Raw genomic sequence first — 57,421 nt, 5'->3', positions numbered from 1 at the left:
AAGCCAAAGAATGGGCAAGCTGTTTAGGGAGCTGTAGATCGTTGACTTGTCCACTGCGCCGCGCTTCTTCGAGCGTCACGCCGAGGGCATCGATTTTGCTATTTAAATCTCGCACATACAGGTTACGCAGTGCGTGCAGCTTGACATCAAAGTTATCCGAATGGGAAGAGTCGCTCATGGGGAAGATTTCATGCGAAGAATGAAGGCTTGTTGCTGTTATCTGCGATTTTTTGATTTATGTCAAGTTTAATGGAAACGTCAAGAAACAACAAAAAAACAGCATGACTTCTTAATGACTGCTGGAAACTACGGTATATCTACTATTTTTTGTATTTTTTATGGTAAATATAAAAACCGGAGCGGGGCTCCGGTTTCTCGATGAATCAGCTATTTGTCTTAATTTAACGATTCAGCCGTTCTACTTTAGCGCCAACTGCGCCAAGTTTCTGTTCAATATGCTCATAACCGCGATCAAGGTGATAGATGCGATCGACGATGGTGTCGCCCTCTGCTACCAATCCAGCAATCACCAAACTGGCCGAGGCGCGTAAATCGGTTGCCATCACCGTGGCGCCCGACAGTTTTTCCACACCACGCACAATCGCTGTATTGCCTTGCACCTCGATATTCGCGCCCATCCGTGCCAGCTCGGAAACATGCATAAAGCGGTTTTCGAAAATGGTTTCGGTGATGATGCCAGCGCCTTCGGCAATGGCGTTCATTGCCATAAACTGCGCTTGCATATCGGTTGGGAAAGCGGGGTAAGGCAGGGTGCGGATATCAACGGCTTTCGGACGGCATTTCATATCTAATGAAATCCAATCATCACCGGCTTCTACCACACAACCGGCTTCCACCAGCTTATCTAACACCACATCCATATCGCGGGCCCGTGCCTGGCGTAACACAATATGGCCTTGGGTCATGGCGCCAGCGACAAGGAAGGTGCCGGCTTCAATCCGGTCAGGCATGATGGCATGTTCCGCACCATGTAAACGCTCAACGCCTTCAATCACCAAACGATCCGAGCCAATCCCAGAAATTTTTGCGCCCATTTTGACCAAGCATTCGGCCAAGTCTGACACTTCTGGTTCGCGGGCGGCGTTTTCTAGCACGGTGGTGCCATCGGCCAACACCGCCGCCATCAATAAATTCTCGGTACCCGTCACGGTAACCATATCCATCACAATGCGGGCGCCTTTGAGCTTACCTTTGGCTTTGACATAACCATGCTCAATGGCAATTTCCGCCCCCATCGCAGCGAGGCCTTTGATATGTTGATCGACAGGTCGTGAACCAATCGCACATCCACCCGGAAGCGAAACCGAGGCCTCACCAAAACGAGCGAGAGTCGGGCCCAGCACCAAAATAGATGCGCGCATGGTTTTGACCAAATCATACGGCGCACAGGTGTCGTGGATATTGGCCGAGCACAGTTCAAACTCGTGCACATTGTCGGTCATCACCCGCGCCCCCATGCCTTGTAACAGCTTTTGCGTGGTACGCACATCGCGTAGCTGTGGCACATTGGTCAGGCGCAGGGTGTCGGCGGTCAATAAGCTGGCGCATAAAATGGGCAAAGCAGCATTCTTGGCGCCAGAGACTTTAATCTCGCCTTGGAGTGGGCCGTTGCCAGTGATTTTCAGTTGTTCCATATCAGCGCGCTGCCCATTGTTCAGGGGAGAAAGTTTTCATCGACAGGGCATGAATTTCTTCGCGCATCCGCTCGCCTAACGCGGCATACACTAACTGGTGTTGTTGGATACGGCTTTTGCCGCTAAATGCTGCCGCAACAATCACGGCTTCAAAATGAGCACCATCGCCGCTGACTTCGAGATGGTCACAGGCGAGGCCGGCAGCGATGTAATCGCGAACTTGTTCTGGAGTCACCATAGATTGGACTTCCTTTAAAAATAGGTGGTCGGTTAGTGTCTGAGTTTATAGCCAGATTTCAGTAAATGCAGTGTCAACCACGACAGCACCACGAAACACAGCGATACCACAGTGAAACTTTGCCAAGGGTCGGTATCCCCTACGCCAAAAAAGCCATAGCGGAAACCATCAATCATATAAAACACCGGATTGAGGTGAGAGACGGTGTACCAAAACGGCGGTAGGGTATGCACCGAATAAAACACCCCAGATAAGAAAGTCAGCGGCATGATAAGGAAGTTTTGGAATGCGGCCAGTTGGTCGAATTTCTCCGCCCAAATGCCGGCCACAATGCCTAAGACGCCCAAAATGCCTGAACCCAACACAGCAAAGGTCAATACCCACAGTGGGTGTTCTACCGGTGGTAAGGCCATCCAACCAGTGGCGAGCAACACCCCCGCTCCCACCACAACCCCACGCACAATGGCTGCCAATAAATAGGCAGCAAAAAACTCACGATGCGACAGCGGTGGCAACAGAATAAAAACAATATTGCCGGTGATTTTGGATTGAATCAGGCTGGATGAGCTGTTAGCGAAGGCATTTTGTACCATCGACATCATCACCAAGCCTGGAATCAGAAAGGCGGTATAGCTCACCCCTGCATACACTTCCACATGACGGGAAAGGGCATGTGAAAACACCAATAGATAGAGCAGGGCGGTTAAGACTGGTGCAGCAACCGTTTGAAAGCCCACGCGCCAAAAGCGCAAAATCTCTTTTTTAAATAGCGTCTGAAACCCGTACATCACTGCATTTCCTTGTGCATCATGCTGACAAATACGTGTTCGAGGTCGGTTTCTCGCAATCGCATATCGCGCAAAATCAGTCCTTGCTGGCGCAAAGTTTGTAACAGCGGTTCGAGTGCTTGAATGGAGGGCAATTTCAATACCACACCGCCTTCTTCTTCGCGGACTTTCCATTCTTGATACGGCTCTGGCAAGGTGCCTGCTGGTTCGGTTTTAATCCACAACTCGCGCCCAGCATCGCGGCCCAACAGGGTCGTCTTGTCTTCAAGGGCAATAATCTGCCCAGCTTTTAACATGGCAATGCGTGAACATAGCATTTCTGCTTCTTCTAAATAGTGGGTGGTCAACACAATGGTGTGACCGGCATGATTGAGCTCTTGCACAAATGTCCACAAACTCTGCCGCAACTCAACATCCACCCCAGCGGTCGGTTCATCCAACACAATCACCGGTGGTTTATGAACGAGGGCTTGTGCCACCATCACACGGCGTTTCATTCCGCCGGAGAGCGCCCGCATATTGCTGTCGGCTTTATTGCTCAGTCCTAGCTTGTGCAAAATTTCATCAATCCACGCATCGTTATTACGTAAACCAAAGTAACCGGATTGAAAACGCAGGGTTTCGCGTACAGTGAGAAACGGGTCGAACACCAATTCCTGCGGCACCACACCCAGCGCAGCGCGTGCAGCTCGATAGTCGCTAACTACATCGTGCCCCATCACGCGCAATGCGCCCTGATCGGGGCGTGATAAACCGGCCAAACAAGAAATCAATGTGGTTTTGCCAGCACCGTTTGGCCCTAAGAGGGCAAAGAATTCACCTTGTTGGACAGTAAAACTGACTTGGTTTAGCGCAGTGAACTGGCCGAACCGTTTACTGACGCCCTGCACTTCAATGGCTGCACTCATATCTCGCTCTTTAATCATTGCCCATGCGCGGCAAAAAAGTGGATCAGTATAACGCACACCGCCCAGCACTTAGGCTGGGCGGCGCGGGTTTTTGCTAGATGGGGCGGTTAGCGGCGTGGTTCAAGCAGACCAGCAGCCATCACGCCTTTTAATACGGTTTGTGATACGCCATGCCGCACGCGGTGTTGTAACCACCAGACGGCATCTTTTTTCACCGGCCACATTTGTGGTTCACCACATAACAACTGCGCTACGACTTGCCCAATATAAGGTTGGTGCCCGACTAGCAGCACTGGTCGTTCTGATTCTGGCCAGCCGATAGCCGACAACACCGCTTCTGGTGTGGCATCAGGGTTAATCGCTGGCAAAATTTCATAGCTTTTTGACAGCAAAGCGGCGGTTTGTTGTGAACGCTTGGCTTGACTGACCAAAATGCGGCAATTCTCTGGTAGCCGAGGTCGTAACCATGCGGCCATTTGTCCTGCTTGTTGCTGTCCTCGGCGGGTTAATACCCGAGCCAAATCATTTGAACCTTCTTCTGCCTCTGCATGCCGCCATAAAATCAGCTCCATTCAGTGCCTCCCTTGTTATTTGTCAAATCATTAAGCCTAGCAATAGTACATGACCGCAATAAGTCTATCTTCAAGCACTGGTTACAACTTTAATCGGGAAACAAGCCTGTCGACAAATAGCGATCCCCTCGGTCACAGACGATAGATACAATCACTGCATTGCGTACCTCGTGTGCCAAGCGCAGGGCAACACACAATGCACCGCCGGATGAAGGGCCGGCAAGGATGCCTTCTTCACGGGTAAGACGCCGTGCCATTTCTTCTGCTTCGGCTTGGCTGACATAGGCCATGTGGTCAATGCGTGAGTAATCGCAGATTTTGGGCAAATATTCATCTTCCCACTTGCGGATGCCGGGAATTTGGCTGCCGGGTTCGGGTTGCACACCCACAATTTGAATGGCGGGATTTTTTTGTTTCAGATAGGTACTGGTGCCCATGATGGTGCCGGTGGTGCCCATGCTGGAAACAAAGTGGGTCACGGTGCCGGAGGTATCGCGCCAGATTTCTGGGCCGGTGCCCTCGATATGGGCCAAAGGATTATCGGGGTTGGCGAATTGGTCGAGAATCACCCCTTTGCCAGCATCGCGTAATCGCCGCGCTTCATCAATCGCCCCTGGCATCGATAAGGCCGCCGGTGTCAATACCACTTCTGCCCCATACGCTTTCATGGTTAAAACCCGTTCACGGCTAGAATTTTCCGGCATCACCAATACCATGCGGTAACCCATCATGGCCGCTGCCATCGCTAGGGCAATGCCAGTATTGCCGGAGGTTGGTTCGATCAGCGTATCACCGGGGCGAATCTCTCCCCGCGCTTCGGCATGTTGAATCATTGAAAGCGCTGGTCTGTCTTTGACTGAACCAGCAGGGTTGTTCCCTTCTAACTTCACCAAGACGACATTGCTTGGGTCGCCAGTCAGTCGTTTTAATCTGACCAAGGGGGTATTGCCAACAAAGTCTTCAAGCACAGGGAAAATCGGACGCGACATAATCAACTCTATTCAAAAACAAGTAAGAGATAGTGTACCTGAGCCTTGCTGTCGGCTGGCGGCAAGAAGGTTATTTGCTTATGCCGATTCTTGTCATAGGCTATCTTTTTTTTGGCGAATAAATAAAAGGATGTCATCAAAAACTGGGGCGATTGCTAATAAGACTAACAAACAGGCCAAGGGGACGGTGGCGATATAACCGACATATTTAAACCCCAGTGCCCCAAGTACCCCGCCAACAAAGAAAAAAACAGCTAATAGCGATAGCAGAGTCAGACGGGAGCGATTGGCAATAACGGGTGTGATATGTGGAAATTGATGCCTATTCCAATAAGTCAGTTTGCCGAGCTCAATGCCGATGTCAGTCACAATGCCTGTGATGTGAGTCGTGCGGATTTCAGCCTTTGATATTTTGGTGATAACTGCATTCTGCAAACCCATGATAAAGCCTAACAACATGACAGTGAGTGAAACAAATAGCCCGTCAATCTGTGACAATTGTGCTCCCAATAAACCAAAGCACAGCAACAAGACCGCTTCTAGCAACAGCGGTAGTGCATATTCGCTATGCATCTGCCGCCGTCGTGAGTAATTGACCATGATGGCTGAACAAGCCGCACCCACCAAAAAAGACAGCAAAACCCCCAACCCCGCTAATACTGGCCGAAATAGACCCAAAGCCAAATGATCGGCCATTGAGGACACAATGCCGGTCATGTGCGAGGTGTATTGATGAACAGCTAAAAATCCACCGGCGTTGATTGCGCCTGCGATAAAGGTGAGGAAATAGCCAAGATGCCGGTTGGCATCTTGGTTCCTGTGCTTGCCAGTGAGTTTTCTGGAGTAGGTTATAGGCATATGGGCAGTTCTAAAGTCTCTTTTACCTCTTCCATCACGATATAGCTGCGCGATTCTTCTGCTTGCGGCAGTTTCAACAAAATATCGCCAAGTAACTCGCGATACTGTGACATATCCGGAATTCGTGCCTTAATCAGATAGTCAAAATCGCCACTGACTAAGTGGCAATCCAGAATCTGCGGCAGCTTTAATACTTCGCGGCGGAAGGCTTCAAAAATATCGCCCGACTTCGAGGCCAGTTTAATCTCAACAAAGACCAACAACGGTAAACCCAACGCCTTGGGATTGACCCGAGCGCTATAGCCCTCGATTACCCCCTCTCGTTCCAAGCGCCGCACTCTTTCGGTGCATGGTGTGGTGGAAAGCCCAACCTGTTCGGCCAATTCCGTCATTGAAATTCGGCCCTGTTGTTGTAATACCTTAAGGATGCGGCGGTCGAGTTTATCGAGCTCTTTAAAACTGTGGTGCTTGGTTCTCATGTTTTTTCTAAAAACCCAAAAAAATTGCTTAGAAGTGTAATGCAGCTAACAAATAAATGGTGAAAATCACTGCTTTATCCTTCTTATACTACTGCAAATCACTACTGGGCGATAGGGCGTAAAAATCACGCTGGCTTGGTAGATGTCCCCTTTTTGTGCAGGAGTCAGAATCATGAAAGTGCTAGTGCTCGGTGGTGGTGTGGTGGGTATTTCCAGTGCGTATTACTTGGCAAAAGCCGGCTGTGAAGTGACCGTAATTGAGCGTCAATCCGGCCCTGCTTTGGAAACCAGTTTTGCTAACGCGGGACAAATTTCCCCCGGCTATTCAGCACCGTGGGCGGCGCCTGGTATTCCCTTAAAAGCAATGAAATGGCTGTTTCAACGTCATGCACCGCTGGCAATTCGTCCTGATGGCTCTTTAGGCCAACTGAAATGGATGTGGCAAATGCTGATGAACTGCAATGCCAAATCCTATGCCGTCAACAAAGGCCGCATGATGCGGTTGGCGGAATATAGCCGCGATTGTATTAAGGCGTTGCGGGCTGAAACTGGTATTGCTTACGAAGGTCGGCAATTAGGTACCTTGCAAGTATTCCGTACCCAAGCCCAGCTTGACGCCATGCAAAAAGACATCGCCGTCTTGCAAGAATGCGGCGTACCATTCCGCGTGGTGAAACAGCAAGAAATTCCGATGATTGAACCAGCGTTAGCGCGGGTCAATGACAAGTTATTAGGTGCATTACAACTGCCGAATGATGAAACCGGCGATTGCCAATTGTTTACCACCGAGCTGGCGAAATTAGCCGAAAAACTCGGGGTGAAGTTCCGCTGGAATACCTCGGTAAAACGAATGTTGAGTGACGGTAAAAAAATTCGCGGTGCTGAATTGGCCTCGGGTGAGGTGTTTGAAGCCGATCATTATGTGGTGGCGTTTGGCAGCTATTCGACCGATTTCTTGAAATCGCTGGGTATCGATATCCCAGTTTATCCATTAAAAGGCTATTCCTTAACCTTGCCCGTGACCGACAGTAGCGCAGCGCCGGTTTCTACGGTGATGGATGAGACCTACAAAATTGCCATTACCCGTTTTGACCAGCGTATTCGCGTAGGTGGCATGGCAGAAATTGCTGGCTTTGATCTCAGTTTGAACCCTCGTCGTCGTGAAACCTTAGAAATGGTAGTGACCGATCTCTTCCCTCAAGGTGGCGATGTGTCGCAATCGGTGTTCTGGACAGGATTACGGCCAATGACCCCCGATGGCACACCGATTATTGGTGCCACACCACTGGCTAATTTGTCGTTAAATACCGGTCATGGCACGCTGGGATGGACGATGTCGGCAGGCTCTGGTCGTGTGCTGGCAGATTTGGTGACCGGTCGCCGTCCTGATATTCAAATTGAGGGCTTATCGATGGCGCGTTACAGTCAACACGGTGCCGCCGGCATGGGCAAGCAACCACAGACTGCTTTATCCTAAGCATTTTTTGAAGGTCAATCGATCATGGCACGTCCTTTAGTTGCCCATATCAATTTATCGGCCTTGCGCCATAACTACCGTTTGGCTCGCCAACTGCATGGTGGGCGAGCCTTGGCGGTGGTGAAAGCCAATGCTTATGGTCATGGTGCGGTGCCGTGTGCACAAGCCTTGTCTGATGAGGCAGATGGTTTTGCCGTAGCCTGTATTGAAGAAGCGCTACAACTACGTCAGGCCGGCATTACCGCCCCGATTTTGTTACTAGAAGGCATTTTTAGTCCTGATGAACTGCCATTGGTGAGTGTCCATGATTTATGGCTGGTGGTGCATCACGAGCTGCAATATCAGTGGTTAGCCGCTTATCACACTGACTATCGTTTTACGGTGTGGTTAAAAATGAACTCTGGCATGAACCGAGTTGGGTTTTTTCCTGCCGATTATGCCGAGAAGTACCATCAGTTGACCGCGTTGCCACAGGTAAAAAAAGTGGTGTTAATGACCCACTTCGCCCGCGCCGATGAACCTGACTCGTCGGCAAGTGCCGAGCAACTGGCGCGGTTTCAAGCCATCTGTGCGCAATTACCTGCCGAGCGCAGCGCGTGTAATTCAGCAGCGGTGTTGGGGGTACCTGCCGCACATGGTGATTGGGCTCGTCCCGGCATTATGTTGTATGGCAGCAACCCGTTTGAACAAACTTTGGAAAACACTGCTGCGCTACAACCGGTGATGTCATTGCGGAGTGAAGTGATTGCCGTGCGTGATTTGCCGGCAGGGGAGCCGATTGGCTATGGGGCGCGTTTTGTTACCGATGCCCCAACCCGTGTTGGGGTGGTCGCTTGTGGTTATGCCGACGGTTATCCTCGCGTAGTATCAACGGGAACGCCGGTTTGGGTGGCGGGACAACGTAGCCGTATTATCGGTCGGGTGTCGATGGATATGTTGACGATTGATTTAACCCCAGTGCCGCAAGCCCAAGTTGGTAGCGCGGTTGAGCTGTGGGGTGAGCATATCAATATCAATGAAATTGCCGCTGCTGCTGGAACAATTTCTTATGAGCTGTTGTGTAATGTGAAGCGTGCCCGTTTTGTGTGGCAGGCGTAAGGTGGTATAGCTTTTGCTTAATCGTTGTTGAGACTTCTCCTCGTTTTTTCTCCATTGCTGCCCGTACTTCGGTACGGGCATTTTTTTAGTTTTGGCGGTGTAATTGCTGCATAGCCTGATTCATCTGGCCTTTGAGGGCTTGGGGTAACACGTCTAACGCTTGGCCAATCGCAATATCAATCAGCGTTTGTTCTTCTTGCCGTGGCGGTTTGAGAACCCACTGCACGACCAGTTTACGATCTCCCGGATGGCCTATGCCCAACCGCAAACGCCAAAATGCCGCACTATCAAGCGCTGCTTGAATATCTTTCAGCCCGTTATGTCCGCCATGACCCCCACCTTGTTTGAAGCGAGCAACACCGGGGGCTAAATCCAGCTCATCATGAATGACCAATACGGCTTCTGGTGGGATTTTATAAAACTGGCAAGCCGCCGCTACCGCACGTCCGGAAGCGTTCATATAGGTTTGTGGGAATAACAGATGATAGCCACCTGCTTTCGCGTATAAGCTGAAAAACTTGGCTTCTGTTCGTAAGGCTGTGCCATGTTGTTGGGCAAATTTTTCCAATAGCCATACCCCCGCGTTGTGGCGGGTTGCAGCATACTCGGCCCCTGGGTTGCCTAAGCCGACAATCAATTGAATTTCTGGGTTTGACATCTTGATTCACTCGCAGCCACAGTGAAAAGAAAAACGGCCTGTCGTGATGACAGGCCGTTAGCAAAACAGGTGCTGAAATTAGCCAGCAGCGCGTTTGCCTGCGGAAGCTTGAGCCACCACACCATCATGGCCACGCAACACTTCAACCAATTCCACGCCTTCTGGCAGTTTCAATTCGGACAAGTGAATCGACTGACCACCTTTCAGCTCAGACAAGTCAACCTCGATAAAGGCTGGCAAGTTGCCTGGCAGAGCGCGGACGGTCACTTCGTTTTGCACGTGAGAGATCACCGATGCGTTCAGTTTCACCGCTGGGGAGTTTTCTGCGCCAACGAAGTGCAGGCTCACTTTAGCCGAGATAGGGGTATTAGCATCCACGCGTTGGAAGTCAACGTGCAACACTTGTGGTTTGAAGGGGTGCATTTGCGCATCACGCAACAACACTGGCTCTGCCTGGCCGTCGATAACCAAGTTCAACACAGCACCGTGGAAAGCTTCATCTTTCAGTGCGTAGAAAATGGTGTTGTGATCGAGAGTGATCGACACAGCGTCTTTCACGCCGTAGACCACTGCAGGCAATTTACCGGCACGACGCAGGCGGCGGCTCGCACCCGTTCCCTGTTCGGTACGTGCTTGGGCGATGATTTCGATAGTCATGAGTTAAGCTCCAAAAAAGCAGTCTGCCGCGACCAGCAGACGGTAAAAACCCGCTGCAAAAACAGCGGGTGAAAAATTATTCCATGAAGAGGTAGCTGACCGATTCTTCGTTATTGATACGGCGCAGCGTTTCCCCCATCAGACCGGCGATTGTGACCACACGGATTTTTGAGCAAGCACGGGCTTCTGCCGACAATGGAATGGTATCAGTCACAACCACTTCGTCCATAGCTGAATGCGCAATGCGATCAACCGCTTGACCCGAAAACACAGGGTGTGTGGCATAGGCCACAACGCGGGCAGCACCTTTTTCTTTCAGTGCATTCGCCGCTTTGCACAGCGTGTTGGCGGTGTCGATCATATCATCGACGATCAAACAAGTGCGGCCTTCTACATCACCGATGATGTTCATCACCTCGGCCACATTGGCTTTAGGACGACGCTTATCAATAATGGCCAAATCCGCATTCAGTGGTTTAGCGGTAGCGCGTGCGCGCAACACACCACCAATGTCTGGGCTGACTACGGTGAGGTTTTGGAAGTTTTGCGCTTGAATGTCGCGTAGCAACACTGGGGTAGCGTAAACGTTATCCACTGGGATATCGAAGAAACCTTGAATTTGGTCTGCGTGTAAGTCCACCGTCAGCACACGGTTCACTCCCGCTGATGTCAACATATTCGCAACCAGTTTGGCCGAAATAGGAACACGAGCAGAGCGTGGGCGACGATCTTGACGCGCATAGCCAAAATAAGGAATGGCAGCGGTAATCCGACCAGCGGAAGCGCGGCGTAGCGCATCAACCATGGTCAGAATTTCCATCAGATTGTCGTTTGTCGGGGCACAGGTGGACTGCAGTACGAAAACGTCGCGTCCGCGTGCGTTTTCCAGCAATTCAATGGCGACTTCACCATCGCTGAAACGCCCCACATCGGCGCGTCCCAAGGAAATATCGAGGTGTTTTACCACACTTTGAGCGAGTTCCGGATTGGCGGTTCCGGTGAAGACCATCAAGCTATCGTAAGCAGCCATGTCGCAATCCCGCGCAAATAAAAAGCGTGTAAGTGAAAAATCATCTTACACGCGCTTGATTTGCTTTTGATTTTAAACATTAAGAGAAACTGGCTGGGGAGGTAGGGATCGAACCTACGAATGCCGGAATCAAAATCCGGTGCCTTACCACTTGGCGACTCCCCAGTAACTTTTACCTTGACAGACTGTAGAACGGATGTTCTATCAACCCCTCGGCGATGAAGCCTTGGTATTCGTCTGCCAAAGAACAGTAAACCTGTTCTGCTTCCTTTTGAGATTCACACTCTAAGAAAATACAAGCGCCCGATCCGGTCATCATTGCATTTCCGTAGCGAGATATGCTGTCGTAACAGTTTTTTACCTCAGGAAACATCTCAAAAACAACGTTTTGCAGAGTGTTCTGTCGTTGCGTTGTTTCGAGAGCACGCATTATGCTCCTAGGCGAATTACGTGTCAACCCCTCTGATGCAAAAATTTTTGCAGTGGCGACTTCAACAGCGGGATGTAACACGACATACCACGCGTGTGGGACTGTGCAAGTGGTTAATTCTTCACCAATTCCGCTAGCAAAAGCGGCTTCACCAAATATAAAAACTGGCACATCTGCACCGAGTGTTACCGCAATATTTTGTAGAGCTTGCCGTGATAATCCCAAGCCCCACAGCTGATTGAGCGCCATTAAAGTGGTGGCAGCATCAGAACTACCGCCGCCTAATCCACCGCCCATCGGCAATCGTTTATCAATCCGGATGCGAACCCCAGCTTGGCAGGCGGTGGCTTGTTGTAAAGCGCGGGCTGCACGTACCGTGAGGTCATGGTCAGGCGCGACATGCGGCAAAGGGGTCTCCAACACAATGTGGCCGCTGTCATCCGGCGCCAGCCAGATAGTGTCGCCATAGTCAATAAAACGGAATACGGTTTCTAATAAGTGATAGCCATCATCACGCCGCCCAACGATTTTCAACATCAGGTTTAATTTAGCCGGTGCGGGAAATCCATAAAACTTGGGGTCGGTAGGGGGTGTTTGTAACCAAGGGAAAGCCATAGTTGCAATTAATTCCAACGGTGAATAGCAAAACGAATATCGAGTTGTGGGCGTTGCAAGATGATGCGCTGGGGATGGACGCTGCCTTGTGGTTCGCTTTCGATTAACCAACCTTGCTGGCGAAAACCGCTGGCGGTGGCTTGATAAGCGGTGTGGGGTGCTGGTTGGCCGTGAATCCAAAAGCGCAAATTGTCTAGCGGTAAACCCCAACCCAGTGTTTTTTGGGTTAGTTCTTCCGCAGAGGCGGCTTCGTATATCCGTTCACCTTGTTGTAAACGGACGCCATTTTGATCGGCGGACAATCGAGCAACGGTTTGGCCAAGAGGCGACAAGATGTCCAGTTGATCACTGCCACTGTCGTGTTGCCAATCGAAATTGCCGTAGTGCCCTTTGTTTTCCAGCTTGACACCAATCCGCCCTGCGAGGGAAAACTGCTTGGGGAGGACGAATTGCCCTGTCGTGTTATGTGGCGTAGGCGGCTGTAATTGACTACAGGCCGTTACGCTCAACGCCATCATGATGGCGGCCCATCCCTGACGTGATCGCATCATGGTTTCAGTCGCCGTAAGGTCTCTTGTAACACTTTATGTTCTGGGTCGCGTTGTTTGGCTTCTTCCCAAATTTGCCGCGCAGCATCGCGTTGCCCTAAACGCCACAAAACCTCGCCGAGGTGGGCGGCGATTTCAGCATCTTTCATTTGCTCGTAAGCTTGTTCGAGATAAGACAAGGCGTCTTTTAATTTCCCTTGGCGGAACAATACCCAACCCATGCTATCGAGAATCATCGGATTGGTGGGTTGTTGTTGCAAGGCGGCTTCGATTAAACGGCGCGCTTCAGGCAGTCGTTGTCCGCGATTGGCCAAGGTGTATCCCAAGGCATTCATCCCTTGGACATCATTGGGTTTCATCCGTAAAAAACGGCGGAGGTCGCGTTCGGCATCATGACTGCGGTTTAGACGGTCAGCGAGTAAGGCTCGTTCATAATATAAGGTCGCGGCAGCAGGGAATTGCTTAATGCCTCGACTAAGTAATTGATAGGCTTTGGCATTGGCGCCGGCCTCGCGGGCGAGTTGGGATTGCAATAACAGCAATTCGATTGGATCAGCCACATCGTTTTCTAAACCCTCGATGCGGGCGAGTGCTGCTTCTAGCTTGCCTTCTTTGACTTCAATCGCTGCCAACCGTGCTTGTGCTTGGTTGTAATGGCGCCCCTTACCAATCGCTTGATACCACGTTTTGGCTTCTTCGAGCTGTTTACGTTCTTCTGCTAATTGCCCCAGCGTGAGCCGAACGAATGGTCCATCAACATAGCCAGCTTCGAGGGCGGCTCGTAAATGTTGGTCTGCTTCATCATATTGTTTGAGCTGGAAAGCCAGAATACCCAGCGCATAACGAGCGTCAGGGTGATGGGGGAACTGTTTTAATACCGTAGCAAAGCCTTCGCGGGCCGCTTCATATTGCCGCAAACCCACTAACAGGCGTGGGTGGGCTAATTGTAATTCGGCGCCAGCACGCGGCCGTCGCTTGAGTTCTTTTTCTAAAAAGGCCAATGCGAGGTCGGGGCTTTGTTTGCGCACGGCATCGAGTCGCCATAACACTGGCAAATCCCAGCGTGGTGCGAGTTCTGCCAGCGTGTCAAGACTACGCTCAACAGCTGCTTCATCTTTCAAGGTCGCTGCGGCAACTGCTTGGGCGAAATGGGCCTCGGGTAGCCGAGGGAATTGTTGACTTAAGCGTTCAATCGCCGCAGCAGCAGCTTGTGGGTCGGCCTGCCGTGGCAATAAAGGGGTGACATGCATAAATAGACTGGCGGCACGGCTGATATCCGCGCCTTGCAACTGTGTTGCCATGCGTTGTTCTGCTTCGGCAATGCGCCCCTCACGCCACAACACCATCACGCGCTGTTGTTTAGCCAACAGGGAGTCTGGCATTTGTTGTTCCCACAACGCCAGTGCTTCATCGGCCACATTGAGATTGCCACTGCTTAAGGCTAATTCGGCGGCACGTCTTGCTAAACGGGGGTCAGAAGTTTCTTTGGCGAGCTCCAGATAGGCGGGGGCTGCCGCCAGTGCACCACCACGTTGCACGGCTAATTCACTCACCAAGATGCCGTACAGTAAACCTGCGCTGAGCTCACGATTGGGGGCTGCGCTTTCCTCGGGACGTTGAGTGGGCGTGACTTTAACCGGCGTTGGATCGGTGTTGGCACAAGCGCTGAGCAAAAGGGCTGAGAGAAGTGCAGTAGTGGCTAGAACATTCATGTCGGGAAAATTCAATCTGAAGAGGGCCAAGTCAGCCGATAGTTTCGCTTAGAATACCACGTCCCAGCCTGATAAAGCGGATCGTGCCATGCCGGAATTACCAGAAGTTGAAACCGTTAAACGGGGGCTTGCCCCCCACCTTGAACAACATATTGTGCACAATGTGGTGGTGAGACAACCACGACTGCGGTGGCCGATTGACCCTCAGTTAGCACAGAAACTGTCGGGCTTGACCTTACAGCACATCACACGACGCGCTAAATATCTGTTGTTCGATTTTGGTCATGGCGTGTTGCTGATTCATCTTGGGATGTCGGGCAGTCTGCGTTTGGTCGATCCTGATACCCCAGCCGCCAAGCATGATCATGTCGATTTTGATTTTGGCGATCAGCTCTTGCGTTACCATGACCCACGTCGTTTTGGTGCTATTGTATGGCAACCAGGGCCAGCAGAAGTTCATCCCTTATTGCAACAGCTTGGCCCCGAGCCTCTCTCTCCCGACTTTACCGCCGAGGGTTTACAACAAGCCCTGTCCTCACGTCGGAGCGCGATTAAACTGTGCTTGATGGATAACCATGTGGTCGTTGGGGTAGGCAATATTTATGCGAATGAAGCCTTGTTTTTGGCCGGTATTCATCCACAACGCGCTGCTAACACTTTAACTTTGGCCGAATGTCGTCACCTCGTAGACACGGTGCAACAGGTATTGCAACGCGCCATTGCCGCCGGTGGCAGCACTTTGCGTGATTTTGTCGATGCTGTCGGAAAACCGGGGTATTTCCAACAAAATTACACCGTTTATGGCCGTACTGGTCTGCCCTGTCACCGCTGCCACACCCCGATAGAGATGGTGCGCCTAGGACAACGCGGCACATTCTTTTGCCCAATGTGTCAGCACTGATTTGCGAGAACAAAGACGATGAGCGCAACCTTGACTGCTTTACCTCAAGCCGGTTTTCCCGTACGGGCACACCGATGGTTAAAACTTTTAGCCCATCTAGGTCGTGGCTTGGCGACGGTCAGTTTTCGTTTTCCGGCATGGGACATGGCGCAACGGGCAGCGGTCAGCCAGCAATGGTCTGCCCAACTGTTGACCATTATGGGTATTGAAGTGAAATTGACCGGTCAACCGCCGGGCTTATATCCAGCAAATACGTTTCTGATTGCCAACCATGTTTCATGGCTGGATATTTTTGCTCTCAATAGCGTCACCGTCTCGCGCTTTGTTGCCAAAAGAGAAATTCGGCAATGGCCGGTGATTGGGATGTTGGTGGCGCGGGCAGGGACTTTGTTTATCGATCGCTCTAATCGCCGTGATGCGCTGCGGGTGAATGAAATTTTGGCGTCTTCACTGCGCGAGGGCGATTGTATGGCGGTGTTTCCCGAGGGAACTACCTCGGATGGCACCTCGGTATTGCCGTTTAAGGCTTCGCTGTTTGACTCGGCGGTTCAGGCAGGCAGCACGGTGCAACCCGTTGGGCTACGTTATTGCCGTCGTGATGGCACGTTGGTACCTGAAGCGGCCTATGTCGGCGAAGTCACCTTTTTACAGTCGGTGCGGCGGATGATTGCCGCAGAAGGTTTGTGTATCGAAATTCGCTTTAGCGAACCGATTTGTGGTGTAGGCCACACCCGCTTTACGCTGGCGCAAAGCGCAGAGCGGGCGGTGCGCCGTGCGCTTAACCTATCTTGCGAAACGCCTGACACGGTAGTTGGAATACCTGACGGTCGGCAAGACGCAGGGCGGTAAGGCTACCGCCCCATAAACAACCGGTATCGATGGCTAAGATACTGTCGCTCAGATGCAGCCCTAACGCTGACCAGTGTCCACAGATGACCGGTGTGTCTGCCCACCGGCGCTGTGGTGCTTCAAACCACGGGATCAAATGTGCTGGTGCATCGGGTAATTCGCCTTTAAAACTGAGGTCGAGTTCGCCGTCACGGGTCAATAAGCGCATCCGTGTCATCACATTCACAATCATCCGCAAGCGATCGATGCCGCGTAAATCATCACTCCAGCGAGTGGGTTTATTGCCATACAGACGGGAGAGAAATTGGCGATAGTTCGGGCCACTTAACTCATTTTCGACTTCTTCCGCTAGCCGTAAGGCTTTGTTGATACTCCATTCGGGCAAGAGTCCGGCATGCACTAAGGCATAGCCTTCACCAGCCAACATCAACGGTTGCATCCGCAGCCAATCAAGCAATATTTTGCCATCGGCAGCATTCAAAATATCCCACAGCGTATCACCACTGCTGAGTTTGCCGAAGCCCTCTGCGACAGCTAATAGATGTAAATCGTGGTTGCCCAACACCAAGCTAATGCTGTCTTGATGTTTAAATGCCCAGCGTAAAACGTGAATGGAATCGGGGCCACGGTTGACTAAATCACCGACTAGCCACAGGTGATCGCGTGAGGGGGAAAAGTCGATGGTGCGCAATAAATCCATCAACGGGGTATAACAGCCTTGGATATCTCCAATTGCATACGTTGCCATAGTGTTGACTCTATTCAGTTGCGATTAGCGAGAAACATCATCTTACCGTCTGTGGATTGATAGAATGCCAAGCTTTTCTGAATAAATTGTTTCTTTACCATGCTTAATCCACAACAGCGTGCCGCGATTCGTCATCTTGACGGGCCGCTTTTGGTTCTTGCCGGTGCAGGCAGTGGCAAAACACGGGTCATTACGCAAAAAATTGCTTATTTGATACAAGAAGCCGGCATGAGTGCACAGCATATTGCCGCCATTACTTTTACCAATAAAGCAGCCCGTGAAATGCTCGAGCGGGTGGGAAAATTGCTCGAACCTGCATTACTGCGTGGTCTCACCGTCTCGACTTTTCACTCGCTTGGTTTACATATCATGCGGCAAGAAGCGCGGTTATTAGGCTATAAACCGCAGTTTTCTATTTTAGATGCGGCTGATGCCGCCAAAATTTTGGCTGACCGTTTGGCCTCGACAGATAAAGCCGAGATTCGCCGCCTGCAAAGCCAAATTTCGCGTTGGAAAAATGACCTTATCACCCCCGAAGCTGCGCTATTGCTGGCGCAGGATGAATTTAGCCGCGTAGCGGCCAAACTGTATCTTGATTACCAAGACACTTTATTTGCCTATCAGGCGGTTGATTTCGATGATTTAATCCGCCTTCCCGTCCATCTGTTACAGCAATATCCCGAGGCATTAGCGCGTTGGCAGGCCAAGCTCCGTTATTTGTTGGTTGATGAGTATCAAGATACTAATAGCTGCCAATATCTTTTGTTAAAGCTGTTGGCTGGAGACCGTGCCATGTTCACCGCCGTCGGGGACGATGATCAGTCTATTTACGGCTGGCGCGGCGCCAATATGGAAAATCTCAGTTTGTTGCAACAAGATTTTCCTCGCCTGCGGGTGATTAAACTAGAACAAAACTATCGCTCGACAGCGCGAATTCTGCGTGCGGCTAACAGCGTGATTGCTAACAATCCGAAGTTATTCCAGAAAAGCTTATGGAGTGAATTTGGCTTGGGTGATCCGATTACTGTGGTGTCGTGCAAGGATGATGAGCACGAGGCAGAAAGTGTGGCGCAACGTCTATTGGCACATAAATTCGAACATCGAACCACGTTCGCCGATTATGCCGTGTTGTACCGTGGTAATCACCAAGCGCGTTTAATCGAACAAGCTTTCCGCCAACATCGCATTCCTTATTTGATTTCTGGAGGACAATCTTTCTTTGAACGTAGCGAAATCAAAGATGTCTTGGCCTATCTGCGATTGTTAGCCAATGAAGATGACGATCCGGCTTTTATCCGTGCCATCACCACACCTAAATGTGGTGTTGGCAACACCAGCCTAGCCAAGTTGGGTGAGTATGCCGCACAACGCCATGTTTCCTTATTTGCTGCTGCCTGTGAGGTGGGTTTTCAACAAACTTTAGCCACTGCACAACAACAGGCGCTGGAGACCTTTTGCCAATTTATCAACCGAATGCAATACCGAGTGCAACGAGAACCTGCTGGCGCATTGCTGCAAGAGTTGTTGCTGACCATTGGGTTTGAGGCGTGGTTATTCGATAGTGAAGAAACACGCACTGCGGAAACCAAGTGGAAAAACGTCCAAGAGTTTGTGACTTGGATCGGTAAGAAAGGCGAAGAGGATGGCAAAAATCTGGTTGAACTGGCTCAGACCATTGCATTGATGACGCTATTAGAAGGGCGAGAGAAAGATAAACAGCAAGATGCTGTGCAACTGTCAACGCTACATGCTGCCAAAGGGTTGGAATACCCGCATGTGTTCTTGATCGGCTGCGAAGAGGGGATTTTGCCGCACAATGAATCGATTGATCAGGGAACTGTCGAGGAGGAGCGCCGCTTAATGTATGTCGGTATTACCCGTGCCCAGCGAAGTTTAACGCTAATGCACTGCTTAAAACGACGGCGTGGTGGCGAGTGGCTGTTCTGTGAGCCTTCGCGTTTTATTGCTGAAATTGACAGTGACGATTTGCGCTGTGTTGGTCAAAAAAGTGATAAACCTGCCGTGGTAAGCCGCAGCGAGGGACAAGCCCGTTTAGCCAATTTGCGTGCCATGTTGGCAAACAAAAATAAGCCCTAGCGTGTGCTGGTGGCAATAAAAAACGGCCCTGTGAGAACAAGGCCGTTTTTTGTCTCAAGCAAATGCTTACTTCGATGCATTCACCATGTACTCCACCGCTGCGCGGAATTCTTCGTCACTGCCCGAATAACCGCCTTTAGCTGGCATTGCATTCAAACCTTTGATACCAGAAGCCACCAAGGCATCTAAGCCTTTTGATACACGGGGTGCCCAAGCTGCTTTGTCACCAAACTTAGGTGCACCTGCTGCGCCTGTGTCATGGCAAGCCATACAAACCGAAGCGTAAATTTCTTTACCTTTGACATTAGGATCGATAGCCGCTGCTGCGCCACCGCCTTCTGCACCTGCAACCGCAGGTTCAGTAAATTTTGCCCCAGCTGCATTGCCCATGTAGGCCACTGCACGAGCAACTTCTTCATTGGTCAGATCGGTTGCACCGCCTTTAGCTGGCATGCCACGAATCCCTTCGATTGCATGTTTGACTAAGGTGTCGTAACCCTGTGCCAAACGTGCACTCCATGCGCCGGTGTCAGCAAATTTTGGTGCACCTGCCAAACCGTCATTGTGACAGGAGGCACAAATCGCTTTGTAAACCCCTTCACCAGTCCGACTGCCCGGTGCACCACCTTCGCTGGCTTTTGATTCGCCAACCGGTTTAATGCGCGAAGCGATTGCCTCTTTCGACATCACACTAGCGTCAATAGAAAAACCGCTGGTGGCCAGTTTTGCTAACAACCAGACCCCCGCTACCAGAATCACGATTGTGCCTAGGATGATGGTGATCGCACCACCAGACGGCACCGCTTTATTTTCGCTACCCATTTAGCTGCCTCGCCAGTAAGTAATGACAATTAAAATTCAGCGCGGATTATACGGAAAGCCCCTTGCTAAGCAAAGTTTGAAACAGCTTTGTTTTGTGTTTATGCAAGAAAAGCCGTGCGCGTTGGAAAATTGCGCCTATTTTGTTGGCAGATTTTAGCCATCATTTGCTGACTTCGGTTTTCCGCTAAATCCTGTAAACATCGGATGTTAGCGCGAAATCGACAACAACAGCTGTGCAACATCAAGGCCACAGGTATAATCCGCGCTCTTTTTTTGGAAAGGGTCGCTATGTCCTCCCCTTTTTCTGCGGGTAAGTTGGTGATTGCTAACTGGAAAATGCATGGCAGCGTAACGCAAGTGCGCGCTGCTTTGTCAGTGCTATCCCAAGATTCGGCCTGCAATCAGTCTCATATTATGATTGCCTTGCCTACGCCTTATCTTTTATTGGCAAACGAGTGGCAACAGCAGCAAGCTGGCTGGCAGATTGCTGCACAAGATGTCAGTTCCTTTGCTGAAGACGGGGCTTTTACAGGGGAAGTGTCGGCGCGGATGTTGGCGGATGTGGGCTGTCGTGCCGTCTTGGTCGGGCATTCTGAGCGCCGCCAATATTTCGCTGAAGGCCAACAGGTGTTATCAAAAAAATTGAAGGCACTGGCGCAACACCATTTATTACCGATCTTTTGTGTGGGTGAGTCATTTGCACAACGTGAAGCTGGGCTGGCTTGGCAAACGGTTGAGCAACAGCTGGATGAAGTGATGCCACTATTAAAAGAACTGCCGCAGGTGGTGGTGGCGTATGAACCCGTGTGGGCGATTGGGACAGGAAAAGTCGCCAGCTTGGCCGACGTGGAAGAAATGCATACACAGCTGCAAAAAAAGCTGCTGCATTCTTTGCCGGCTTGTGCTACTATGCGCGTCCTTTACGGGGGGAGCGTTAAAGCTGACAATGCAGAAGCCATCTTGGCTTTACCTCAGGTCGATGGTGTATTAGTTGGTGGCGCATCTCTAGATCTTGGCCAGTTTAAAAAGATTTGCCAAGCGTCGGAAAAAAGATAAAATATGGAAATCATCAAAACACTGATTTGGATTCTTAATATTGTTTCTGCTATCGCAGTGATCGTGCTGGTGCTAATGCAGCATGGTAAAGGCGCAGACGCAGGAGCAGCTTTCGGATCTGGGGCAGGTTCGGCTGGTAGTCTCTTTGGGTCTTCTGGTTCCGCAAACTTCTTAAGTCGTATGACAGCGCTGTGTGCAGTTGTGTTTTTCTCCAGCTGTCTCGGTTTGGTGATGATGTCCAACCAATCTACTCAAGCACTGGGCGTGATGTCCAATGTGCCGCCAGTAGAATCCGGTACAGGCTCTGTTCCTGCACCAAAAACTGGGGTCATCCCAGACTGATGTTCTGAAACGCCGACATGGTGGAATTGGTAGACACGCTATCTTGAGGGGGTAGTGGCCGTAGGCTGTGTGAGTTCGAGTCTCACTGTCGGCACCATTTACAGAAACAAGTTTTTAGCTTGTTTTTCAAACAAAAAGAGGCGTTTGCCTCTTTTTTTTGGGGTGAAACGGGAAATGCTATCGAATTATTTTCCGATCCTTCTTTTTGTGATCGTTGGCCTGTTAGTTGGTGTGGTTCCGATTCTGTTAGGGCGACTTATTTCTCCCAATCGGCCAGATCCCGAAAAACTTTCTCCATATGAGTGTGGTTTTGAGGCGTTTGAAGATGCACGTATGAAGTTCGACGTGCGCTACTACCTCGTGGCCATCTTGTTTATCCTGTTTGACCTCGAAATTGCTTTCCTTTTCCCGTGGGCAGTCGTTCTGAAAGAAATCGGTATGTTTGGTTTCGGCGCCATGGTTGTGTTTCTTGCAATTCTCGTGGTCGGCTTTGTCTATGAGTGGAAAAAGGGAGCGCTGGAATGGGAATAGAAGGCGTTTTGGAAAAGGGCTTTGTCACCACAACGGCTGATAAAGTCATTAACTGGACCCGTACCGGTTCTCTGTGGCCAATGACCTTTGGCTTGGCCTGTTGCGCGGTGGAAATGATGCAAGCGGGTGCTTCGCGTTATGACCTCGACCGTTTTGGTATTGTGTTTCGCCCCAGTCCGCGCCAATCTGACCTGATGATTGTGGCGGGTACGCTGTGTAATAAGATGGCGCCTGCGCTGCGTAAGGTGTACGACCAGATGGCTGAACCACGTTGGGTGATCTCGATGGGTTCCTGTGCTAACGGCGGTGGTTACTATCACTACTCTTATTCTGTGGTGCGTGGCTGTGATCGCGTGGTCCCTGTGGACGTCTATGTGCCTGGCTGTCCTCCAACTGCAGAAGCGCTGTTGTATGGCATTATCCAGCTGCAAAACAAGATTAAACGAACCTATACCATTGCCCGTTGAGGACTGAGACTATGGCATCCAAACTGGAAGCACTCAAAACCTCACTTGAGGCAACTTTGGGTGGTGAACTAAAACTGGCTGTATTAGACCGTGGTGAGCTCACTATTGTCTTGCGTGCAGCTAATGCGGCACAGTCCTGTACGACCTTACGCGATCAATTCGGCTTTGAAGAGTGTATTGATCTGTGTGGTGTCGACTACAGTGCGTATAAAGACGGACAATACGACGGCTTACGCTTCGCTGTTGTCTGCCATCTGCTGTCGGTAAAAAACAACATCCGTCTACGCGTACGTTTCTTTGCTGAAGATGACGATTTCCCTGTAGTGCCATCATTAGTCAATGTATGGCCAGGGGTGAACTGGTTTGAACGCGAAGCGTTCGACCTCTATGGTATCGTTTTCGAAGGTCATCCTGACTTACGTCGTATCTTGACTGACTATGGTTTTGTTGGTCATCCATTCCGTAAAGATTTCCCGCTGTCTGGTCACGTTGAAATGCGCTACGACCCAGTTCAAGGGCGTGTGATTTACCAGCCAGTCACAATCGAGCCGCGCGAAATTACCCCGCGCATCCTTCGCGAGGAGAACTACGGTGGCTGAGATTCGTAATTTCACCCTTAACTTTGGCCCTCAGCACCCTGCTGCTCACGGCGTGTTGCGTTTGGTGTTGGAGATGGACGGTGAAGTCATCGTCCGTGCTGACCCCCACATTGGGCTGTTGCATCGCGGCACAGAAAAACTGGCCGAATATAAAACCTTCATTCAATCCGTACCGTACATGGACCGTCTCGACTACGTGTCGATGATGTGTAATGAACATGCCTACTGTATGGCGATTGAAAAGCTGCTCGGTATCGATGTGCCGTTGCGTGCGCAATACATTCGTGTGATGTTCGATGAAATCACACGGATTCTGAACCACTTAATGTGGATCGGCGCTCATGCACTAGATATTGGTGCCATGACAGTGTTCCTGTATGCCTTCCGTGAACGTGAAGACCTGATGGACTGCTACGAAGCAGTATCTGGTGCGCGGATGCACGCGGCGTACTATCGTCCTGGTGGTGTGTATCGTGATTTGCCCGATTCGATGCCGCAGTACGAATTCTCAAAAATCAAAAATGCACGTGAACTGGCGAAGTTAAACGAAAACCGCCAAGGTTCGCTGCTCGATTTTATTGAAGATTTCACCAATCGCTTCCCAACCTGTGTCGATGAATACGAAACTCTGTTGACTGACAACCGGATTTGGAAACAGCGTACCGTCGGTATCGGTGTGGTGACGCCTGAACGTGCGTTGGCATTAGGCTTTTCTGGCCCAATGGTGCGTGGTTCGGGTATCGCATGGGACTTGCGTAAAAAGCAGCCTTACGAAGTCTACGACCGTATGGACTTTGATATTCCTGTTGGTGTGAATGGCGATTGTTACGATCGTTATTTGGTGCGTATTGAAGAAATGCGTCAGTCCAACCGCATCATCAAACAATGTATACAATGGCTGCGTGCCAACCAAGGCCCTGTCATCACTGACAATCATAAAGTGGCACCGCCAAAACGTGTGGACATGAAGTCCAACATGGAAGAGCTGATTCACCACTTCAAACTGTTCACCGAAGGGATGCATGTCCCCGAGGGCGAGGCTTACTCTGCCGTAGAACATCCAAAAGGTGAGTTTGGTATCTACTTGGTCTCGGATGGGGCAAACAAACCCTATCGCCTGAAGATTCGTGCACCTGGTTATGCCCATTTGGCTGCTATGGATGAAATGGCAAAAGGTCACATGTTGGCTGACGTGGTGGCCATTATTGGTACTCAGGATATTGTGTTCGGGGAGATTGACCGCTGATGTTGTCCCAAGAATCTATCGAAAAAATCGATCGCGAACTGGCAAAGTATCCTGCTGACCAACGCCGCTCGGCGGTGATGGGTGCCTTGCGTATTGCTCAAACAGAAAAAGGTTGGTTGGCAACAGAAACAATCGAATTTGTTGCTAACTACATTGGTATTTCTCCTGTGGCGGCGTACGAGGTTGCGACGTTCTACAACATGTACGATCTTTCCCCTGTTGGGAAACATAAGATCACAGTCTGTACCAATCTACCCTGTGCTTTATCTGGTGGCTATGATGCCGCTGAATACCTTAAGCAGAAATTAGGGATTGATTTTGGTGAGACCACGTCCGACGGAAAATTCACTCTCTGTGAAGGTGAATGTATGGGCGCTTGTGGTGATGCGCCGGTTTTGTTGGTGAACAACCACACCATGTGCAGCTTCATGTCTCGTGAAGCCATCGATAAAAAACTCGCGGAGCTGAAATAAATGGCGATTTATGCTTCGGGCGTGATCTTTGAAGGTGTTGACACCAGCGATGCTGGTTGTTGGCATTTGGATGCCTACCTCAAGCGTGGTGGCTATCAGGCACTGAAAAAAATCCTGGAAAACAAGATTCCCCAAGACGAAGTCATTGCTGAAGTAAAAGGCTCTGGTTTGCGTGGTCGGGGTGGTGCTGGCTTCCCAACAGGTTTGAAGTGGTCTTTCATGCCTCGCAGTTTCCCTGGCGAAAAATATGTCGTGTGTAATACCGACGAAGGCGAACCAGGGACATTCAAAGACCGCGATATTCTGCGTTATAACCCGCACTCTCTGATTGAAGGCATGATCATTGCGGGCTATGCCATGGGTTCTCGCTGTGGTTATAACTACATCCATGGTGAAATCTTTGAAATGTACGAACGTTTCGAAGAAGCCCTCGAAGAAGCGCGCCAAGCCGGTTTATTGGGACAAAATATCTGTGGTTCGGGCTTTAATTTCGAGCTCTATGCTCACCACGGTTATGGTGCTTATATCTGCGGTGAAGAAACCGCCTTGTTAGAATCGTTGGAAGGCAAAAAAGGCCAACCTCGCTTCAAACCACCTTTCCCTGCTTCTTTCGGCTTGTACGGTAAGCCCACCACGATTAACAACACCGAGTCGTTTGCTTCGGTGCCTTTCATTATTCGTGACGGTGGTACTCGTTTCTTAGAACAAGGTAAGCCAAACAACGGTGGCACTAAATTGTTCTCGGTATCGGGTCATGTTAATCGTCCAGGTAACTATGAAATCCCGCTTGGCACGCCATTCTCAACCTTGCTTGAGATGTGTGGTGGTATGCGCGATGGCAAGAAACTGAAAGCAGTGATTCCTGGTGGATCTTCAGCCCCTGTTTTGCCCGGTGACATCATGATGGATGTCACCATGGACTATGACAGCATCGCTAAAGCAGGTTCGATGTTGGGTTCTGGTGCCGTGATCGTGATGAATGAAGATATCTGTATGGTGAAAGCGCTGGAGCGTCTAGCTTACTTTTATCACGAAGAATCCTGTGGTCAATGTACACCATGTCGTGAGGGTACCGGTTGGTTATACCGTGTGATCCATCGTATCGAACATGGTTTAGGTCGTCCTGAAGATTTAGATTTATTAACATCGGTAGGCAATAACATGGCCGGACGTACCATCTGCGCCTTGGCTGATGCTGCGGTCTTCCCTGTCCGTAGCTTTACGAAACACTTCCGCAATGAGTTCGAGTATCACATCGAACATAAGAAGTGTCTGGTCAACCACAAATGGTGTTAACCGGCTCGACCGGTGAGTAGAGGTAGCATATCGCTATGGCATTGGAAATTGAAATCGACGGCAAAAAGCTGACTGTGCCGGACGGCTCCACAATCATGGATGCTGCTCATCAGGTCGGGACCTATATTCCGCATTTTTGCTATCACAAAAAACTGTCTATCGCGGCGAACTGCCGTATGTGTTTGGTTGAGGTTGAGAAAGCGCCAAAACCATTACCCGCCTGTGCAACACCGGTTACGGATGGAATGAAGGTATTTACCCATTCCGATCTGGCGGTGAAAGCACAGAAAGGGGTGATGGAGTTCTTGCTCATTAATCATCCTTTAGACTGTCCAATTTGTGACCAAGGGGGCGAGTGTCAATTACAAGACCTCGCTGTTGGTTATGGTGGTGGTGATTCGCGCTATCAAGAGGAAAAACGGTCGGTTCCAGAAAAAAATATGGGACCACTGGTTTCTGCTGAAGAAATGGCGCGTTGCATTCACTGTACCCGCTGTGTGCGTTTTACCGAGGAAATCGGTGGCTTCCAAGAAATTGGTATGGCACATCGTGGCGAATTCTCAGAAATCCTGCCTTTCTTAGGGAAGACAGTTGACTCTGAGATTTCAGGTAACGTGATTGACTTGTGCCCTGTGGGTGCATTGACCTCGAAGCCTTTCCGTTATTCTGCCCGTACTTGGGAGCTGTCGCGCCGTAAATCGGTCAGCCCACATGATGGTTTGGGTAGCAATATGGTGCTGCAGGTCAAACACAATCGTGTTTATCGTGCTTTGCCACTGGAAAACGAAAGCATCAATGAATGCTGGTTGGCTGACCGCGATCGTTTCTCTTATGAGGCATTAAACAGCGATTTGCGTCTGACCAAGCCGATGGTCAAACAAGATGGCCGCTGGATTGAAACCGACTGGGCTGCTGCGCTTGACTATGTCTCTCATGGTTTGAAAGACATCATTGCCCGTGATGGTGCTGATCGCGTTGCCTTCTTGGCTTCTCCACATTCCACCACAGAAGAATTATTTGCCCTCAAGAAATTGGCGCGTGCTTTAGGGGTGAAAAACACCGACTACCGTACTCGTCGCGCTGATTTCCGCGCTGATGCCTTGCAAAATGGTGCGTTGTGGTTGGGTGGCGATGTTGTTGAATTAGCGGCAGCTAAATCTGTTTTGGTGATCGGTTCAACGCTGCGCAAAGAACAGCCTTTAATCGCTGCACGTTTACGTCAATCAGTCAAAAAAGGTACCCAACTGAATTTGTTGGCCTTGGCTGATGATGATTTACGCACTGACACTCATGCCAAATTGGTGGTCGCACCAGCAGCACTGGTGAACGCCTTGGCACAAGTCGTGGCCGCTGCAGCTGAACTGAAACAAGAATCCTGTCAGTTGTCGTTAGATGCGGTGTCAATCAGTGATGAAGCACGTCGTATTGCGGCTTCTTTGTCTGAAGCGGAAACCGGCGCGATTGTGCTCGGTAATTTGGCACAACATCACCCAGCTTTTAGCGAGTTGTTGTTGTTGGCTCAAGAACTGTCCCGCTTAACTGGTGCTCGTTTTGGTCTGTTCGGTGAGGCAGCCAATAGCGTGGGTGCTGAAGTGTTCTTCCGTCCTGATCAAGGTGGATTGAATGCCGCGCAAATGCTGGCACAACCTCAAGCTGCTTACGTGTTGCTCAATACTGAGCCTGACTTTGACGCCCATAATCCTCAACTGGCAAAAGCCACGTTAGGTCAAGCCAAGATGGTGGCTGCACTGACCGCTTTCCGCTCACCAGAATTGTTAGCGTGTGCTGATGTGCTGTTGCCGATTGCACCGTTTACGGAAACAGCCGGTAGCTTCATCAATATGGAAGGCCGTCTGCAAAGTTTTAATGGTGTGGTGAAACCATTAGGTGAAACCCGTCCAGCATGGAAAGTGCTGCGTGTGTTGGGTAACTTAGCGCAGGCTAATGGCTTCGATTTCTCTTCTGTTGAAGAAATTCGTGCTGAGTTTGCAAAACAGCTCAATGCTGATCGTGTAACCGGCTTGGATAACACGCTGAAAACCGATGCGGCAGCGGTGAGCACTGCGGTTGCAGCGGAAGGGCTACAACGCCTTGGCGAAGTGCCTATCTATCAAGCTGATGCGTTGTGCCGTCGTGCAACAAGCCTGCAACAGACTGCCGATGCGCGTGCGCCAATCTTGGGTTTACATCCAGACACCCTGCGCGAACAACAATTGCAAGCTGGCCAAACTGTGACTGTGCGTCAAGGTGAGGCTGAGGTGAGTTTGACCGTTGGCGAAGATGCGACTTTGCCATCCGGTGTGGCTCGTGTTCCAACTGCTCATCCATTGACAGCCAGTTTGGGTGCGATGTTTGGCCGAATTGACATTGTGCGGGGTAAATAATGGAGTTCCTCCAAGCGTTGTTAGGAAATGATCTTGGCCTCGCTGCCTGGACATTGTTGAAGATTGTGGCCATCGTTTTGCCGTTGCTGGGCTGTGTTGCCTATCTGACTTTGGCAGAACGTAAAGTCATTGGTTACATGCAAATTCGTATTGGTCCAAACCGTGTTGGTCCAAAGGGTTTGTTACAGCCTATCGCTGATGCGTTAAAGCTGTTGACCAAAGAAATCATTCTGCCTACCAAGTCGAGCAAATTCTTGTTCATCTTGGCGCCAGTGTTATCGATTTTGCCTGCGCTGGCGGCATGGGCGGTGATGCCTTTCACCCCAAACTTGGTGTTAGCCAATATCGATGCCTCGCTGCTCTACATCATGGCGATTACCTCGATGGGGGTGTATGGCGTGATCGTGGCAGGTTGGGCTGCAAACTCGAAATACTCCTTCTTGGGCGCCATGCGTTCTGCAGCGCAAATCGTGTCGTATGAAATTGCGATGGGTTTTGCCTTGGTCGGCGTATTGATGGTATCGGGCAGCTTAAACTTGGTTGAGATTGTGAACCAACAAGCGGGTGGCTTAGCCGGTGGTTCCATCCTGTCTTGGAACTGGTTGCCACTGTTCCCGATGTTTGTGGTTTATCTGATCTCGGGTGTGGCTGAAACCAACCGTGCACCATTTGACGTGGCCGAAGGTGAATCTGAGATTGTGGCTGGTTTCCACGTTGAATATTCCGGTATGGCTTTCGCGATCTTCTTCTTGGCTGAATACGCCAACATGATTCTGATCGCTGCTTTGACTGCCTTAATGTTCTTGGGTGGTTGGTTATCTCCATTCCCTGCTTCGATTCCGGTATTGGGTGCTGCAGGTATTCACTGGTTGCTGTTAAAAGCGGCTTTGGTGTTGTTCTGCTTCCTGTGGTTCCGTGCTACTTTCCCTCGTTATCGTTATGACCAGATCATGCGTTTGGGTTGGAAAGTGTTCATTCCGGTCACTTTGGTGTGGGTGGTGGTACTTGGTGCGTGGATGATGAGTCCGCTGTCGCTGTGGAACTAACGGGACAAGAAGGCTAACGCAATGTTGAAAAATTTCTTCAAGACCTTCCTGCTGGTCGAATTGCTGAAAGGGATGGCGCTCACTGGGCGACACTTCTTCCAGCGTAAAATTACCGTGCAATACCCCGACGAGCGCACCCCTTACAGTCCGCGCTTCCGTGGTTTGCATGCGCAGCGTCGCTATCCAAACGGCGAAGAACGCTGTATTGCATGTAAGTTGTGCGAGGCTGTGTGTCCTGCGATGGCGATCTCCATCGAATCGGAAAAGCGCGATGATGGCTCTCGCCGTACCACACGCTACGAAATTGACCTGACAAAATGTATCTTCTGTGGTTTTTGTGAAGAATCCTGTCCTGTTGATGCCATTGTGGAAACTCACATTTATGAGTACCACGGTGAGAAACGTGGCGATCTGTACTACACCAAGCCAATGTTGTTAGCGGTGGGTGATAAGTACGAAGCCGAAATTGCCAAAGCGCGTGAAGCTGACGCCAAATACCGTTAAGGGGGGAACATGTCGTTTCAAGAAGTTGTGTTCTATGTGTTGTCAGCCATCGTGCTCTACTCTGGCTTGCGAGTGGTGACAGCCAAAAACCCAGTCCATGCTGCTTTGTTCTTGGTGCTGGCTTTTTTCTCCGCTGCCGGCCATTGGTTGCTGATGCAAGCTGAGTTCTTGGCAATCGCCTTGGTGCTGGTTTATGTCGGTGCGGTGATGGTGTTGTTCTTGTTCGTGGTGATGATGTTGGATATCAACTTCGAAAAACTCCACGAGGGCTTTTGGCGACATCTGCCCCTGGCCGGAACCGTTGCAGTGATTATGATCGTCGAAATGGTGATGGTGCTGCTGAGCCCATCGGCAGATTTGTCGAGCATGAATGAGATTGCACCTTTGGCCGAAGGCATGAGCAACGTGCGTGAGTTAGGTTTACAAATCTATACCACTTATTTGCTGCCGTTTGAGTTGGCTGCTGTACTGCTGTTGCTAGCGATTGTCGCAGCGATTGCATTAACCATGCGTAAGCGCAAAGACACCAAGTATATCGACCCTGCGGTTCAGGTTCGTGTACAACGTGCTGATCGTGTTCGTGTGCTCAAGATGGATGCTGAGCCACGTGCCAACGCTGATACTGACAACAACGAATCCGCGGCCTGAGCTGCGTATTGAACTCAGGGAGATGCCGTGCTGACTTTGACTCATTACTTAGTGCTTGGGGCGATTTTGTTTGCCATTAGCGTGCTGGGTATTTTGCTTAACCGTAAAAACGTAATTGTGTTGCTGATGGCAATTGAATTAATGCTGTTAGCGGTGAATTACAACTTTATCGCGTTTTCTAAATACCTCTCCGATACGGGTGGGCAGATTTTTGTCTTCTTTATCCTGACCGTGGCAGCCGCTGAATCAGCGATTGGTTTGGCTATTATGGTTGGCCTGTTCCGTAACCTGCGTACCATCAGTGTCGAAGACCTGGGCAGCCTCAAAGGCTGACGCGAACCGAACGAAAGAGAAGCACAGAAATCATGGAGATGAAGAGCTTATATCTGCTAATCGCGCTAGCGCCTCTGCTCGGCTCGGCTTTAGCAGGCTTATTTGGTTGGGCGATTGGTCGTCGTGCGGCGCACGTCGCGACCATTGCAGGGGTGATGGTCTCGGCCATCGGTTCTGCTTACACCCTAAACTATCTGTTGAATGGCGGTGAGCCATTCAACGGTAATATTTATACTTGGTTAACAGTCAACGGTATCGAATATTCGGTCGGTTTCTTGGTCGATAATTTGACTGCCATGATGATGGTAGTGGTGACTTCGGTATCGCTGATGGTGCATATCTACACCATCGGTTATATGTCGGAAGACCCTGGCTACCAACGTTTCTTCAGTTACATTTCACTGTTCACCTTCTCGATGTTGATGTTGGTGATGTCTAACAACTTCGTACAGCTGTTCTTTGGCTGGGAAGCGGTTGGTCTAGTGTCGTACCTGTTGATCGGTTTCTGGTTCAAAAAACCAACAGCCATTTTTGCCAACTTAAAAGCTTTCTTAGTTAACCGTGTGGGTGACTTTGGTTTTGCTTTAGGGATTGGTATGGTGTTGTATCACTTCGGTGGTTCGCTGAACTACACCGATGTGTTTGCTGCTGCCCCTGCATTAAAAGATGCCACGATTGAGCTGATTCCAGGTTCAACTTGGTCGTTGATGACCGTCACCTGTATTTTGCTGTTCATCGGTGCCATGGGTAAATCGGCGCAATTCCCTCTGCACGTTTGGTTGCCTGACTCGATGGAAGGCCCAACACCGATTTCTGCTCTGATTCACGCAGCAACGATGGTGACCGCCGGTATCTTTATGGTATCTCGCATGTCGCCACTGTTCGAATTGTCTGACACAGCTTTGTCGGTGGTGTTGGTGGCTGGTTCGATCACAGCGTTGTTTATGGGTTTCTTGGGCATCGTACAAAACGACATCAAACGCGTCGTGGCGTACTCCACTTTGTCCCAGCTCGGTTATATGACTGTGGCTTTGGGCGTATCGGCCTACAACGTTGCTGTATTCCACTTGATGACCCACGCTTTCTTTAAAGCGTTGCTGTTCTTAGCCGCAGGTTCGGTCATTATCGGTATGCACCATGATCAAGACATGCGTAACATGGGTGGTCTGCGTAAATACATGCCGATTACTTGGATTACTAGCTTGATTGGTTCTTTGGCGCTGATTGGTACACCATTCTTTGCCGGTTTCTACTCGAAAGACTCGATTATTGAGGCTGTCCATGCTTCCAACTTAGCCGGTAGCGGTTTTGCCTACTTTGCTGTGGTTGCAGGTGTCTTCATTACCGCTTTCTATAGTTTCCGTCTTTACTTCTTGGTATTCCACGGCGAAGAGCGTTGGATGAAAGTGCAACATGACGATCATCATCATGATGCACATGACGACCACGACCACCATCATGGTTTAGGCCCGAATGACAAACCACATGAAAGCCCATGGGTAGTGACTCTGCCGCTGGTCTTGTTGGCGATTCCTTCGGTTTTCGTTGGTTACATTGCAATTGAGCCAATGCTGTACGGTGATTTCTTCAAAGGTATCATCTACATCGATCATGAAGCTCATCCAGCGATGGCGACCATGGCAGAACATTTCCACGGTGCAGCTGCAATGACTGCTCATGCTTTGCAAACCTTACCATTCTGGTTAGCGTTGGCAGGTGTAGTGACAGCATGGTTCTTCTATATGAAGGCGCCACAGATTCCTGCAGCGATCAAGAGAATGTCCGGCCCAATCTATACGCTGTTGGAAAACAAATACTATCTTGACGACATTTACTTTGCTCTCTTCGCCAAAGGTTCGCGCCTGTTAGGGATGGGCTTCTGGAAAGTGGGTGACCAAGCGCTGATTGATGGCTTGTTGGTAAATGGTTCGGCAAAGCTGGTAGGGCTGTTCTCCCGCGTGACCCGCAAGCTGCAATCCGGCTTCATCTACAGTTACGCAACAGCAATGATTATTGGAGTTCTCGGTTTGATGACCCTTTGGCTCTCTGGTGTCATTGCACGCTGAACAACGACAACAAATATCTCGAAACTGTTAGGTTGGGCTTATGGTTGAAAATCTGTTAAGTCTGGCAATCTGGACACCTATTGTGGCCGGATTGCTGGTAATAGCGACGGGTGGGGACAAAAATGCCAATACGGCACGTCTCCTCGCGTTGGCGGGGGCTGCCTTGGGCTTCCTTGTCACGCTGCCCCTTTATACTCAATTTGATACGCTACACGGCGGGATGCAATTCGAAGAGAAGTTTGCTTGGATTGCTAGCCTCAACATCAATTACCACCTTGGTGTTGACGGCATCTCGATGTTGTTTGTGATCCTGAACAGCTTTACCACCTTCTTAGTGGTATTGGCTGGTTGGCAGGTGATCGAAAAGCGTGTGGCCCAGTATATGGCTGCCTTCTTAGTGATGTCCGGCCTGATCAATGGTGCTTTTGCTGCCCTTGATGCGGTGCTGTTCTACGTCTTCTTCGAAGCCATGCTGATCCCGATGTATTTGATCATCGGTGTCTGGGGCGGCCCACGTCGTGTCTATGCGTCGATTAAATTCTTCCTCTACACGCTGTTAGGCTCGCTGTTAATGTTGGTGGCGTTTATTTACTTGTATTTCCAAGCTGGCTATAGCTTTGAAATCCTCAAGTATCACACCCTGCCATTGCCATTAACCGCACAAATCTTGATCTTCATTGCTTTCTTTATGTCTTTTGCAGTGAAGGTGCCGATGTGGCCAGTACACACCTGGTTGCCTGATGCTCACGTTGAAGCACCGACCGGTGGTTCGATGGTATTGGCGGCGATCACGCTGAAAATTGGTGCTTACGGCTTCTTGCGCTTTGTGTTGCCGATTGTGCCGGATGCCTCGCGTGAATTGGCGTGGTTGATGGTGGCCTTGTCGCTGGTGGCTGTGGTTTACATCGGTCTGGTAGCGTTGGTGCAAACCGACATGAAGAAACTGGTGGCTTACTCCTCCATTTCTCACATGGGTTTTGTCACCTTAGGTTTGTTCTTGTTTGCCGGTAACGAGCTCAATCCGTGGGCGATTGAAGGCGCAATTGTGCAGATGGTGTCTCACGGTTTCGTCTCTGCTGCCATGTTTATGTGTATTGGCGTGATGTACGATCGCCTGCACACGCGGAACATTGCTGACTATGGTGGTGTGGTAAACCGGATGCCAATCTTTGCTGCATTCTTCTTGTTGTTTGCGATGGCGAACTCGGGTTTACCTGCAACCTCCGGTTTCGTCGGTGAGTTCATGGTGATCATGGGCGCATTACAAGTGAACTTCTGGGCAGCCTTCGCTGCGGCCACTACCCTGATCTTCGGCGCTGCTTACACCTTATGGATGTATAAGCGCGTGGTGTTTGGTGATGTGGCGAACAGTCATGTTGCTGAAATGGAAGATGTGAACAAGCGTGAGTTCCTGATCTTGGCTATCTTGGCTGTGATGGTGCTTGGCATGGGCTTGTATCCTGAGATGTTCGTCAAGGTTATGCATGTATCGGTTAATGACCTGATCGCGCATGTTGCTCAATCTAAGCTGTAAGGCAGTGCTGTTCATAAGGAAAGAATTAGATGAGTTGGGCTGATTTGAATCTGATGCCGGCATTGCCCGAGATTTTTCTCCTCACGGCTTTATCCGTCATCTTGGTACTAGACTTGTTTTTGTCTGATGCCAAGCGGGGAATTACCTACGGGTTGACATTGCTCACCCTGTTGGGCTGTGCTGTGCTGACTTTGACTACTTGGGTACCTTATCCAGAAACAACCTTCAGCGGCATGTTTGTTGATGATCCTGTTTCTGATCTTGCCAAAATTGGTTTGTATATTGCGGTGGCAGTCACTTTGGTTTACACCCGCCAATATGCAGATAATCACGGCATCTTTAAGGGTGAATACTACACGCTGACTTTGTTTAGCTTGTTGGGCATGATGGTGATGGTGTCGTCTAGCCATTTCCTCACTCTATACATTGGCTTGGAACTGTTGTCCTTGGCCTTGTATGCCCTGATTGCCCTGAAACGCGACTCCACTCCGGCATTAGAAGCTGCGATGAAGTATTTCGTGTTGGGTGCTTTAGCTTCTGGCATGCTGTTGTACGGTATGTCGATGCTCTACGGCGCAACTGGCAGCTTGTTCTTGGTTGAAGTGGCAAATGACATTGCCTCTGGTCAAGCAAACAGTATGTTAGTGGTGTTTGGTATCGTATTTGTGGTGGCAGGCTTGGCCTTTAAATTGGGTGCAGTGCCGTTCCACATGTGGGTGCCTGACGTGTACCACGGTTCGCCAACTGCTATCACTTTGATGATTGGTGCTGCCCCTAAAATCGCTGCGATGGTGTTTGTGTGGCGCATTTTGGCCCAAGGTCTGGGTGCTGCAGTGGCCGATTGGCAAATGATGTTGGTGGTGTTGGCAGTGTTGTCGATGGCCTTGGGTAATATCACTGCTATCGCTCAAACCAACCTGAAGCGTATGTTTGCGTACTCAACTGTTTCGCACATGGGTTTCTTGTTGGTCGGTATTTTGGCTGGCACTGAAGCAGGCTATACCGCTGCCCTGTTCTACATCTTGGTCTACGTCTTAATGTCGCTGGCCGGCTTCGGTATTTTATTGTTGCTGTCGCGTGCCGGTTTCGATTGTGAAACTTTAGACGACCTCAAAGGTCTAAACCAGAAAAACAGCTGGTATGCTTTGTTAATGCTGTTTGCCATGTTCTCGATGGCTGGTATTCCGCCCTTGGCAGGGTTCTACGCCAAGTTTGCGGTGTTAAAAGCGGCGGTTGACGTTGGTTTAGTTTGGTTGGCAGTCGTGGGTGTGGTGTTCTCGTTGGTCGGTGCGTTCTACTACTTGCGTGTTGTGAAGTGCATGTACTTTGATGAACCTAACGATGAGCCTGTGCCTGCTGCACGTCCTGATATGAAACTGGTGTTGAGCCTGAATGCGGTGGCTCTGCTGGTGTTGGGCGTGGTACCAGACAGCCTGTTGACCTTGTGTGTAGATGCAATGAAACAATCCCTGTCTGTGGTAGCAGGGGCATAAGGATCTTCAAGTATGGAATGGCAAGTCTTAGCGCTATTATTGGTTGCATTGGTAACGGCTAACTTGCCATTTATCTCGGAGCGTCTGTTATTGCTGATATCAGTGCCACTGCAAAAGGGTAAAAAACATTTTGCATGGCAGTTGTTGGAGTTGTTGGTGTGGTATGGACTGGTGGGGGCCTTTGCTCTGTGGTTAGAGTCAAATACTGCCCCTGTTCATCCGCAAAAATGGCAATTCTATGCCACGACTTTTTCTCTGTTTTTGGTTTTAGCTTTTCCTGGTTTTGTGCTTCGTTATTTCTGGCGGTGGCGTAAACCTGCTTGGCAATAAAATAGTCAAAAATAAAAAGCCCCACTTTTCGGTGGGGTTTTTTATTTTATTTATAAAATCGTGCTTGACCTTCTGGGCGGGTCTTAAAGCGTTTGTGTAACCAGAAATACTGTTCAGGCTGCTCTAAAATTCTCTCTTCAATAAAAGCATTCATACGGCGCGTATCAGCCGCAATATCTTCTGTTGGAAAGTTATCCCACGCTGGATAGAAAGTTAATTCATAGTGATTGCCCACCCGAGTGGGGATGGCTGGAATTACTTTGGCTTTAGACAACTTTGCAATACGAGATAGGCCGGTGATGGTTGCTGCCTCCACACCAAAGAATGGGACAAAAATCGAATCTTTTGGGCCAAAGTCTTGATCGGGTAAATAAACAAATGGAGTATGGTCTTTCATCGCCTTGATGATTGAGCGCAACCCTTCTTGTCGAGAGACAATTTTGGCATTATTAAAACGCATCCGGCCCTGATAAACTTGTTGGTTAATGACTGGGTTTTTCTGGTTTGAATAGACGCTGGCTAAGGTTTTTTCTAAATTCAAACGATAGACACATATTTCAAAGCCGACAAAATGTGGGTAGAGAATAATCACATTTTCTTGTTCATATTGTTGAAGATAATCTAGATTATGAATTTTAACCAAGCGTTTTAATCGTTCTGGTGTGGCATACCACATAATCCCATATTCAAGTAACATCCGCGCCATCGCGTGAAAATGTTGCTGGATGATGTGACGCCGTTTGGCCTCACTCCATTCGGGAAAACACAAGCGTAAATTGATTAAACCAACTTGTCTTCTTTCTTTAGCCAGTAAATAAGCCAATTTACCAATTGGCCATGCCAATAAATTTAATACACTGAGTGGCAAATGATGTAATAGCCATAACAAAAAGATGGCAAAGCGCATAAAAAGTTCTCTTAAATAATTAACAAGTAGCAGGAGGCGGTTGGACACCTGCCGGTTTCTTATAGCGGTTGTAACTCCATAAATACTGTTCTGGTGCTTCGCGAATCAAACTCTCGATTATCTGATTCATCAGAGCCGCATCATGTTCTTTATCGCCGGTGAACGGTGTGGGTAAAGGACGGACTTTAATGACGAATCCTTCGCCTTTTGGTAAGCGATGACCATAGAAAAATAGGGTAGTCACCCCTTTCATGGTGGCTAGTCGTGGCACCAGTGTCATGGTGTAGGCTGGCCGGCTAAAAAACGGTGCCCACACACCATCGCCTTGGCTGGGCACTTGATCCGGTAGAATCACAGTGGCTTCGCCTGCGCGTAAGGCCTTCATGATTTGTCTGACGCCGGCAGGTGTGGCGGGGGCTGTTTTTCCTTTATCCCGTACACGGCCTTGATTCATCACCGGCTCTAGCCAAGCGAGTTTGGGCGGACGGTACATCGCAGTTAAAGGACAGGGCAGCCGTTGCGAGACATAACGCCCAGCAATGTCATAATTGCCAAGATGGGGTGTGACCAATAACAAACCTTCACCTCGGGCTTGTGCTGTTTCAATATGTTCCCAACCTTCACAGGCCTGCACTAGGCGCATAATGTCGTCTGGTTCACGACACCATGCAATGCTGAGCTCGGCTGCGCCCATTCCTATGTGGGCAATACTTTGTTTGACCAGTTTGGCCTCAGACTGATAACTTTCGGCGATTTTGCTGTGATGAAGATTGTCTTGAATACGTTGTCGAAAACGCGGGGAAAAACCCGCAACAAGATGTGCGACACAACGGCCGATGACTTGCACCTGTGGCAACGGAAGATAAGACAAAGCAGTAATCAGAAATTGGGCAAGGCGAGCACGCACAGTTGGCCTTTCGGCGAGGGATCAACAGTGCCGCGCATTTTAGCGGTTTTTTAGGTCTGGCCTAGTGTCAGTTGGTTGCCATCTGCGATAGGTCAGGTTTTAGGGTAGCGTTTTTCAGAAAGGAGTCTGCGAGCACGGAGCGTTATCTACGCTAAGCTATCCCCCCTTGTTCTTGCAACAGGGCGCCTCGCAAAAATACATGAGTGAATACCTGTTTACTTCGGAATCGGTGTCCGAAGGCCATCCTGATAAGGTGGCAGACCAAATTTCAGACGCCATCTTAGATGCGATTCTGAGCCAAGATAAGTATGCCCGCGTTGCGGCAGAAACCTTGGTCAACACCGGTTTGGTGGTGTTGGCGGGTGAAATTACCACCCACGCTAATGTCGATTACATCCAAGTGGCACGCGATACCATCAAACGTATCGGGTATGACCGCTCGGATTTGGGTTTTGACTATCGCGGTTGTGCCGTGTTAGTGGCATATGACAAACAATCTCCAGATATTGCCCAAGGTGTGAACGAAGGGCAAGGGCTGGATTTGGAACAAGGCGCAGGTGACCAAGGTCTGATGTTCGGTTATGCGTGTGATGAAACACCAAGCTTGATGCCATTCCCTATCTACTACGCTCACCGTTTGGTGCAACGTCAGGCTGAGTTGCGTAAAGATGGCCGTCTGCCGTGGTTGCGTCCTGATGCCAAGTCGCAAATTACTTGCGTGTACGATAGTGCAACTGGCTTGCCAAAGCGGATTGATACGGTGGTGTTGTCAACGCAACACGCCCCTGAAATTACGCAAGAAACCCTTACTGAAGCGGTGATTGAAGACATTATCAAACCGGTGTTGCCAGCACATATGTTGACTGCCGAAACCAAATACTTGATCAACCCCACCGGTCGTTTTGTCATTGGTGGCCCGATGGGTGATTGTGGTTTAACTGGTCGCAAAATTATTGTCGATACCTACGGCGGCGCAGCGCCACATGGCGGCGGTGCTTTCTCTGGTAAAGATCCATCAAAAGTCGATCGTTCTGCTGCTTATGCAGGTCGTTATGTGGCTAAAAACATTGTTGCCGCAGGTTTAGCGCGTCAGTGCCAAATTCAAGTTTCTTACGCGATTGGTGTGGCGAAGCCAACTTCGATCTCGGTGGATACGTTTGGAACCAATGTCGTACCAAATGAATTGATTGTGGAATTAGTGAAAAAACATTTTGATTTACGGCCAAAAGGCATTGTGCAGATGTTGGACTTACTGCGTCCGATTTATGGCAAGACTGCTGCTTATGGTCACTTCGGTCGTGAAGAGCCTGAATTCTCTTGGGAAGCGACCGACAAAGCCGCTGCTTTGCGCGCTGATGCAGGTTTGTAATTGACGGTTGCACGGTGTGAGTTGGCTGATGTTTAACGTATAATTGGCTTTCTTCCCTTCGCCGGGGAGCGCTGCGAGAGGACAGTTTCCTCCCAGGCCCGGCACCTTTAACGGCGCTCACCCATCAATCCGTGCCGGTACGGGTTGCGGGTGAACCGCATCCCTCCGGCCACCGCCTCTATGGAGTGTTCATGAACGCTGTGGCTGATAAAGATTATGTTGTTGCTGATATGTCCTTGGCTGATTGGGGTCGTAAAGAACTCAATATTGCCGAAACCGAAATGCCAGGTTTGATGGCGGTGCGTGAAGAATACCGTCACCAACAACCCCTGCGTGGTGCGCGTATCGCCGGTTCTTTGCACATGACAGTGCAGACCGCTGTTTTGATTGAAACCTTAACTGCCTTGGGTGCGGAAGTGCGCTGGGCATCATGCAATATCTTTTCTACCCAAGATCATGCGGCTGCTGCGATTGCTGCCTCTGGTGTACCTGTCTTTGCCGTCAAGGGTGAGACTTTAGATGAGTACTGGGAATATTCCCACCGCATTTTTGAATGGCCAGAAAACCAACCCGCCAATATGATTTTGGATGATGGTGGTGATGCAACGCTGTTGTTGATTTTGGGCAGCAAGGCCGAACACGACCGCAGCGTAATTTCGCATCCCACCAACGAAGAAGAAACCGCGCTGTTTGCCGCGATTGCCCGTCATTTAGATCAAGATCCACATTGGTACTCTAAGCGTCTGCAACATATTCAAGGCGTGACCGAAGAAACCACCACCGGCGTACATCGTCTCTACCAGATGGCCGAGCGTGGCGAATTGCCATTCCCAGCGATTAACGTCAATGACTCAGTGACCAAGACAAAATTCGACAACTTATATGGTTGCCGTGAATCGCTGGTTGATGGCATTAAACGTGCAACCGATGTGATGATTGCCGGTAAGGTTGCCGTGGTATTAGGCTACGGTGATGTGGGTAAAGGATGTGCTCAATCGTTGCGTGGCTTGGGTGCTACGGTGTGGGTGACCGAGATCGATCCGATTTGTGCTCTGCAAGCGGCGATGGAAGGCTATCGTGTGGTGCGGATGGATGATGTCTGCGACAAAGCTGATATTTTTGTGACTGCCACCGGTAATGTGTCGGTGATTACCCACGACCACATGAAAAACATGCGTCACAACGCCATTGTTTGCAATATCGGTCACTTTGACAGCGAAATTGAAGTGGCCTCGCTGCGTCAATACCAGTGGGAAAACATTAAGCCGCAAGTCGATCACATCATCTTCCCAGATGGCAAGCGTGTGATTCTGTTGGCCGAGGGCCGCTTGGTTAACTTAGGGTGTGCCACCGGTCATCCTTCGTTTGTGATGTCCAACAGCTTTACCAACCAAGTATTGGCACAAGTTGAGTTATTCACCAACGGTCAACAATATGCTAACCAAGTGTATATTTTGCCAAAACACTTGGATGAAAAAGTTGCTCGCTTACATCTGGGGCGGATTGGTGCTGAATTGACCGAATTGTCGGATGAGCAAGCGCGTTATATCGGTGTCGAAAAACAAGGCCCATACAAAGCAGCGCACTACCGCTACTAAACCATGAGCTGCATCTAACAGAGACAGCGCCTCGGCGCTGTCTTTTTTTAATCAAATCGCTGTCGGGGGATCTATTGATGAGCCAAACCAAACCCACTATCAGTTTTGAATTTTTTCCGCCAAAAACCCCTGAGGGGATGACCAAACTTCGCACCACACGGCAACAGCTGGCACAGTTTCAACCGGCTTTTTTCTCTGTTACTTTTGGTGCGGGTGGTACCACGCGAGATGGGACATTGGCGGCGGTGTTGGACATTCGTAGCGAAGGTCTGGCTGCTGCGCCACATTTGTCTTGTATTGGTTCTACCCGTGAAAATATCAGTGCCATCTTGCAAGAGTATCGTCAGCATGGCATCCGCCATATTGTGGCGTTGCGCGGCGACATTCCGTCAGGGATGGGGACGTTTGGCGAGTTTCGCTATGCCAATGAATTAGTCAGTTTTATTCGTGAACAGCATGGTACTCATTTCCATATTGAAGTGGCGGCTTATCCTGAATACCACCCACAAGCGACCACCGCCCATGCCGACATTCGTAACTTTGTGCGTAAAGTCGAGGCTGGGGCTGATTCTGCGATTACCCAATACTTTTTTAATGCCGATGCTTACTTTGCCTTTGTTGATGAAGTGCAAGCTCTTGGGGTGAATATCCCGATTGTGCCGGGGATTATGCCAATCAATAACTTTAGTCAATTAGCGCGTTTCTCTGATACCTGCGGTGCAGAGATTCCACGTTGGTTACGCTTGAAATTGCAATCGTATGCCGATGATACGGCTTCGATTCGTGCATTAGGGTTGGATGTCATCAGTGCACTGTGTGATCGCTTATTAAGCCAAGGCGCACCAGGTTTGCATTTCTATACCTTGAATCAGGCAGGCACTGTCTCTACTATCTGCCAGCGCTTAGGTTTGTAATCGATTTTGTTTCACCATTAGGAATTCAGCATGACACCATCCGAAGGACAACGCACCGCTGTACCGGTGTATCAGCAAGAAGGGGTAAAAGGGAAAGTTGCCGCACTGATTTTTTGGAGTCGCTGGTTACAACTACCGATTTATTTAGGTTTGATTGTGGTGCAGGGCGTTTACGCTTGGAAATTTCTCAGCCAGCTCTATCACCTACTTACCCAGCTCGATGTGCTCACGGAAACAGAAATCATGTTGACGGTGTTGGCATTGATCGACGTGGTGATGATTGCCAATCTGTTGTTGATGGTCACCGTCGGGGGCTATGAAACCTTTGTCTCAAGGTTGCGGGTGGATAACCATCCCGATCAACCAGAATGGTTAGATCATGTGAACGCCTCGGTATTAAAAGTGAAATTGTCGATGGCGATTATTTCGATTTCTTCTATTCACTTATTGCAAACCTTTATCAATGCTTCTCGCTTGGATGAGCATACGATAAAATGGCAGTTGTTCTTGCACTTAGCTTTTTTACTCTCGGCGGCAGCCATTGCCTACACCGATAAGCTATTGCATTCCACTGTTGTTGCTCATCATCCGCACTAATCCTGTGCTGGCGCGAGTGTGAGGATAACGCCCGCTCGCGCATATCAAAGAAAGTTGCTCTGTGTCTCGTCCCACTCAACTGATTCACGGCTTTCATGCAGTGAATGCCCGTTTATTTCAAAACCCCGACAGTATTATTGAACTCTATTGTGCCAATGGTCGTCACGATAGCCGGATGCAAGAAACCATTGCACAGGCGGAACGGGCTGGGGTGCGGCTGCATTACCTCGATAATGCGCGTTTAGATGGCATGACCGGCCATGCACGTCATCAAGGCGTTGTCGCACAGATTGATCCCCGCCGCCATTATTTGACTTTGGACGATGTGCTGGAAAACCTGCAAGAAGCCCCTCTGTTATTGGTACTAGACGGCGTTACCGATCCTCATAATCTGGGGGCATGTTTGCGTGTTGCCGATGCAATGGGCGCTCATGCTGTGATTGCGCCAAAAGATCGTTCAGCTGGGCTGAATGCCACGGTGAGTAAGGTGGCATGTGGCGCAGCGGAAGTTGTGCCATATATCACAGTAACCAATTTGGCGCGTACTTTGCGCGAGCTAAAAGAGGCTGGCGTGTGGATTGCTGGTACCGCAATGGAAGCGAGCACCGATCTATTCCATTTCCAACATACCGGCCCATTGGCTTGGGTGATGGGGGCTGAAGGCGAAGGAATGCGCCGGCTGACGCGTGAAACCTGTGATGTACTGGTATCGATTCCGATGTTTGGCTCTGTTGAAAGTCTAAATGTCTCGGTGGCCAGCGGCATGGTGTTGGCTGAAAGCCGCCGTCAACGGGTATTAGCTGTGTCGTAAGCCACAAGGAAACAGTGATAACCCACCACGAAAGCACACCACCTTTGGTGGTGGCTTTCTCTTTTTATGGAACGATCAATCGCATGACCGCACTTGAACTGCGCGCCAGTCTAGGACTCGCAGGCTTATACGCCCTGCGTATGTTAGGGATGTTTTTGATTTTGCCGGTGTTTGCCTTATATGCCCACACCCTTCCGGGCGGTGATGAACCGCTGTGGATCGGGCTGGCATTAGGCAGCTATGGCCTGACCCAAGCTTTGTTGCAATTGCCCTTTGGGATGTGGTCGGATCATATTGGCCGCAAACCGCTGATTTATCTCGGTTTAATCCTGTTTGCCATCGGCAGCTTAATTGCTGCATGGGCGCCGGATGTGGTGTGGTTGACAGTGGGGCGCGTGATTCAAGGGGCAGGGGCGATTTCAGCCGTGATTACTGCGTTATTGGCTGATCTGACCCGTGAAGAAAACCGCACCCGCGCTATGGCAATGATTGGGATGACGATTGGCCTGACGTTTGCCTTTAGTTTGGTATTGGGCCCGTTGCTCACCCGCTATATTGGCGTCCCCGGTATTTTTCTGCTGACAGCGGTGTTGTGTGTGTTTGCGCTGCTTGGGGTGTATTGGATTATTCCTAATCCAGTGGCGACCCGTTTTCATTCTGATGCCGAAGCCTCGCCAGCACGCTTACCTGCTGTGTTGCGCAATCGTGAGTTGTTGCGTCTGAACTTTGGGATTTTTGCGCTACATGCGGCACAAATGGCGATGTTTGTAGTGATTCCGTTTTTGTTAACGAAAACCGGCGGTTTAGATCATGATCATCATTGGCAGGTCTATTTGCCCGTGGTGGTGCTGGGTTTTGTGTTGATGGTGCCGGCGATTATCTACGGTGAGAAAAAGCACCGTTTGAAACAGGTTTTTGTGTTTGCCATTAGTTTGATGTGTATTGCACAAATCAGTATGGCGTTGTGGTTAGATAGCTTTGCGGCGATTGTGGCGGCGTTGGCATTATATTTTATTGCTTTCAATATCTTAGAAGCGACTTTACCCTCTTTGGTGTCTAAAATTGCCCCTGCCGAGGCAAAGGGAACGGCGATTGGTGTATATAACACGGGTCAATCGTTGGGCTTGTTTGTCGGGGCCAGTGTCGGGGGGGCGTTATATGGTTGGTATGGCAGCAGTGGGACGTTTGCGTTTTGTGCGGTATTGATGGTGATTTGGTTGTTACTTGCTATCCGTATGACGCCACCGCCTGCGGTGCGAACTCAGTTGTATCATATCGATCCTGATTTTATTGCGCGTCATTGGCAAGGGAATGCGGCGGCTTTGTCAGCGCAGTTGGCGCGTTTTGAGGGGGTATGTGAGGCGGTGGTGATTGCGGCTGAAGACGTGGCGTATCTTAAAGTCCGGCAGGGGACGTGGGATCAAGCAGGGGTTGAGGCATTGTTACAAATTAAAGCGTCTTGATGAGTAGAGATGTTGGATGGGAAAAGTGGCCGGATGTACGGCCACTTTTTTTTTGATGCATCGTTTGGTGATGTTAGCTTTGTTGGGACGGCGTAATCTACGGAATCAGAATTTAAATGTATTTTTTATTGTATAAATAATTTTTATGTCTTAATCTTACCATTTAACTAACACCAACTGTAAAACTAAGGATGCCATCTATGCGTATTACTAACGATCTTCTCCGTCAACAACGTTCGATTGCCGAAGCAACCGCACAATCTGACAGAACCAACTCAGACAAACTAGTTGCACGCATGGCAGCAAATATCGGTAAGGATTCTACGGCCACTATTCAGAATGCTATCAATCAACAAAGAAATAATAGCCGTAACTCTGAGATTGCTTTGTCATCAACCGCAGAAGGCGGTTTGAAAGAGATTAGTGACAACCTGCAAGGTATGCTTAAGTTGGTACAAACTACCAATTCCAGTACAACTTCTAATGATCGTGAGGCGGTTCAAAAAGAACTAGTCCAGTTACAAGACGATATTAAGCGAGTTGTGACAAACACCAGTTACAACGGCACCAAGTTATTCGATGGTTCGTTTAATGCGAATGAACAGTCTACCTTTGGCGCTGCTGTGTTCTCTGCTGTTGCCTCGACGAGTGAAATTGTTAAAGGTGTCTATGACTTAACAGTGACAGACCCTTCGAGTAGTAACCCTGCTGATACAGCGACCCGTTTGAATGATGCGATCAAGAAAGTAGATCAACTACGTGCCAATCTGAGTGATCCCCGCTCCTCGCAAGAGCGTCCTACCCTAGTGCCTGCTGCAGCAACGGAAACAGCAACATCTGCAAATCTTTTGACGTTGGAGGAAATACAAAAAGAAAGGGAAAGAATCAAAGGGGAAATGGGAATGGCAGAGAAACGCACTGCAGAAGTAATTTCAGGAAACCGTTGGACATATGAGTTGGGTAATCAACTGGCTAATGGAAAAAGTATTGACCTGAAGGCATGATACGGTGTTATTTGGTTAGGTTGATAGTTGATTTCCTCCCCGTTCTAAAGAGCGGGGATTCCTGCTGCCAGACGGCGAAGTGAGTGATTAGCTTAAGGCCCGTAGAACGGCTTGGGGTTCTTTGGCTACGACATGCAGTAATGCAAGCGCAGGGCCATGTGGTTTTCGATCTCCGCGCTCCCAATGACGAAGCGTACCTAACCTAATACAAAATTTTGCAGCAAATTCCATTTGCGTTAAACCTAGACTGGAACGCAGCTTAGCCACTGCCTCGCCCCCACCGCAATTTTCGGACCCGTCCTTCCCAGTCTCAAGACTGGCGAGCGAAAGCGAGAGGGCGGGGAAGAGGTCAATTAAATTTTAAACCCTGCTCATGCAAATCCCACTAAGGCTACCGCGTGAATTCCCCTGCTGCCTCTGGTTGATACAACACATCCAACACCTTAATTCGATGTGTATTGCCAGAGGGTAACGGCCAATCAATCTCTTGCCCGACTGACAAACCAAGTAATGCCGAGCCAACGGGCGCTAATACTGACAAACATCCCTCACCACCATCTTGCGGATAGACAAGGGTATAATTCATCTCTTGCCCAGTGCTGATGTTCAATAAGCGGACACGCGAATTCATCGTTACAACACCGGCAGGGATCTCTTGTGGATCGACAATATCCGCCCGATCAATTTCTGCCTCTAAGGCAACGGCGGCTGGGCTGTGTCGCCACTCGGCGTTTTGTAACAGCTTTTCCAAACGCAACACATCAAGGCTGGACAAAATCAGAGAAGGGGGGGTAGACATAAAATAGCTCCTCACACTCTGCCCTGCTTCAGGATTGAAGCGAGGTCAGCAAAAAAAGAAAACGCCCACCGCAAAACGGTGGGCGGATAAGACTCAAATCATCAAGGGCAGTGTAACAGTTTGCCTGTTGATTGGCGACTATTCGCTATGGGCAACAATAAATTGTTTCACCTGTTCGACATCTGCCGGCATGACTGTGATACGCTGGGGCAATGTTTCTAAATCAGCCAACCCTTGTGGTGCGGCGGGGCTTTGTTGTAGAGCTTCTTGAATCGTCTCGGCAAACTTCACCGCCTGTGCCGTTTCCAACACCAACACCGGCATCCCCGTTACCGCGATTTCACGAGCGACCTTGATACCATCTGCGGTATGGGTGTCGATCATCAAACCATCCGAAGCAAACACACTGCGAATCGTGGCTAAACGATCGGCGTGGCTGCTCTTCCCCGAAACAAAGGCAAATTGCTCCAACTGTGCCCATTCTGGACTGCTGCTGAGATCAAACCCACCCTGATCCACCTGCTGCCACAATTCCGCCAAGCGTGCTGGATTGCGGCCGACTAAATCGAACACAAAACGCTCGAAGTTCGAGGCCTTGGAAATATCCATCGAAGGGCTAGAGGTGACGAAGGTTTCTGCCGTTCCACGCGGACGATAGGCTCCCGATTTAAAGAACTCATCTAACACATCGTTTTCGTTGGTTGCCAAAATCAGCTTACCAATCGGCAGCCCCATCATGCGGGCGATATGGCCGGCACAGATATTGCCAAAGTTACCCGAAGGTACACAGAAGGCAACTTGCTGGCTGTTATCTTGGGTGGCGGCAAAATAGCCTTTAAAGTAATACACCACCTGTGCCGCAATCCGCCCCCAGTTAATCGAATTCACCGCGCCGATTTTATAACGTGCTTTGAAGGCGTGATCGTTTGACACTGCTTTGACGATGTCTTGCGCATCGTCAAACATCCCTTCCACGGCAATGTTAAAGATGTTTTCATCTTGCAAGGAATACATCTGTGCCCGTTGGAAGGCGCTCATTTTGCCGTGTGGAGACAACATAAACACACGCACACCACGTTTGCCGCGCATGGCATATTCTGCTGCCGAGCCTGTGTCACCGGAGGTTGCACCGAGGATATTGATTTCCTCGCCACGTTTGGCCAACACATATTCAAACAAATTGCCAAGCAACTGCATGGCCATGTCTTTAAAGGCCAGCGTAGGGCCATTCGATAATTCGAGTAACCCAATGCCCTCTTTTAACCAAGTGATGGGGGTGATATCGGCTGCTTTTTCTGGCTGTCGGGCATAGCCATACACCTCGGCGCGGTAGGTGCGTTGGCAAATGTCGCGCAAGTCTGCTGCAGGGATATCGGTTGCAAACAGGCTCAGAATTTCAAATGCCAAGTCAGCATACGACAGCTGACGCCAAGCCGCTAACTGCTCGGCGGTGACCTGTGGATACTGCTCTGGCAGGTATAACCCGCCATCTGGGGCGAGACCACCGAGCAAAATATCAGAAAAAGATTGGGCCGGTGATTGACCGCGAGTCGAGAGATAACGCATTAACCTAATGCCTCCAAACGCAGACGAGTGACATCACCACGCACCACTGACAAGGCAGTGATTTTCTCGAGTGCGGCACTCATGTGTTTTTCGAACGTGCGATGAGTCAGAATAATGATATCTGCCTGATCAGCGCCTTCCGCTGGTTCACGCTGCAACATGGCGTCGATACTGATGCTGTGATCGGCCAAAATGCGCGTTACATCAGCCAAGACACCGGGCTTGTCTTCGACGGATAAACGCAAGTAGTAAGCGGTTTCCACTTCACCGATAGGCAGAATAGGCAATTCAGCCAATTGATCGGGTTGGAAGGCCAAGTGTGGCACACGGTGTTCTGGGTCGGCGGTATGTAAGCGAGTCACGTCCACCAAATCAGCAATCACTGCACTGGCGGTTGGCTCTGCCCCTGCCCCTTTACCGTAATACAAGGTGGCGCCAACGGCATCCGCTTGTACCAACACCGCATTCATCGCCCCTTCAACATTGGCAATCAGGCGTTTTTCTGGCACTAAGGTGGGGTGAACACGCAACTCGACACCGGCTTCGGTACGGCGAGTGATGCCTAACAATTTAATGCGATAGCCTAATTGTTCTGCATAGCGAATATCTTCCGCTTTCAGCGACGTGATGCCTTCGATATGGGCTTGGTTAAATTGCACCGGCGTACCAAAAGCCAAAGCCGACAGCAGGGTGATTTTATGTGCAGCATCAACCCCTTCAACGTCGAAAGTTGGATCGGCTTCGGCATAGCCCAAGCGTTGGGCTTCAGCTAACACTTCATTAAACGACAAGCCTTTGTCGCGCATTTCCGACAAAATAAAGTTGGTGGTGCCGTTGATGATGCCGGCGATCCATTGGATACGGTTGGCCGATAAGCCTTCACGCACCGCTTTAATGATAGGAATCCCACCGGCAACGGCGGCTTCAAAAGCCACGGTCACGCCTTTTTCGCGTGCAGCAGCAAAAATTTCATTGCCATGTACGGCCAACAACGCTTTGTTGGCGGTAACCACATGTTTGCCATTGCGGATGGCTTCCAACACCAATTCTTTGGCAATGCCATAGCCACCGATCAGCTCAACCACGATATCAACATTCGGGTCACGCACCACAGCAAACGCATCATCAGTGATGGTGGCGGCATCGCCGACAACGGTACGAGCGAGGTCGAGGTTTTTATCTGCCACCATCGTAATTTGAATAGGACGGCCAGCGCGGCGGGTGATTTCTTCTTGGTTACGATTCAAAACAGTAAAAGTGCCACCGCCAACGGTGCCGATGCCTAATAGGCCAACTTGGATGGGTTTCATAGTATTTTGTGCGCGAGAAGCCCCGCCGACTGTCAGCGGGGAGGGATAGCATAGTATGCCGTGCATACTCTGTTTCTCGCGATCTCCTTAAAAGTAACGAGCTATCCTAGGTTAATAAATTAAGCGTGGCTCACGGCGGTATCGGTGCCGTGGCGCTTGCGATAGTGTTCTAAGAAACGGGTCAGGCGGGTCAGGGCATCGCGCAAATCATCGACATTCGGCAGGAATACCACACGGAAGTGGTCGGGTTGTGCCCAGTTAAAGCCGCTGCCTTGTACCAGCAAAACTTTTTCCGCTTCTAAAAATTCGAGAATCAGCTGTTGATCATCCGCCACCGGATAGATTTTGGGATCAAGACGGGGGAAGAGATACAACGCGGCTTGCGGTTTGACACAGCTCACGCCTGGGATGGCATTGAGCATTTCCCATGCTAGATCGCGCTGTTTAGTCAAACGCCCTTGTGGTGCAACCAAATCGTCAATGCTTTGATAACCGCCGAGTGCGGTTTGAATGGCAAATTGCCCCGGCACATTGGCGCACAAACGCATCGAGGCCAGCATATTCAGGCCTTCAATGTAATCTTTGGCATGACGTTTCTCGCCAGAGACAACCATCCACCCTGCACGATAGCCACACGCCCGATAGTTTTTCGACAAGCCATTGAACGTGATAAATAAAACATCATCGGCCAAGCTGGCAATCGACACATGTTTTTGGCCATCAAACACCACTTTGTCGTAAATCTCATCGGCATACACAATGAGTTGGTGCTGGCGCGCCAGTTCCACCACTTCGCGCAGGAAAGATTCAGGATATAAAGCGCCTGTTGGGTTGTTTGGGTTGATTAACACAATGGCGCGGGTGCTTGGGGTGATTTTGCCGCGAATATCGTCTAAATCGGGCAACCAACCATTATTTTCGTCACAGATATAGTGCCGAGGGGTGCCACCGGCAAGGCTGATAGCCGCTGTCCATAAAGGGTAATCTGGCGACGGGACTAACACTTCATCACCGCTGTCTAACAGCGCCTGCATTGCCATCACAATCAGTTCTGACACACCATTGCCGATGTAAATATCATCAATTTTCACACCCGCAATACCTTTTTGTTGGGTGTAGTGCATGATGGCCTTGCGTGCTGCAAACAAGCCTTTTGAATCAGAATACCCTGACGCATCGCCCAAATTGTGCATCACATCGACCACAATTTCCTCGGGTGCTTCAAAGCCAAATGGCGCAGGGTTACCGATATTGAGCTTGATGATACGGTGGCCTTCTTCTTCCATTTGTTTGGCGCGTGCCAAAACTGGGCCACGGATGTCGTAACAAACATTAGCCAGTTTGTTAGATTTCAAAATAGGTTGCATAGTGACTGACCTTATCAAAGCAGTGGCAGGAGTGGGACTCTTTGCCACAGAAACAGGGGGACGGCGACGTTGTTTGCGTTGTCGCCAAGTGGGCGCAGCATTCACTGCATAGCCATCATGGCAAGCATCATCGGGGCGGCGGCTCGCGCCGCAGTCGCTCGGGCGCAGGGGTTCAGGTCAGTCACAGCCAGCCAGCCTCGTAAACACGCTTGCATGAGAAATACTCCGAATAAGTCAGGTAAAAAAACGTGGCATTCACCTGCGTCAAGCAGGGCGCATAATCCTAACGCAATCTGTGTTGCGACGCACTAGGCATAGTGGGCTAATTGCATTAGGGAATGCGGCTTTCTCGTTGTAAACAGCCTTGTGCCAGCGATTCGCGACATAAACGAAGAAAATGTTGCAGGGCGGGGGTGAGGTATTTATCGCGATGATAAACCAATAAAAATTCCCGTCGTAGGTCTAACCACGGTGCCGCTAACTTGACCAGACTGCCGCGCCGAAACGCCTCACGCAGTGCCAATCCCGACACACACCCCAACCCAAGCCCCGATTCCACCGCACGTTTAATCCCTTCGGTATGTTCCAACTCAAGGCGGATGGCAATGGGTAATTGATGGGCGGCACGCGCTCGATCAAAGGCCTCGCGGGTACCCGATCCGGTTTCACGCACAATCCACGTTTCACGAGCAAAATCGCGTGGTGAGAGCTGTCCTTGTTTGGCCAGAGGATGGTCGGGCGCACAAAAAATTTCCAAACTGTCCCCGCCCCACGATTCTGTTATCAGCTCAGGATGATGACATTCACCCTCAATCAGGGCGACATCCAAGGCAAAACACAACATTCTTTCAACAATGTGCCGAGTGTTAGCAACTTCTAGGCTCACACGGCTGGCGGGATGTTGTTGCATATACTCCGCCACCAACCCAGTGACCAAATAATTGCCCAACGTTAAGGTTGCTCCAATTGCCAATGGTCCACAGGCATCTTGGCTTTTCATCAAGGCTTCAAGCGCGGCAGCGCGATCTAGCCATTCTTCTGCTTGTGGCTGTAAAGCATGGCCTAAGGCATTGAGGCGCAAGCGTTTTCCTACACGGTCAAATAACTGAATCGAAAACTGCCGTTCTAATTCACACAGTGCGCCACTTACCGCAGAAGGCGACATGGCAAGGCTTTCCGCTGCGCGGGAAATGCTCTCATAACGGGCGACATGAACAAACACTTGTATCTGTTTTAACGAAAAATGCATTAAATTAAGCCCTCGTGCTCAACGATGACCCTTACTCGAACGTGCAGAAAGTCTCGGAGTTTAGTCCGAGGTCAAGCGCGCGGATGCTAAAAGCGGCCTATCAATGGCATTTCTTTTGTGCTTCAATAACGGGACACCGCTCAAGGAGAAAGCCATTAGGCAATGAGTGGTGTTAAAAAAACCTATCAAACCCAAACGTGTTCGTGCTGTGGTGCAATACCCACCAGCAGTCCGAAAGGTAGGGCAAGTTTGCGAATAAGAGAATAGGTTTGCAGCGAATGCGGTGCAATCACCAAAGCTGCAAAAAACATTCTTGCGGCGGGACTTCGCCGTCTTGTAGAAGGAATCTCCGTTCTTTAGAACGGGGAAGAAGTCAAGTAAAGGATAAGAAAAATGACGTTGCCTGAAATTTTTGTGCTGTCTGGTGTGCGTACTGCCATTGCTGACTATGGTAGTGCTTTGAAAGACTTTGCACCTAGCGAACTGGGTGCACAGGTAGTGAAAGAAGCGATTAAACGCGCTGGTGTTGCCGCAGAAGACATCGACCACGGTGTGTTTGGTAATGTGCTGCATACTGAAGCTCGCGATATGTATGTGTCTCGTGTGTCATGCCTTAACGGTGGTATGAGCCATGCGTCGCAAGCCTTAACCGTGAACCGTCTGTGCGGTTCCGGTATGCAGGCGATTGTTTCTGCGGCGCAGATGCTGGCGCTGGGTGATGCCGAGTTGGCGATTGCTGGTGGGGCTGAATCGATGAGCCGTGCCGGTTATTTATTGCCAGCTGCGCGTTGGGGCGCTCGGATGGGGGATAGCAAAATGGTGGATATGATGGTCGGGGCATTGACCGATCCATTTGACACCGTCCACATGGGGATTACTGCAGAAAATATTGCAGCTAAGTGGGGTTTCTCCCGTGAAGAGCAGGATGCGTTTGCGGTTGAATCACATCGCCGCGCCGTGGCTGCGATTGCTGCCGGTCATTTCAAAGAGCAAATTTTGCCAGTGGAATTAGTCACTCGCAAAGGCACGACATTGTTTGATACTGACGAACACCCACGCGGTGACATCAGTGCTGAAGGATTGGCCAAACTGCGCCCAGCTTTCAAGAAAGATGGTTCTGTGACAGCGGGTAATGCGTCGAGCTTGAATGATGGCGCGGCTGCAATTGTGTTGGCAACTGCCGCTGGCGCGAAAAAATCGAGTGCCCAGCCGCTGGGTCGTTTGGTGTCGTATGGGATTGCTGGTGTCGATCCTGCTTTCATGGGTGAAGGCCCGATCCCTGCTGTGGCGCGTGCTTTGCAGCGTGCAGGGCTGTCAGTGAATGATTTGGATGTGATTGAATCAAATGAAGCCTTTGCTGCACAAGCGTTATGTGTCACACGCGGTTGTGAGTTTGATCCTGCCAAAGTGAACCCAAATGGGGGGGCAGTGGCATTGGGTCATCCGATTGGCGCGACTGGTGCGATTCTGACGGTGAAAGCGTTGTATGAGCTGCACCGTATTGGCGGTCGTTATGCGTTGGTGACCATGTGTATCGGTGGTGGCCAAGGGATTGCCGCGATTTTCGAACGCGTATAATCGTGTTGTGTGGTGGATGTGGTGATACCGCCGTATCCGTCACACCACCATCAAAAAAACCGCCGCATCCTTGATTGGGTGGGGCGGTTTTTTGTTGTTGCCAATTCAGCCTTTAATTAAAAAATCAAGCCTAAACCGCTAATTGCCGAGTGGATGGGCTTTTAGCGTGTTATCAAACGAATGAGTGGTTCCGTTTTCTGCAAAAACCAGTTCTGGTTTTGATTAAATCATCGGTATGCTGCCTGATCGGGTGCTCTCTGCGGCTGTGACCCAATATCATGGGTTGGGCGATTCGATTTTAAAACAGGACTAATATGGCTTACTCGGTACGACATTTTTCCATTCAAGGCATGACATGTGCCGCTTGTGCAGCGCGGTTAGAGAAAGTGTTGAACCGCTTGCCGAATGCTGAGGCGAATGTCAATTTTGCTGATGAAACGGCGCATGTCCGTTTTCCTGACCAACATCCCATCACCCCCGAACAAATCTCCGCTGCGATTGCGCGTGCTGGTTTCTCTGGACAAGAACAAGCAGACGATTGGCCGGCCCCTGCTGCACAAGAACACGCATCACAAGAACAGCGCATATTGTGGTTGGCATTGCTATTGACTGCACCATTCGTTGTTGAAATGGTGGCGATGCTTGTTGGGCATCACGGTGTGGTGCCTGCGTTATGGCAATGGTTATTGGCAACGCCAGTGCAATTTATTGTCGGTTGGCGTTTTTATCGTGGTGCATGGGCAGCGTTGCGCGGCGGTGGGGCGAATATGGATGTCTTGGTGGTGCTGGGGACATCGATGGCATGGCTGTGGTCGAGTTGGGTGTTGTGGAGCGGTGCAACACATCACCACGCGCTATATTTTGAAGCCTCGGCGATGGTGATTAGCTTGGTGTTGCTGGGTAAAACCCTCGAAGCCCGCGCCAAGCGGCAAACCACGGCCGCGATGAACCATCTGTTGCAACTGGCACCGGCGACAGCACGGGTTGAACGGGATGGCATGGTGCAAGAATTACCGATTGCCAGTTTATTGGCGGGTGATCGGGTCTTGGTGGCTCAGGGCGACACCTTGCCGGTGGATGGTGTGGTCGTGGCGGGACAAGCTGCGTTGGATGAATCGCTGTTGACCGGTGAAAGCGTGGCAGTAGAAAAACAACAGCAAGATAAGGTTTTTGCCGGTACTCGGGTGCAATTGGGTCACTTAACCATCGCGGTTGAACGTGCTGGTCGTGAGACGCAATTGGCAGCGATTGTGCGCCGTGTGGCAGAAGCACAAGGTTCCAAAGCACCTATTCAAGGATTGGCAGATCGGGTGTCGGCGATTTTTGTGCCGGTGGTGGTGGTGATTGCTTTGTTGACTTTTGGATTGACAGCTTTTTTTACCGGCGAATTAGAACAGGCGCTGATTCATGCGGTGGCGGTGTTGGTGATTGCGTGTCCCTGTGCGCTGGGCTTAGCCACACCAGCGGCAATTATGGTCGGAGTCGGCCTAGGCGCACAGCGCGGGATTTTATTTCGTAATGCCGCTGCACTCGAACGCGCCGCCCAAGTGGCCGTCTTGGCGGTCGACAAAACCGGTACGCTGACTTTAGGGCAACCGGTGGTGCAACATTGTCATGTGTTGGCTGCTGATTTAGATGAAAACACCGTCTTCACCCTTGCCGCGTCACTGGAGCAAAATGCCACGCATCCCTTAGCTTCGGCGATTTTGCACGAGGCACAGCAACGTCAACTGCGGCTACAGCCGATGAGCGAGTGGCAAACGACAATTGGACAAGGGATTGCTGCTTATGATGAACAAAACACCCATTGGGCTTTGGGCCGTCCTCACTGGTTAATGTCAACGCCGCCGGCGTTATCTTTGATGCAATCGTGGCAAGAAGCAGGTTGCAGTGTGATTGCGTTGGCACGAAATGCTGAGATCGTGGCTTATCTCGGTCTTGCCGATCCTCTGAAACCGCAGGTAAAACACACTTTGCAACAGCTGGCCGCACAAGGGGTGCAGACTCACATGCTCACTGGCGATCAAGAAAAAACCGCTTTGGCGATTGCAGCACAGGCAGGCATGGCTGCAAGTCAAGTTCACGCTGCTTTAACCCCTGCCCAAAAAGCGGATTGGGTACAACAAGCACAGCAACAAAATCAGGTGGTGGCGATGGTGGGGGATGGTGTGAATGATGCGCCTGCTTTGGCGATGGCTGATGTCAGTTTTGCGATGGGCAGTGGCAGTGATATTGCGATGGAAACGGCGGATGTCACTTTAGTGCAAGGTGATATTCAACATATCCTCGACGCGATTCGCCTATCTCAAGCCACATTGCTTACCATTCGTCAAAATCTGTTTTTTGCATTTATCTACAATGTGCTGGGTATTCCGCTGGCAGCGTTTGGTTTGTTAAATCCGGTGCTGGCAGGGGCAGCAATGGCGTTGAGCTCGATTTCTGTTTTGACCAATGCCTTGCGTTTGAAACGGTTTCGTTAATTTCATGATGGGGAATCAAAGATGGAACAAATTCGTGTTCGGGTTGAGGGTATGACGTGTGGTGGGTGTTCGAAGCGTTTGCAGGGGTTGTTAGCTGCTGTGGCGGGTGTCAGCCAAGTTGAAGTCAGTCACGAACGTGGTGAAGCCGTTGTCGAGGCGGATTTGTCGCAAGTGTCATTGGCACAGTTGCACGCCGTGATTGAAGACGCCGGTTTTGATGTTGTATAAAAAATTTGTTTGGGGGTGGATGTGCTACGCTTATCCACCCTACATTGGCTGCACATCCGTGCAGCAAGCGATGTTGGATATTATGAGCAGGAACGATGTTGCACAGCAGGGCAGTCGCCCTAAAACAAAGTTAGGAGATCTTGATGGCGTTCTCTCGACACGAACTAAGGCTGAGAGCATTCCAGCGGGCCGCAGATGTTCTGTATTCGTTTTGGGAGGAGCAGAAGGACAATAACCCACGATCTGTGGCCGTTCACTCCAGGGTCTTTGATACGCTCATTAACAACGAATACATAGAGCTTAATCGAAAGGCGCCCGGGAGAACCTATCGTGAGCACGTTGTTCCATGCGCATACATACGCAATCTGGCATTCGATATGTACTGGCGAGGGCAGCAACCTAATGAAGTGGCGACGATGATAGGACGCCTCCTGCGCATTGCCTACATATCAACCGAGCAGGCTAGAGCAGTGGATAAACTACATAAACACACCATGCCGAATGATTGGGATTCTGAAACAGGCTCAATCCTGGTGCGGCTGGAAATCGCTGGTATCTCTATCGAAGATGCAATAGAGACCACCTAACCATTTGCTGCAGTTTTGTAGGGTGGATAAGCGTAGCGCATCCACCAAATCACTCTGGTTTTGATGTTATTGTATAAAAAATTTGTTTGGGGAGTGGATGCGCTACGCTTATCCCCCCTACGTTATTTGTTTCGCAATCTTTTTTTTCGGCAATTCCATGCCGTACGTAAACATTCAGATCACCAAAGGTGCAACACGGCAGCAGAAGGC

57 protein-coding genes, 2 tRNA genes, 1 pseudogene and 1 riboswitch (1 of these 61 cut by a window edge) are annotated in these 57,421 nt (G+C 50.1%); of the genes and pseudogenes, 34 read left to right on the top strand and 26 right to left on the bottom strand.

The features are described 5' to 3' along the window. The 9 genes and pseudogenes from G465_RS13010 to G465_RS0101160 form a co-directional block, all read right to left on the bottom strand. On the bottom strand, positions 1–178 hold the start of the coding sequence (locus tag G465_RS13010) for a diguanylate cyclase (RefSeq protein WP_022652652.1). It extends 1,508 nt beyond the left edge of the window; only the first 178 of its 1,686 coding nucleotides appear in the window; its start codon is at positions 176–178; its stop codon lies off the left edge, out of view. A gap of 223 nt (positions 179–401) precedes the next feature. Next, a complete protein-coding gene (gene murA / locus G465_RS0101195; protein WP_022652651.1) occupies positions 402–1,655 on the bottom strand; it encodes a UDP-N-acetylglucosamine 1-carboxyvinyltransferase in 1,254 nt (417 codons plus the stop codon). A 1-nt stretch (position 1,656) separates the two neighbouring features. Then, positions 1,657–1,893: a BolA family protein gene (locus G465_RS0101190; RefSeq protein ID WP_022652650.1), complete on the bottom strand. Its 237-nt coding sequence runs from the start codon at positions 1,891–1,893 to the stop codon at positions 1,657–1,659. Positions 1,894–1,925: 32 nt separating this feature from the next. Then, positions 1,926–2,681 (bottom strand): ABC transporter permease, encoded by a 756-nt coding sequence (locus G465_RS0101185; RefSeq protein ID WP_022652649.1) that lies wholly within the window; start codon positions 2,679–2,681, stop codon positions 1,926–1,928. Then, a complete protein-coding gene (locus G465_RS0101180) occupies positions 2,681–3,589 on the bottom strand; it encodes an ABC transporter ATP-binding protein (RefSeq protein WP_027405057.1) in 909 nt (302 codons plus the stop codon). The genes G465_RS0101185 and G465_RS0101180 overlap by 1 nt, the downstream gene beginning before the upstream one ends. A gap of 107 nt (positions 3,590–3,696) precedes the next feature. Next, positions 3,697–4,161, bottom strand: a complete 465-nt coding sequence (locus tag G465_RS0101175) for a SixA phosphatase family protein (RefSeq protein ID WP_022652647.1) — start codon at positions 4,159–4,161, stop codon at positions 3,697–3,699. An 89-nt stretch (positions 4,162–4,250) separates the two neighbouring features. Beyond that, positions 4,251–5,150 carry a cysteine synthase CysM gene (cysM, locus tag G465_RS0101170; RefSeq protein ID WP_022652646.1) on the bottom strand — a complete coding sequence of 300 codons (900 nt, stop codon included), beginning with the start codon at positions 5,148–5,150 and terminating at the stop codon, positions 4,251–4,253. Between the two features lie 123 nt (positions 5,151–5,273). Beyond that, a pseudogene (locus G465_RS0101165) lies at positions 5,274–6,008 on the bottom strand (YoaK family protein); the annotation flags it as partial. Then, on the bottom strand, positions 5,999–6,487 hold the full coding sequence (locus G465_RS0101160) for an Lrp/AsnC ligand binding domain-containing protein (protein ID WP_022652644.1): 489 nt from the start codon (positions 6,485–6,487) through the stop codon (positions 5,999–6,001). The pseudogene G465_RS0101165 and the gene G465_RS0101160, both read right to left, overlap by 10 nt. A gap of 172 nt (positions 6,488–6,659) precedes the next feature. On the opposite strand from G465_RS0101160, the gene G465_RS13005 reads away from it, so the two are divergent. Both G465_RS13005 and alr read left to right on the top strand, forming a co-directional pair. Next, complete coding sequence (locus G465_RS13005; RefSeq protein WP_022652643.1) at positions 6,660–7,964, top strand: D-amino acid dehydrogenase; 1,305 nt, start codon at positions 6,660–6,662, stop codon at positions 7,962–7,964. Between the two features lie 24 nt (positions 7,965–7,988). Beyond that, positions 7,989–9,062, top strand: a complete 1,074-nt coding sequence (gene alr / locus G465_RS0101150; protein ID WP_022652642.1) for an alanine racemase — start codon at positions 7,989–7,991, stop codon at positions 9,060–9,062. An 85-nt stretch (positions 9,063–9,147) separates the two neighbouring features. Here the strand turns inward: alr and pth are convergent, their stop codons facing one another. The 7 genes from pth to G465_RS12995 form a co-directional block, all read right to left on the bottom strand. Further along, the gene (pth, locus tag G465_RS0101145) at positions 9,148–9,720 is read right to left on the bottom strand and encodes an aminoacyl-tRNA hydrolase (protein WP_022652641.1); all 573 of its coding nucleotides are present in this window, start codon (positions 9,718–9,720) and stop codon (positions 9,148–9,150) included. Positions 9,721–9,798: 78 nt separating this feature from the next. Then, positions 9,799–10,377, bottom strand: a complete 579-nt coding sequence (locus G465_RS0101140) for a 50S ribosomal protein L25/general stress protein Ctc (RefSeq protein WP_022652640.1) — start codon at positions 10,375–10,377, stop codon at positions 9,799–9,801. A gap of 76 nt (positions 10,378–10,453) precedes the next feature. Continuing rightward, positions 10,454–11,407, bottom strand: a complete 954-nt coding sequence (locus G465_RS0101135; RefSeq protein WP_022652639.1) for a ribose-phosphate pyrophosphokinase — start codon at positions 11,405–11,407, stop codon at positions 10,454–10,456. Between the two features lie 90 nt (positions 11,408–11,497). Next, positions 11,498–11,572 (bottom strand) — tRNA-Gln (locus G465_RS0101130). Positions 11,573–11,579: 7 nt separating this feature from the next. Next, complete coding sequence (gene ispE, locus G465_RS0101125) at positions 11,580–12,452, bottom strand: 4-(cytidine 5'-diphospho)-2-C-methyl-D-erythritol kinase (RefSeq protein WP_022652638.1); 873 nt, start codon at positions 12,450–12,452, stop codon at positions 11,580–11,582. 8 nt (positions 12,453–12,460) lie between these two features. Further along, a complete protein-coding gene (lolB, locus tag G465_RS13000) occupies positions 12,461–13,003 on the bottom strand; it encodes a lipoprotein insertase outer membrane protein LolB (RefSeq protein WP_081642657.1) in 543 nt (180 codons plus the stop codon). Further along, on the bottom strand, positions 13,000–14,712 hold the full coding sequence (locus G465_RS12995; protein WP_022652636.1) for a tetratricopeptide repeat protein: 1,713 nt from the start codon (positions 14,710–14,712) through the stop codon (positions 13,000–13,002). The genes lolB and G465_RS12995 overlap by 4 nt, the downstream gene beginning before the upstream one ends. Before the next feature lie 88 nt (positions 14,713–14,800). Between G465_RS12995 and mutM the strand changes: the two genes are divergently transcribed. Together mutM and G465_RS12990 are read left to right on the top strand one after the other, a co-directional pair. After that, positions 14,801–15,613, top strand: a complete 813-nt coding sequence (mutM, locus tag G465_RS0101110) for a bifunctional DNA-formamidopyrimidine glycosylase/DNA-(apurinic or apyrimidinic site) lyase (protein WP_022652635.1) — start codon at positions 14,801–14,803, stop codon at positions 15,611–15,613. 18 nt (positions 15,614–15,631) lie between these two features. Continuing rightward, positions 15,632–16,462 (top strand): lysophospholipid acyltransferase family protein, encoded by an 831-nt coding sequence (locus G465_RS12990; protein ID WP_022652634.1) that lies wholly within the window; start codon positions 15,632–15,634, stop codon positions 16,460–16,462. Here the strand turns inward: G465_RS12990 and G465_RS0101100 are convergent. Next, complete coding sequence (locus G465_RS0101100) at positions 16,392–17,210, bottom strand: symmetrical bis(5'-nucleosyl)-tetraphosphatase (protein WP_022652633.1); 819 nt, start codon at positions 17,208–17,210, stop codon at positions 16,392–16,394. The genes G465_RS12990 and G465_RS0101100 overlap by 71 nt on opposite strands. Positions 17,211–17,309: 99 nt before the next feature. Here G465_RS0101100 and G465_RS0101095 point away from each other — a divergent pair, with 99 nt between their 5' ends. Continuing rightward, positions 17,310–19,307: a UvrD-helicase domain-containing protein gene (locus G465_RS0101095; RefSeq protein WP_022652632.1), complete on the top strand. Its 1,998-nt coding sequence runs from the start codon at positions 17,310–17,312 to the stop codon at positions 19,305–19,307. Between the two features lie 66 nt (positions 19,308–19,373). On the opposite strand, the gene G465_RS0101090 is transcribed toward G465_RS0101095, so the two are convergent. After that, the gene (locus G465_RS0101090) at positions 19,374–20,129 is read right to left on the bottom strand and encodes a c-type cytochrome (protein WP_022652631.1); all 756 of its coding nucleotides are present in this window, start codon (positions 20,127–20,129) and stop codon (positions 19,374–19,376) included. Positions 20,130–20,417: 288 nt separating this feature from the next. Here G465_RS0101090 and tpiA point away from each other — a divergent pair, with 288 nt between their 5' ends. From tpiA to G465_RS0101000, 18 genes are all read left to right on the top strand, one after another. Then, positions 20,418–21,185, top strand: a complete 768-nt coding sequence (gene tpiA / locus G465_RS0101085; RefSeq protein WP_022652630.1) for a triose-phosphate isomerase — start codon at positions 20,418–20,420, stop codon at positions 21,183–21,185. A 3-nt stretch (positions 21,186–21,188) separates the two neighbouring features. Further along, complete coding sequence (gene secG, locus G465_RS12985) at positions 21,189–21,527, top strand: preprotein translocase subunit SecG (protein WP_022652629.1); 339 nt, start codon at positions 21,189–21,191, stop codon at positions 21,525–21,527. Positions 21,528–21,538: 11 nt separating this feature from the next. After that, positions 21,539–21,624: transfer RNA gene (locus tag G465_RS0101075), tRNA-Leu, on the top strand. Between the two features lie 77 nt (positions 21,625–21,701). Further along, positions 21,702–22,058 (top strand): NADH-quinone oxidoreductase subunit A, encoded by a 357-nt coding sequence (locus tag G465_RS0101070; RefSeq protein ID WP_022652628.1) that lies wholly within the window; start codon positions 21,702–21,704, stop codon positions 22,056–22,058. Continuing rightward, on the top strand, positions 22,049–22,525 hold the full coding sequence (locus tag G465_RS0101065; RefSeq protein ID WP_022652627.1) for a NuoB/complex I 20 kDa subunit family protein: 477 nt from the start codon (positions 22,049–22,051) through the stop codon (positions 22,523–22,525). The genes G465_RS0101070 and G465_RS0101065 overlap by 10 nt, the downstream gene beginning before the upstream one ends. Before the next feature lie 11 nt (positions 22,526–22,536). Further along, positions 22,537–23,124 (top strand): NADH-quinone oxidoreductase subunit C, encoded by a 588-nt coding sequence (locus G465_RS0101060; RefSeq protein WP_022652626.1) that lies wholly within the window; start codon positions 22,537–22,539, stop codon positions 23,122–23,124. Then, positions 23,117–24,370 carry an NADH-quinone oxidoreductase subunit D gene (locus tag G465_RS0101055; RefSeq protein ID WP_022652625.1) on the top strand — a complete coding sequence of 418 codons (1,254 nt, stop codon included), beginning with the start codon at positions 23,117–23,119 and terminating at the stop codon, positions 24,368–24,370. Before G465_RS0101060 ends, G465_RS0101055 begins: the two co-directional genes overlap by 8 nt. Then, positions 24,370–24,843 (top strand): NADH-quinone oxidoreductase subunit NuoE, encoded by a 474-nt coding sequence (nuoE, locus tag G465_RS0101050; RefSeq protein WP_022652624.1) that lies wholly within the window; start codon positions 24,370–24,372, stop codon positions 24,841–24,843. Before G465_RS0101055 ends, nuoE begins: the two co-directional genes overlap by 1 nt. Next, positions 24,844–26,139, top strand: coding sequence for an NADH-quinone oxidoreductase subunit NuoF (gene nuoF, locus G465_RS0101045; protein ID WP_022652623.1), 1,296 nt, complete (start codon positions 24,844–24,846; stop codon positions 26,137–26,139). It abuts the gene before it with no gap. A 35-nt stretch (positions 26,140–26,174) separates the two neighbouring features. Continuing rightward, complete coding sequence (gene nuoG / locus G465_RS0101040; RefSeq protein WP_022652622.1) at positions 26,175–28,523, top strand: NADH-quinone oxidoreductase subunit NuoG; 2,349 nt, start codon at positions 26,175–26,177, stop codon at positions 28,521–28,523. Continuing rightward, positions 28,523–29,569 carry an NADH-quinone oxidoreductase subunit NuoH gene (nuoH, locus tag G465_RS0101035; protein ID WP_022652621.1) on the top strand — a complete coding sequence of 349 codons (1,047 nt, stop codon included), beginning with the start codon at positions 28,523–28,525 and terminating at the stop codon, positions 29,567–29,569. The genes nuoG and nuoH overlap by 1 nt, the downstream gene beginning before the upstream one ends. A gap of 24 nt (positions 29,570–29,593) precedes the next feature. Continuing rightward, complete coding sequence (gene nuoI / locus G465_RS0101030) at positions 29,594–30,073, top strand: NADH-quinone oxidoreductase subunit NuoI (RefSeq protein ID WP_211213653.1); 480 nt, start codon at positions 29,594–29,596, stop codon at positions 30,071–30,073. Positions 30,074–30,082: 9 nt separating this feature from the next. Further along, a complete protein-coding gene (locus G465_RS0101025; protein WP_022652619.1) occupies positions 30,083–30,721 on the top strand; it encodes an NADH-quinone oxidoreductase subunit J in 639 nt (212 codons plus the stop codon). Positions 30,722–30,748: 27 nt separating this feature from the next. Continuing rightward, on the top strand, positions 30,749–31,054 hold the full coding sequence (gene nuoK / locus G465_RS0101020; protein WP_022652618.1) for an NADH-quinone oxidoreductase subunit NuoK: 306 nt from the start codon (positions 30,749–30,751) through the stop codon (positions 31,052–31,054). A 32-nt stretch (positions 31,055–31,086) separates the two neighbouring features. Further along, positions 31,087–33,120, top strand: a complete 2,034-nt coding sequence (gene nuoL / locus G465_RS0101015) for an NADH-quinone oxidoreductase subunit L (protein WP_022652617.1) — start codon at positions 31,087–31,089, stop codon at positions 33,118–33,120. A gap of 40 nt (positions 33,121–33,160) precedes the next feature. Then, positions 33,161–34,654, top strand: a complete 1,494-nt coding sequence (locus G465_RS0101010) for an NADH-quinone oxidoreductase subunit M (protein ID WP_022652616.1) — start codon at positions 33,161–33,163, stop codon at positions 34,652–34,654. A 29-nt stretch (positions 34,655–34,683) separates the two neighbouring features. Then, a complete protein-coding gene (gene nuoN, locus G465_RS0101005) occupies positions 34,684–36,147 on the top strand; it encodes an NADH-quinone oxidoreductase subunit NuoN (RefSeq protein ID WP_022652615.1) in 1,464 nt (487 codons plus the stop codon). A gap of 12 nt (positions 36,148–36,159) precedes the next feature. Continuing rightward, positions 36,160–36,477, top strand: coding sequence for a DUF2818 family protein (locus G465_RS0101000; protein ID WP_022652614.1), 318 nt, complete (start codon positions 36,160–36,162; stop codon positions 36,475–36,477). A gap of 46 nt (positions 36,478–36,523) precedes the next feature. On the opposite strand, the gene G465_RS0100995 is transcribed toward G465_RS0101000, so the two are convergent. Both G465_RS0100995 and G465_RS0100990 read right to left on the bottom strand, forming a co-directional pair. After that, positions 36,524–37,417: a lipid A biosynthesis lauroyl acyltransferase gene (locus tag G465_RS0100995; RefSeq protein WP_281166762.1), complete on the bottom strand. Its 894-nt coding sequence runs from the start codon at positions 37,415–37,417 to the stop codon at positions 36,524–36,526. After that, the gene (locus G465_RS0100990; RefSeq protein ID WP_022652612.1) at positions 37,404–38,291 is read right to left on the bottom strand and encodes a lysophospholipid acyltransferase family protein; all 888 of its coding nucleotides are present in this window, start codon (positions 38,289–38,291) and stop codon (positions 37,404–37,406) included. Before G465_RS0100990 ends, G465_RS0100995 begins: the two co-directional genes overlap by 14 nt. 199 nt (positions 38,292–38,490) lie before the next feature. On the opposite strand from G465_RS0100990, the gene metK reads away from it, so the two are divergent. The 7 genes from metK to G465_RS0100950 all read left to right on the top strand — a co-directional run bounded on the left by metK (position 38,491) and on the right by G465_RS0100950 (position 46,047). Further along, on the top strand, positions 38,491–39,660 hold the full coding sequence (metK, locus tag G465_RS0100985; RefSeq protein WP_022652611.1) for a methionine adenosyltransferase: 1,170 nt from the start codon (positions 38,491–38,493) through the stop codon (positions 39,658–39,660). A gap of 57 nt (positions 39,661–39,717) precedes the next feature. Beyond that, positions 39,718–39,786, top strand: a riboswitch (S-adenosyl-L-homocysteine riboswitch). A 65-nt stretch (positions 39,787–39,851) separates the two neighbouring features. Beyond that, entirely contained in the window at positions 39,852–41,258 is a 1,407-nt protein-coding gene (gene ahcY / locus G465_RS0100980; RefSeq protein WP_022652610.1) for an adenosylhomocysteinase, read from the top strand. Positions 41,259–41,335: 77 nt separating this feature from the next. Next, entirely contained in the window at positions 41,336–42,172 is an 837-nt protein-coding gene (gene metF / locus G465_RS0100975) for a methylenetetrahydrofolate reductase [NAD(P)H] (RefSeq protein ID WP_022652609.1), read from the top strand. Positions 42,173–42,202: 30 nt separating this feature from the next. Further along, positions 42,203–42,769 (top strand): TIGR00645 family protein, encoded by a 567-nt coding sequence (locus tag G465_RS0100970; protein ID WP_022652608.1) that lies wholly within the window; start codon positions 42,203–42,205, stop codon positions 42,767–42,769. A 61-nt stretch (positions 42,770–42,830) separates the two neighbouring features. Then, on the top strand, positions 42,831–43,580 hold the full coding sequence (rlmB, locus tag G465_RS0100965; protein ID WP_022652607.1) for a 23S rRNA (guanosine(2251)-2'-O)-methyltransferase RlmB: 750 nt from the start codon (positions 42,831–42,833) through the stop codon (positions 43,578–43,580). An 83-nt stretch (positions 43,581–43,663) separates the two neighbouring features. Beyond that, positions 43,664–45,043, top strand: a complete 1,380-nt coding sequence (locus tag G465_RS0100960; RefSeq protein WP_027405051.1) for an MFS transporter — start codon at positions 43,664–43,666, stop codon at positions 45,041–45,043. 200 nt (positions 45,044–45,243) lie between these two features. Then, a complete protein-coding gene (locus tag G465_RS0100950) occupies positions 45,244–46,047 on the top strand; it encodes a flagellin N-terminal helical domain-containing protein (RefSeq protein WP_022652604.1) in 804 nt (267 codons plus the stop codon). Positions 46,048–46,134: 87 nt separating this feature from the next. Here G465_RS0100950 and G465_RS16305 read toward each other — a convergent pair whose 3' ends face one another. From G465_RS16305 to G465_RS0100925, 6 genes are all read right to left on the bottom strand, one after another. Beyond that, on the bottom strand, positions 46,135–46,314 hold the full coding sequence (locus G465_RS16305; RefSeq protein ID WP_281166760.1) for a helix-turn-helix domain-containing protein: 180 nt from the start codon (positions 46,312–46,314) through the stop codon (positions 46,135–46,137). A 124-nt stretch (positions 46,315–46,438) separates the two neighbouring features. Next, complete coding sequence (rnk, locus tag G465_RS0100945) at positions 46,439–46,846, bottom strand: nucleoside diphosphate kinase regulator (protein WP_022652603.1); 408 nt, start codon at positions 46,844–46,846, stop codon at positions 46,439–46,441. A 138-nt stretch (positions 46,847–46,984) separates the two neighbouring features. Further along, positions 46,985–48,412 (bottom strand): threonine synthase, encoded by a 1,428-nt coding sequence (gene thrC, locus G465_RS0100940; protein ID WP_022652602.1) that lies wholly within the window; start codon positions 48,410–48,412, stop codon positions 46,985–46,987. Next, positions 48,412–49,722: a homoserine dehydrogenase gene (locus tag G465_RS0100935; protein ID WP_022652601.1), complete on the bottom strand. Its 1,311-nt coding sequence runs from the start codon at positions 49,720–49,722 to the stop codon at positions 48,412–48,414. Before G465_RS0100935 ends, thrC begins: the two co-directional genes overlap by 1 nt. Before the next feature lie 119 nt (positions 49,723–49,841). Next, positions 49,842–51,089, bottom strand: a complete 1,248-nt coding sequence (locus G465_RS0100930; RefSeq protein ID WP_022652600.1) for a pyridoxal phosphate-dependent aminotransferase — start codon at positions 51,087–51,089, stop codon at positions 49,842–49,844. A 331-nt stretch (positions 51,090–51,420) separates the two neighbouring features. After that, entirely contained in the window at positions 51,421–52,338 is a 918-nt protein-coding gene (locus tag G465_RS0100925; protein ID WP_022652599.1) for a LysR substrate-binding domain-containing protein, read from the bottom strand. Between the two features lie 393 nt (positions 52,339–52,731). On the opposite strand from G465_RS0100925, the gene G465_RS0100915 reads away from it, so the two are divergent. From G465_RS0100915 to G465_RS0100900, 4 genes are all read left to right on the top strand, one after another. After that, positions 52,732–53,916 (top strand): acetyl-CoA C-acyltransferase family protein, encoded by a 1,185-nt coding sequence (locus G465_RS0100915; protein ID WP_022652597.1) that lies wholly within the window; start codon positions 52,732–52,734, stop codon positions 53,914–53,916. Between the two features lie 314 nt (positions 53,917–54,230). Then, positions 54,231–56,396 carry a heavy metal translocating P-type ATPase gene (locus tag G465_RS0100910; RefSeq protein ID WP_022652596.1) on the top strand — a complete coding sequence of 722 codons (2,166 nt, stop codon included), beginning with the start codon at positions 54,231–54,233 and terminating at the stop codon, positions 56,394–56,396. A gap of 21 nt (positions 56,397–56,417) precedes the next feature. Further along, on the top strand, positions 56,418–56,624 hold the full coding sequence (locus G465_RS0100905) for a heavy-metal-associated domain-containing protein (RefSeq protein ID WP_022652595.1): 207 nt from the start codon (positions 56,418–56,420) through the stop codon (positions 56,622–56,624). Positions 56,625–56,767: 143 nt separating this feature from the next. Further along, positions 56,768–57,211 carry a hypothetical protein gene (locus G465_RS0100900; RefSeq protein ID WP_022652594.1) on the top strand — a complete coding sequence of 148 codons (444 nt, stop codon included), beginning with the start codon at positions 56,768–56,770 and terminating at the stop codon, positions 57,209–57,211. Positions 57,212–57,421: the final 210 nt, after the last annotated feature.

It is taken from the genome of Aquaspirillum serpens DSM 68 (genome assembly GCF_000420525.1).
Lineage (GTDB): Bacteria > Pseudomonadota > Gammaproteobacteria > Burkholderiales > Aquaspirillaceae > Aquaspirillum > Aquaspirillum serpens.
The sequence above is the reverse complement of the archived record's forward strand: the minus strand, read 5'-3'. Positions and strand labels throughout refer to the sequence as shown.

Bases quoted from the DNA above. Each gene is read 5' to 3' on its own strand.
- murA (WP_022652651.1), bottom strand. From the start codon at position 1,655: ATGGAACAACTGAAAATCACTGGCAACGGCCCACTCCAAGGCGAGATT.
- G465_RS0101190 (WP_022652650.1), bottom strand. From the start codon at position 1,893: ATGGTGACTCCAGAACAAGTTCGCGATTACATCGCTGCCGGCCTCGCC.
- G465_RS0101185 (WP_022652649.1), bottom strand. From the start codon at position 2,681: ATGTACGGGTTTCAGACGCTATTTAAAAAAGAGATTTTGCGCTTTTGG.
- G465_RS0101180 (WP_027405057.1), bottom strand. From the start codon at position 3,589: ATGAGTGCAGCCATTGAAGTGCAGGGCGTCAGTAAACGGTTCGGCCAG.
- G465_RS0101175 (WP_022652647.1), bottom strand. From the start codon at position 4,161: ATGGAGCTGATTTTATGGCGGCATGCAGAGGCAGAAGAAGGTTCAAAT.
- cysM (WP_022652646.1), bottom strand. From the start codon at position 5,150: ATGTCGCGTCCGATTTTCCCTGTGCTTGAAGACTTTGTTGGCAATACC.
- G465_RS0101160 (WP_022652644.1), bottom strand. From the start codon at position 6,487: ATGAGAACCAAGCACCACAGTTTTAAAGAGCTCGATAAACTCGACCGC.
- G465_RS13005 (WP_022652643.1), top strand. From the start codon at position 6,660: ATGAAAGTGCTAGTGCTCGGTGGTGGTGTGGTGGGTATTTCCAGTGCG.
- alr (WP_022652642.1), top strand. From the start codon at position 7,989: ATGGCACGTCCTTTAGTTGCCCATATCAATTTATCGGCCTTGCGCCAT.
- pth (WP_022652641.1), bottom strand. From the start codon at position 9,720: ATGTCAAACCCAGAAATTCAATTGATTGTCGGCTTAGGCAACCCAGGG.
- G465_RS0101140 (WP_022652640.1), bottom strand. From the start codon at position 10,377: ATGACTATCGAAATCATCGCCCAAGCACGTACCGAACAGGGAACGGGT.
- G465_RS0101135 (WP_022652639.1), bottom strand. From the start codon at position 11,407: ATGGCTGCTTACGATAGCTTGATGGTCTTCACCGGAACCGCCAATCCG.
- ispE (WP_022652638.1), bottom strand. From the start codon at position 12,452: ATGGCTTTCCCTTGGTTACAAACACCCCCTACCGACCCCAAGTTTTAT.
- lolB (WP_081642657.1), bottom strand. From the start codon at position 13,003: ATGATGCGATCACGTCAGGGATGGGCCGCCATCATGATGGCGTTGAGC.
- G465_RS12995 (WP_022652636.1), bottom strand. From the start codon at position 14,712: ATGAATGTTCTAGCCACTACTGCACTTCTCTCAGCCCTTTTGCTCAGC.
- mutM (WP_022652635.1), top strand. From the start codon at position 14,801: ATGCCGGAATTACCAGAAGTTGAAACCGTTAAACGGGGGCTTGCCCCC.
- G465_RS12990 (WP_022652634.1), top strand. From the start codon at position 15,632: ATGAGCGCAACCTTGACTGCTTTACCTCAAGCCGGTTTTCCCGTACGG.
- G465_RS0101100 (WP_022652633.1), bottom strand. From the start codon at position 17,210: ATGGCAACGTATGCAATTGGAGATATCCAAGGCTGTTATACCCCGTTG.
- G465_RS0101095 (WP_022652632.1), top strand. From the start codon at position 17,310: ATGCTTAATCCACAACAGCGTGCCGCGATTCGTCATCTTGACGGGCCG.
- G465_RS0101090 (WP_022652631.1), bottom strand. From the start codon at position 20,129: ATGGGTAGCGAAAATAAAGCGGTGCCGTCTGGTGGTGCGATCACCATC.
- tpiA (WP_022652630.1), top strand. From the start codon at position 20,418: ATGTCCTCCCCTTTTTCTGCGGGTAAGTTGGTGATTGCTAACTGGAAA.
- secG (WP_022652629.1), top strand. From the start codon at position 21,189: ATGGAAATCATCAAAACACTGATTTGGATTCTTAATATTGTTTCTGCT.
- G465_RS0101070 (WP_022652628.1), top strand. From the start codon at position 21,702: ATGCTATCGAATTATTTTCCGATCCTTCTTTTTGTGATCGTTGGCCTG.
- G465_RS0101065 (WP_022652627.1), top strand. From the start codon at position 22,049: ATGGGAATAGAAGGCGTTTTGGAAAAGGGCTTTGTCACCACAACGGCT.
- G465_RS0101060 (WP_022652626.1), top strand. From the start codon at position 22,537: ATGGCATCCAAACTGGAAGCACTCAAAACCTCACTTGAGGCAACTTTG.
- nuoE (WP_022652624.1), top strand. From the start codon at position 24,370: ATGTTGTCCCAAGAATCTATCGAAAAAATCGATCGCGAACTGGCAAAG.
- nuoF (WP_022652623.1), top strand. From the start codon at position 24,844: ATGGCGATTTATGCTTCGGGCGTGATCTTTGAAGGTGTTGACACCAGC.
- nuoG (WP_022652622.1), top strand. From the start codon at position 26,175: ATGGCATTGGAAATTGAAATCGACGGCAAAAAGCTGACTGTGCCGGAC.
- nuoH (WP_022652621.1), top strand. From the start codon at position 28,523: ATGGAGTTCCTCCAAGCGTTGTTAGGAAATGATCTTGGCCTCGCTGCC.
- G465_RS0101025 (WP_022652619.1), top strand. From the start codon at position 30,083: ATGTCGTTTCAAGAAGTTGTGTTCTATGTGTTGTCAGCCATCGTGCTC.
- nuoL (WP_022652617.1), top strand. From the start codon at position 31,087: ATGGAGATGAAGAGCTTATATCTGCTAATCGCGCTAGCGCCTCTGCTC.
- G465_RS0101010 (WP_022652616.1), top strand. From the start codon at position 33,161: ATGGTTGAAAATCTGTTAAGTCTGGCAATCTGGACACCTATTGTGGCC.
- nuoN (WP_022652615.1), top strand. From the start codon at position 34,684: ATGAGTTGGGCTGATTTGAATCTGATGCCGGCATTGCCCGAGATTTTT.
- G465_RS0101000 (WP_022652614.1), top strand. From the start codon at position 36,160: ATGGAATGGCAAGTCTTAGCGCTATTATTGGTTGCATTGGTAACGGCT.
- metK (WP_022652611.1), top strand. From the start codon at position 38,491: ATGAGTGAATACCTGTTTACTTCGGAATCGGTGTCCGAAGGCCATCCT.
- ahcY (WP_022652610.1), top strand. From the start codon at position 39,852: ATGAACGCTGTGGCTGATAAAGATTATGTTGTTGCTGATATGTCCTTG.
- metF (WP_022652609.1), top strand. From the start codon at position 41,336: ATGAGCCAAACCAAACCCACTATCAGTTTTGAATTTTTTCCGCCAAAA.
- G465_RS0100970 (WP_022652608.1), top strand. From the start codon at position 42,203: ATGACACCATCCGAAGGACAACGCACCGCTGTACCGGTGTATCAGCAA.
- G465_RS0100960 (WP_027405051.1), top strand. From the start codon at position 43,664: ATGACCGCACTTGAACTGCGCGCCAGTCTAGGACTCGCAGGCTTATAC.
- G465_RS0100950 (WP_022652604.1), top strand. From the start codon at position 45,244: ATGCGTATTACTAACGATCTTCTCCGTCAACAACGTTCGATTGCCGAA.
- rnk (WP_022652603.1), bottom strand. From the start codon at position 46,846: ATGTCTACCCCCCCTTCTCTGATTTTGTCCAGCCTTGATGTGTTGCGT.
- thrC (WP_022652602.1), bottom strand. From the start codon at position 48,412: ATGCGTTATCTCTCGACTCGCGGTCAATCACCGGCCCAATCTTTTTCT.
- G465_RS0100935 (WP_022652601.1), bottom strand. From the start codon at position 49,722: ATGAAACCCATCCAAGTTGGCCTATTAGGCATCGGCACCGTTGGCGGT.
- G465_RS0100930 (WP_022652600.1), bottom strand. From the start codon at position 51,089: ATGCAACCTATTTTGAAATCTAACAAACTGGCTAATGTTTGTTACGAC.
- G465_RS0100925 (WP_022652599.1), bottom strand. From the start codon at position 52,338: ATGCATTTTTCGTTAAAACAGATACAAGTGTTTGTTCATGTCGCCCGT.
- G465_RS0100915 (WP_022652597.1), top strand. From the start codon at position 52,732: ATGACGTTGCCTGAAATTTTTGTGCTGTCTGGTGTGCGTACTGCCATT.
- G465_RS0100910 (WP_022652596.1), top strand. From the start codon at position 54,231: ATGGCTTACTCGGTACGACATTTTTCCATTCAAGGCATGACATGTGCC.
- G465_RS0100905 (WP_022652595.1), top strand. From the start codon at position 56,418: ATGGAACAAATTCGTGTTCGGGTTGAGGGTATGACGTGTGGTGGGTGT.
- G465_RS0100900 (WP_022652594.1), top strand. From the start codon at position 56,768: ATGGCGTTCTCTCGACACGAACTAAGGCTGAGAGCATTCCAGCGGGCC.